The following is a 56,058-nucleotide window of genomic DNA, read 5'->3' on the forward strand; positions in this document are numbered from 1 at the left end:
GTCTGCTTGTGTTTTTTTGTGTTCCTGTCGTTGGGGGTGGTTGTCCGGGTGGGGGGGGGGGGGGGGGGGGGGGGGGCGGGGGGGCGCCCCCACCGCACGATCAAAGAGAGGCCGGATCAGCCCGCGGCCAGGGCCTTGACCAGGTCGTCGACGACGACCCCGGCGACCGGCGGGGCGCCGCGCGTGCTTCGGACCGAGGCGTCACCGCCGCACGCTGCGCGGGCGCAGGTCCGTCCAGGCGGCGGCGACGTAGGCCAGGCAGGCGGGCCGGGTGTCGGGCCCGAAGCGCACCGACCAGCCCTCGGGCACGGCGGCGAAGGTGGGCCAGATGGAGTGCTGGTCCTCGTCGTTGGCCAGGACGAGGAACTCGCCGTCGGGGTCGTCGAAGGGATTCATGGGTTCAGCTCCTGGAGTCGGGCCGCGACGATCCGGGCGATCGGTCGCGGCTGGGTCATGTCCTTGTTGCCGCAGGCCACGTCGTACGTCTCGATCCGGCCGAGCGGCGCACGGCACCCCGATCCCCCGAGCGGCACCGGTCACCAGGGCGATGCTGCCGTCGATCCCGTCCATTGCGGCACGTCCTCCCGCTTGCTTTAGTTAGGCAAGCCTTGCCTAATTTGATCGGAAAGTCGGCATCTGTCAAGGGAGCGGCTCCGGTGCCACCACCGCCGGCCGCCGCACCTCGCGAGCGCCGGCCCCGGAGACTCGGGCCGGCGTACGGCGCCGCCGCCCTAACATGCCCTTCCATGATCGAAGCTTCGCTCACCGCGGCCTATGACGCCGTCGCCGCCCGCTACGCCGAGTCGATCCCCGGCCGCTACCACGGCAACCCGCTGCACCACGCGATGACCTCAGCCTTCGCGGCGCTGGTCGCGGGCGGCGGGCCGGTGGCGGACGTGGGGTGCGGCCCCGGCCATGTCACCGCCCACCTGCACTCCCTCGGCGTGAGCGCCTTCGGGGTGGACCTGTCGCCGGAGATGGTCGCGCTGGCCCGCGCCGCCCATCCGGACCTGCGCTTCGAGGTGGGCCGGATGGAGTCGCTCGATGTGGCGACGCCGCGCTGGCCGGGGTACTGGCCAACCACTCGATCATCCACACCCCGCCCGAGCTGCTTCCCGAGACTTTCGCGGAGTTCCGCCGCGTGCTCGCGCCCGGCGGGCATCTGCTGCTCGGCTTTCCGGCCTGCGACGGCCAGGACGGACCGGCCGAGGCGTACGACCACATGACCTACCGCGCCTACCGGCATTCGACCCGCCGCGTGGCCGGGCTGCTGCTCGACCTGGGGCTCGACGAGGTCGCCCGGCTGGTCGTCGCCCCGGGCGAGGACCCCAGGCGGGGCTTCCCGCAGGTCTGTCTCATCACCCGCCGCACCTTAATGGAATAGATGTGCCGTTAGCGTGTTATCTTACTAACGGGAAATCTGACCCGTTAATAGGATGGATGAGATCATGGAATATCGGCAGTTGGGCGCGTCCGGCCTCCAGGTCCCCGCGCTGAGCTTCGGCGCGGGCACCTTCGGCGGGAAGGGCGAGCTGTTCGGCGCCTGGGGCAACACCGACGTGGCGGAGGCCAGGCGGCTGGTGGACGTGGCGCTCGACGCGGGGGTGACGATGTTCGACACCGCGGACGTCTACTCCGACGGCGCCTCGGAAGAGGTGCTCGGCCAGGCGGTCAAGGGGCGGCGCGACAGGGTGCTCATCTCGACCAAGGCCGGGCTGCCTGTGGCCGACGGCCCGAACGGGGCCGGCACCTCCCGGCCGCGGCTGATCAAGGCGGTGGACGACGCGCTGCGCCGGCTCGGCACCGACTACATCGACCTGTTCCAGTTGCACGCCTTCGACGCGGCCACGCCGATCGAGGAGGTGCTGTCCACCCTCGGCGACCTGGTCGGCGCGGGCAAGCTCCGCTACGTCGGGGTGTCCAACTTCTCCGGCTGGCAGCTCATGAAGTCGCTCGCGACGGCCGGGCGGTACGGCTACCCGCGCTACGTGGCCCACCAGGTCTACTACTCGCTGGTCGGCCGCGACTACGAGTGGGAGCTGATGCCCCTCGGCCGCGACCAGGGCGTCGGCGCGCTCGTGTGGAGCCCGCTCGGCTGGGGCCGCCTCACCGGCCGGATCCGGCGCGGCGTGCCGCTCCCCGAGGGCAGCCGGCTGCACCGCACCGCCGCCTTCGGCCCGCCCGTGGCCGACGAGCGCCTCTACACGGTGGTGGACGCCCTCGACGAGATCGCCGCCGAGACCGGCAGGACGGTCCCGCAGATCGCGCTCAACTGGCTGCTCCAGCGGCCGACCGTCGCCTCGGTCATCGTCGGGGCGCGCAACGAGGAGCAGCTGCGCGACAACCTGGGCGCCGTCGGCTGGAACCTCACCGCCGGCCAGGTCGCCCGGCTCGACGCCGCCAGCACCGTCACGGCGGCCTACCCCTACTACCCGTACCGGAGCCAGGAGGGCTTCGCCCGCGTGAACCCGCCGATCGAGATGCTCATCGCGGCCCGGTAGCGGAGGCTGCGCTTCGCGGACGGCAGGCCCGGCTCAGCTGCCCGCGAGCCGGGCCCGGTCCACCTTGCCGGTCTGGTTGCGCGGCACCGACGGCACGAACGCGACGTCGCGCGGCACCTTGAAGCCCGCCAGTTCCTCCTTCACCGCCCGCCGGAGCTCGTCGGCCGACAGCGTGACGCCGTCCTCGGCCACCACGTACGCCGCCAGCCGCTGTCCGTACTCCTCGTCGGGCACCCCCAGCACCGCCACGTCGGCCACGCCCGGCAGGCCGGACAGCAGGTTCTCCACCTCCTGCGGGAAGACGTTCTCGCCCCCGGAGACGATCATCTCGTCGTCGCGCCCGTCGATGAACAGCAGCCCGCGCCCGTCGCGGTGCCCGAGGTCGCCGGTGCTCATGAGGCCGTCCGCCCGGAACGTCAGCCCGCCGCCCACGAGCACCCGCCCCACCTGACCGGCCGGCTGCTCGTGGCCGCCGGGGCCCTCGATCCGCACGGTGGTCCCGCGCGGCGGACGGCCGACGGTGCCGGGGGCGGCGCGCAGGTCGGCGGGCGTGGCCAGGGCGGCCCAGCCGGCCTCCGTGGAGCCGTAGAGGTCGTGGAGCACGTCGCCGTAGGCGTCCATGAAGGCGGTGGCCAGGTCCGGCGGCAGCGCCGACCCGCCGGAGACCACGACCCGCAGGTGCGGCAGCCACCGGGGCTCGCGCGCCAGCAGGCGTTTCAGCATCACCGGCACGGCCACCAGCGCGCCGGCGCGGTTCCGGTCGAGCGCGTCGAGGACGGCCTCCGGGTCGAAGCGGCGCATCAGCACGACCGGGCACCCGAGCACGAGCGCGACGGCGTACCAGAGCAGCCCGAGCCCGTGGAACAGCGGCGGCGCGATGAGCATCGGCTCTCCGCCGCGCACGGGCACGGTGGCCAGCATCGAGACGAACGGCTCGGCCGTCGCGGCCATGGACAGCCTCCGGGGCGCGCCCTTGGGCACGCCGGTCGTCCCGGACGTCAGCAGCACCAGCCGTCCGGGCCGCCGCGGCACCGGCGCGGCCCCGGACCCGCCTTCCCGTATCAACGAGTCCAGGTCGCCCGCCCGGGGGCCGTCGAAGTCGACCGCCGGAAGGGCGGGGGCGGCGATGAGCGCGTGCACGCCCTCGCGCCGCAGCACGTCACGCAGCCGCGGCCCCGCCAGCCCGGTGTTGAGCAGCAGCAGGTCGGCGCCCAGCCGGGACACGGCCGCGACCGCCTCGGCGAACCCGCGGTCGTTGGGCCACATGACCGCCACCGTCCGGCCGGGGCGCACGCCGAGCCGGCGGTGCAGGCCCGCCGCCAGCGCCGCCGCCCGGGCGTCGAGTTCGGCGAACGTCAGCGTCCCGTCCTCGTCCACCACGGCGGTCCGGTCCGGCCAGCGGGCCGCCGCCACGGCCAGCCCGGCGGCGGGGGTCACGTGGAAATGCCGGTACGCCTCCACCACCCGGGCCAGGGCGGCGGGGTGCACCGGTCCCAGCAGCCCGTTGCGGGTGAGCGCGACGGCGGCCTCGATCCCGAAGCCGCCCAGCTCGATCAGCCTTCCGATCATGGGCGTGTCCGGCCTTTCTCGCGGGAGAACGTACGCGTACCCGTTCGGGCGCGTCTCCTATCTCCCCGGACGCCGGTAGGGGACCCCTACCCGCCACCCCAGAAAATCGCTTAATTCAGCGTTCATTCTGGATTCACCTGATGTTTGTGTGCGAGACATGGAGCGAGCGCGGCGGCGCTGACCCGCCGACTGGCAACACCTCTCGCTACTGGAGGCGATCTCCCATGTCAACATCGGTGTCCCGTCGTTCGTTCCTCCGTCACAGCACCGCAGGGGGTCTGGGAATCGCTCTCGCGGGGAGCATCGAGGCCATCGCGGAGACCGGCACCGCCCGGGCCGCCACCCGCGCCCTTCACGGGTACGGCCCGCTGGTCCCCGATCCGGCCGGGCTGCTCAGCCTGCCCTCCGGGTTCTCGTACAAGGTCGTCGCCGAGGCGGGCGTGACGCTGCTGGACAGCGGCCAGCCCACTCCGAGCGACCCCGACGGCATGGCCTGGTTCGCCGGGCGCGGCGGGGGCGGGGCGCTGGTGTGCAACCACGAGATCATCCTCGAGGAGCCGTACGCCGTGCCCACCCTGCCCCGCCTCACCTACGACCCCGGCGCGCGCGGCGGCACCACCACCATCGAGCTCACCGCCGGCGGCGACCGCGTCAGGGAGTACGTCAGCCTCGCCGGCACGCTCAACAACTGCGCGGGCGGGCGCACCCCCTGGAACTCCTGGCTGACCTGCGAGGAGGCTGAATACCTGGCGACCGGACCGTTCCAGAAGGACCACGGCTACGTCTTCGAGGTGTACGCCTTCGACCACGAGGCCAACCTGGACCCCGTCCCGCTGAAGTTCTTCGGCCGCTACGCGCACGAGGCCGTCGCGGTGGACCCGCTCACCTACGCCGTCTACCTCACCGAGGACGCCGTGAGCCCCCACGGCCTCTACTACCGCTGGCTCCCTCCGCAGGGCTTCCGCGGCGGCACGGGCGCCTTACGCGCGCTGGCCCTGTCCCCCGGAGGCGACACCGCGGGACGGCTGCAGGCGATGAGCTGCTACGAGGGCCGCCGGCACGTCGCCGACCTGTCGGAGGCCACCCGGCCGGGCACCACCTACCAGGTGCGCTGGGTGGACGTCCCCGACCGCGACGCCCGCACCACCTCGATCCGCCGCCAGCTCACCGACGACCAGGTGACCCGCGCCCACAAGCTGGAGGGCGCGTACTGGGGCGAGGGCGGGGCGTACTTCGTCTCCAGCTTCGCCCGCACCTCCGACGGCAGCACCCGCGAGCACGACGGCCAGGTGTGGTTCTACGACCCGCGCGCCCGCACCGCCACCCTCAAGACCATCTTCGGCGTCAACCCCGACCCCGCCAGCGGCTACGGCGGGCCCGACAACATCATGGTCTCGCCGCACGGCGGGCTGATCCTGGCCGAGGACGGCGAGGGCTACAACCACCTGGTGGGGGTGACGCGGGACGGCGTCCCGTACCTGCTGGCCCGCCACGAGGCCAGCGAGAGCGAGTTCGCCGGCCCCACTTTCAGCGGCGACGGCTCGATCCTGTTCGCCAACATCTACTCCCCCGGCCACGTCCTGGCCATCACCGGCCCCTGGCAGCGCACCTGAGCGCCCGCCCGCCCGCACGCGACCGGCCGGCGCGCCGAGCGTGCCGGCCTCGGCAGGGCCGGGCCGGGCGATCAGCCTGACGGCGGGCAGCTCGGGCGGGCGGAGTGCGACGGGCCGGTGTGTCGTCATCGGTGCGGGCGGGTCCGCGGTGAGCGGACTGTCACTGCTGGCCGGGGCGGCGGGCCGGGGTGGGGGTGGGGCCGGCGGTGCCGTCGGTGAAGCGGGACGGACGGAACGGGGCCAGCAGCTCCGACTCCTCCCCGAACACCTCCCCCGCCACCTCCTCCATCAGCAGCGGCGCCAGCGTGATCCCGCTGTGCGTGGCCACCGTGTACACGCGCCGCTCCCCGTCCGCGAACCCCGCCACCGTGAGCCCGTCGCCGGGCATCGCCCGCCGGCCCACGACGGCCCGCTCCACCCCGGCGCCCTCCGTGGCACGCAGGACGCCGGGCAGCAGGGCCATGATCTCGGTGAGCACCTCCGGCGGCACGGGGACGGCCGGGTCGGCCAGGCCGTCCAGGGGCAGGGACTGCAGCAGCAGCCGCCCGCCGCCGTCCGGCCGCAGGTTGAGCGCGGCGGTGGTGAGGACCCGCGACAGCCGGGCGGGCACCGGGGTCGTGGTGACCAGGAAACCGTTGGTGACGGCGCCCGACACGGCCGGGTCCAGCATCGGCACCGTCAGCCCGGCCATGGCCGCCACCCGCTGGGTCCAGCGGCCGGTGCAGGTGACGACCACGTCGCCGGCGAACGTGCGCCCGTCGGCCACCGTCACCTTCGCACCCGACGCCGACGCCTCGATCGCGGTGACCTCGGCGCCGCATTCGAGCGTGGCGCCGCCGTCGCGGGCCTCGCCGAGCAGGCGGCCGAGCAGGCGCAGCGGCTGGACGTACGCCTCCCCGGGGAAGAACACGTACTCGGTGCCGGGGGGCGGGGGCACCAGGTCGGGCTCCAGGACCAGGGCCCGCCGGGCGGTGACGCGCTCGACCGGGTAACCCATGCCGAGCAGCCGGCTCACCCGGGCCTCCAGCAGCTCCTTGTGCTCGTCGGTGGCCGCACACTCGAGGTTGCCGGTGGGGAAGAACCAGTCGCCCGGGAGCTGGTGGTGCGCCCAGACGGCGGCGTGGTTGAGGTCGAAGTACTCCTTCGGGGTCTTGTTGTTGGCGTTGATCCACGCGACGGAGGTGGACGTCGTCCCGGCTCCCGGGGTACGCGCCTCCAGCACCGTGACCTGTGCGCCACGCCGGGTGAGCCCGGCCGCGACCGCGGATCCGACCACCCCAGCACCGATGACGACGACTCGCACGCCGGCTCCTTTCACTTGTCGTGCTCCTGGTCGGCGCCGAACAGCTTGGCCACGCCGACGAAACGTTCGATGACGACCACGGCGACCACGGCGAACAGCACCATCAGGGTGCCGATGGCGGTGACCGTGGGGTCGTAGTCGTACTGCATGTAGTTGAAGATCCGTACGGGCAGCGTCTGCAGGTCGGTGGTGACCACGAACAGCGCCACCGTCAGGTCGTCGAAGGAGGTGATGAAGGCGAAGAACGCGCCCCCGATCAGCGCCCCGCGCACGGCCGGCAGCGTGACGTGCCAGAACACCAGGAACGGCGGCGCGCCCAGCCCGGCCGCGGCCTTCTCCGCCGCGCGGTCCAGGCCCGCCAGCCCGGCCAGCACGAGCCGCACCGCGTACGGGACCGTCAGCACCAGGTGGGCCAGCAGCAGCGTGAACGGGCTGGAGGCCAGCCCCATCTGCGCGAACCACTGCAGCAGCCCGATGCCGAGCACGATCGTGGGCACCGCGAACGCGCTGGACAGCACCGCCTCCAGCGCGGCCCGGCCCGGGAAGCGGTGACGGTGGATGGCCAGCCCGCCCGCCAGCCCCACCACCGCCGAGATCGCCGCCGCGGCCACCGCCACGCCCGCGCTCAGCGCGAACGACGACAGGAACTCCGGCTTCTGGAACACCTCGGCGTACCAGCGCAGCGTGATGCCCCGCGGCGGGAACGTCACGTACGAGGTCGCGGTCAGCGAGGAGGCCACGGTGACCGCGACGGGCGCGACCAGGAACAGCCCGACGAGCGCCGCGAACGCCCCGCCGAGCACCCGGGTCAGCCGCGTCATCCGAACACCACCTTCCCGTTGCCCCGGCGCAGCAGCCGCGAGTACCCCAGCAGCAGCCCGGTCGTGACGACCACCAGCACGAACCCGATCGCCGCCGCGTACGGCCAGTCCAGGGTGGTCGTGGCCTGCGTGTAGACGAAATACGGCATGAGCTTCACCTTCGGGCCGCCGAGGATGGCCGGGGTGACGAAGCTGGAGGCGGTCAGGCTGAACACGATCATGGCCCCGGCCAGCATGCCGGGCGCCGACAGCGGCAGCGTGATCCGCCAGAAGCAGGTCCACCCCGGCGCGCCGAGCCCCTTGGCGGCCGGCACGAGCGTCGGGTCGATGCGGTCCAGGCTGCCCCTGAGCGGCAGCACCATGTACGCCAGCATCACGTGCACCATGCCGATGAGCACGGCCGTGTCGTTGTACAGCAGCTGCGGCGGGGTGAGCCCGAACCACGAGATCGCGGCGGCGACCGGGCCGTTGGGCCCGAGCACCACCAGCCACCCGTACGCGCGGATGACCATGCTGATCAGCAGCGGCGACAGCAGGAGCAGCGACAGCCAGTTGCGCACCCGCGGCGAGCGGGCCCGCATGTACAGCGCGAAGGGGTAGCCGACGATCAGGCAGCCGACCGTCGTCAGGGCGGCGACCTTGAGCGTGTTCCACAGACGTCCCGGTAGAAGGGGTCGCCGAGGAAGCGCTCGTAGTTGCCGAGCGTCAACGCCCCGGTCTGCGTCCTGAAGCTGTTGGCCACCAGCGTGAACAACGGCGCCACGAACAGCACCGCGAAGATCGCGATGGCGGGCAGCGCCAGCAGCAGTCCCGTACGCCGGCGGGGACGGCTCAGCGTGTCGCCAGTGACGCGTCCGACGGCCGCCATGCGCAGGTCACCTTGCGGGAACAGCGCGTAGGACTGGAAGACCATGCCCATGGAACGGCGGTGCGGCGGGACGGCGGTGATGTCGCGGCCGTCCACCTCGATCACGCCGCCGTCGGCGGACAGGTGGCCGGCGACCATGTTGAGGGTGGTCGTCTTGCCGCAGCCGGAGGGGCCGAGCAGGGTGAGGAACTCGCCGGGCTCGGTCTCCAGGTCCACGGCGGAGACGACCTCCTTGCCGCCCAGCACTTGCGCACGCCGTCCAGGCGCAGCCGCCCGCGCCGCACGGCGGTCTCGGCGGGAGCCTCGGTGGTGCTCGTCACTGCTCGACCTCCTTCGTCCACCGGTCGGTCCACGCGGCGCGCTTGCCGTTGACGTCCTTCCAGTCCAGCGGTGTCATGTCGGCCGCCTGCTCCGCCCCGACCACCCGCTCGGCCAGCGCGGCGTCGAGTGCGGCGTCGGAGACGGCGGGCCCGTCGTAGCCCTCGGCGGCCAGCTTCCGCTGGATGACCGGCTCCAGCAGGGCGTTGACGAACTTCTGCGCCGGCTCCGGGTGCGGCGCCCCTCGACGACGTTCGCGGTGGCCAGAGAGGGCTGTGACGTGGCTCAGCGGAGCGCGGTGGTGTCCCTGACCCAGGGCAGCAGCAGGCGCTCGGCCAGCACCAGGGCGTAGAACAGCGCGATGCTCATGACGCCGAGCAGCGCGATGGCGGCGAACGCGAGCGCGGTGTCGGCGCTGCCCCCGGCCTGGACGATCACGAAGCCGAGCCCCGCGTCGCCCGCGCTGAACTCGCCGATCACCGCGCCGATCGAGGCCAGCGGCATGGCCACCTTCAGCCCGACGAAGATCTGCGGCAACGCCCCCGGGAAGCGGATCTTCATGAACGTCTGCCACCGCGGCGTGTCCAGCGACCTGGCCAGCTCCACCAGCTCCGGCGGCGTCGAGGACAGCCCGCTGGCCACCGACAGCACGATCGGGAAGAAGCACACCAGCAGCGCCATCACCACCTTGGGCTGCTGCCCGAAGCCCATCCACACCACCAGCAACGGCGCCAGCGCCACCTTGGGGACGGCGTTGAAGGCCACCAGCAGCGGGTAGAACATCAGCTCCGCCACCCGCCAGGCCGCGATCGCGATGCCGATCACAAGCCCGCAGCACACCGACAGCGCGAAACCGAGCGCCGTCTCGGCGAGCGTGATGGCGGCCTGTTCCAGCAGGTAGCCGGGGATCCGCCCGAAGGCGGCGAGCACGTCGGCGGGCGAGGGCAGGATGATCTCGGGGATCGCGAACGCCGAGACGACCAGGGCCCACGCGCCGGCCGCGACGACCACGCCCAGGGTGGACCAGCCGGCCGCGGTGACCGCTTCCCGGCGGCTCCTGTCCTCCTCCACCCCGGGTCAGCCCTTGGGGGCGAGGTCGAACGACACCACCGTCTCGGGTGCCACCTGGCCCTCGAAGGCCCCGGCCTCGCGCAGGACCGCGATCGCTCGGGTGACGCGGTCCCGGTCCATCGCGCCGACCTGCTCGGCGCCGGCCGGGCGCACGTACGGGGCCATCAGCGACAGCTCGGCGGCGGCCGGTACGGCGTTCTGGGCCGGATGGTGCTTGACCAGGATCTGGGCCGCCTCCTGCGGGTGCTCCACCGCGTACGCCAGCCCCTTGAGCAGCGCGCCGGTGAACCGCTTGACCAGGTCGGGCTTGTCCTTCGCCAGGGTGGTGGAGGTGGTCAGGCCCAGGCCGTACATGTCGGTGATGACGTCGCCGAACGGCAGGACCTTCACCTCCTTGCCCTTGGCCGCGTTGCGCACGGTGGGCTGGCCGACCACGTACTGGCCGATGGCGTCCACCTGCCCCGAGGCGAGGTTCGCGGGCAACTGCGCCGGCTCCAGGCTGACCCACTTGACCTTCGCCGGATCCACCCCGGTGAGCTTGGCGTACGTGGGGAACATCATGGTGATCACCGACCCCGGCGCGTCCCCGACGGTCTTGCCCTCGAGGTCCTTCGGCCGGCCGATGCCGCCGTCGCCGAGCGCCATGAGGCCGGCGAGGGTCCGCTGGTGGATGGCCGCCACCGTGACGACGCCGGCCGTCTTGCCCCCGGCGGCGTTGATCAGCATGGCGGTGAAGTCGACGGGCGCGAAGTGGGCCCGGCCGCCGGCGACCGCGGCCAGGTTCTCGCCGCTGCCCTGGCCCGGCTGCACGGTGACGTCCAGCCCGGCCTCCCGGAAATAACCCTTGTCCAGGGCGACGTACGCGTACGCCTCGCGGCCGAAGGTGCCGAACGCGGTCAGGTAGGTGACCCGGTCGGCCGCCGGGCGGGCGGGCGACGCCTCCTGCGCCCCCGAGCCGCAGCCGGCGGGCAGGGAGAACGTCGCGACGAGGGCGGTGATCGTGATGACGCGCGGCAGTCGCCTCATGGCATCGATCATGACTGACCATCGAAGAGGGTCAATATAAATGCGTGCCAACCTCTGAGAATCCGCGCGAACGTCGCCTACGATCGAGGACGATCCGAGTTCCCCGGGGCTTGCGGGAGGTCACCACGTGATCCGGCTGCGCGAGGTGTCCCAGGTGTTCCGTGGCCGCCGGGGGGCGGTGGAGGCGCTGCGCGAGGTCGATCTCGACGTGGTCGACGGGGAGTTCGTGGCCGTCGTGGGCCGTTCCGGCTGCGGCAAGTCCACGCTGCTGCGGCTGGTCGCGGGCCTGCTCACGGCCACGTCCGGGGAGGTGCGGGTCGGCGGGGAGCCGGTGGTCAGGCCGCGCCGCGACGTCGCCATCATGTTCCAGCGCCCGGCGCTGCTGCCGTGGCGCAGCGTGCTGGACAACGTGCTGCTGCCGGTCGAGGTGTTCGGCTGGCCGAGGGAGGAGCACCGGCGGCGGGCGTACGGGCTGCTGGAGATGGTGGGGCTGGAGGCGTTCGACCGGCGGCTGCCGCACGAGCTGTCGGGCGGGATGCAGCAGCGGGTGGCGCTGTGCCGGGCGCTGATCCAGCGGCCGCGCGTGATGCTGATGGACGAGCCGTTCTCCGCCCTCGACGCGCTGACGCGCGAGGAGCTGTCGATCGAGCTGCAGCAGATCCACATGGAGCACGCGGCCACGGTCGTCCTCGTGACGCACTCGATCGAGGAGGCGGTGCTGCTCGCCGACCGGGTCGTGGTGCTGACGCCGCATCCGGGGCGCGTCCTGACGGTGGTGGACGTGGCCGTGCCCCGGCCGCGCACGCTCGGGCAGAACGCGTACGCGGCCGACCTGGCGCGCTGCTCGGCGGAGCTGCACGAGGTGCTGGGGGCCCGGCGAGCCGCCGTAGATCCGTAATACCGGTTGCCGGGCGCGGCCGGTTGCCCGAATCATGTGCTTGTGGTGCGGCTGGCTTTCGGGGTGGTGACGGGACGCGACCAGGACGTCTGGGACGCACGGGGACATCTGGTGACGGGCGAGTCCCCGGAGGGCGGCGCGGAGGGGGACCCGGCGGCCGGCGCGCCCGTCGCGGTCGGTCCGGCCGGCGCCGACCCGGCACCCGCCTTGGCCGCGCTCACCCGGCTCCTCGCGACCGGCCCCGAAACGATCGGCCCTGGCGCGGCGGAGGGCGGGGACACGGTGACAGCGGCGGGGGCCGGGGTCGAGTTGTGCCCCGGTTTCGTGTCGGCCCGCCTGGACGGGGTGCGGGGCGACCGACGCGACGCCGTGCTGGCCGCCGTACAGGTGCTGGGGCTGGACGGCCTGCACCGGCTGGGCGAGCGCGCGGGGGTGCTGGTGGCGCTGTTCGGCGCGGAGGCGACCAAGCCTGTCGCCGCCGCCGCGAACCGGGCCATCGCCGAGGGCCGCTGGGCGGCGCTCCAGCTCGCCTCGGCGGCCAGCGGCGTGCTGGGCGCCGAGCAACTCGAACGCCTCCTCCACCTGGGCGCCACCGCCGTGGCATCGACCCCGCGGGCCGCCGCCTCCACCATGGCCGGCCACCTCCAGCGCGTCCTCGGGCCGCTCCCCCCGCGCCGCCGTCTCGACCTCCTCCTCGACCTGTGGGACCAGGTGGCGGCGCAGCAGGAGCGGGCCAGGCGCAAGGAGCGGCTGCGGGCCACCCAGGGCAAGCACAGCAGGCTGGAGGAGCTGACCACCCGCTACCGGGCCCACGACGACGAGCTGCTGATCCACCAGATCCGCACGGAGCTGGGCCACGAGCCGTCGCTGGTCGAGGCGGCCCGCTGGCGCCCGGGCTCCTGGCAGTGGACGGTGTTCATGGGCCGCACCATGGCCGACGCGATGGCCGCCACGGTGCTGCTGCGTACCGCCGTGGCCGTGGCCGACCACGGCGTCGAGGAGGGCGTCGCCCGGTGCGCCGCCCAGCTCACCGCCGCCGCCCGTCTCATGGGGTCCTGGGAGGCGGGCCGGGCCGCCCGCCGCGTCCCCGGCCTCGCGGGACTGCCCGCCCGTCCCGGCTGCTACGTCAGGGACCTGGCCGCGAGGCTGAAGGCCCCGTCCGAGCCGTACGTCATGCAGCGCCTGGCCAGGGCGGCCGAGTACGCGCGGATCGTCATGTTGGCGGTCACCGAGCGGCTCGACGAGGCCGGCGAGCAACTGCACGGCTGGTCGACGTCGGCCCTGCGGGAGTGGCGGGCGGCCGTCGGGTACGACTCCCGCCGCGACCCGGCCGGGTGGGACCAGACACCGCTCGGCGGCGGGCGGGGGAGCCTGGCCACGCGATCGGCGGCGCGGCCCGGCGTGCCGGTGGAAGAGGAGGAGCGGGTCGGGGACCTCCTCTGGTACGCCGAGCTCGCCGACGCGCTCGCCCAGCTCAACGGCCACGACCGGGCCGACATCCGGTACGGTCCCACCTACCCCTACGCCGACCCGGATCCGGACCCGGACGACGGGGAGCAGCTCGTGCCCCCGCTCGACTCGATCCCCTCGGCCCTGGCCGGAGCAGCGCAGCTCGTGGCGTTCGGCGGGCGGCCGGCCCGCAAGAGCCGCACCTGGCGGGAGCTGACCGCGGGCCTGGTCGCCGACCGGGAGATCGCTCAGGCCCTCACCGCGGCGTTCCGGCTGCCCGAGCCGCTGGCCGAGCTGGACGGCACGATCCTGCCCGGCACGCGGGTACGCCTGGAGTGCGCCCGCGACGCGCGCATGCTCGCCCGCTGGTCGTCGTACATGGGCAACTGCATCGCCTCGCCCTGGTACGTCGAGGCCGCCGAGCAGGGCAGGTGCGCGCTGCTGGCGCTGCGCGACGACAGCGGCAGGATCGTGGCCAACGTCGAGCTCCAGCACCGCGCCCGTGGCTGGCGGCTCGCCGAGATCCGGGCCAGGTTCAACGCCGATCCGGACCGCGAGCTGGGCACGCGGGTGGCGAGCTGGGTGGCCGCCCTCCCGGCGCCCGCCGCCACCGAACCTCCCGCACGCGAACGGCCCGAGGAGCCCCGCCCGGCGCCCCGGCGGCCGGCGAACCGGACGCTCCAGGAGGTCAGCGGCGCCCTGGCCGAGCTCGCACAGCTTGCCATGGAGGCCCCGGACACGCTGGCGGCCCTGCACACGCTGCGGTCCCTGTACGACGCCCGCGGCGGCAGGGCCGCCAGCGCCCGGAACGAGGGGACGATCACCGCCACCGGCCCCGCCGGACCGGCGTCCCCGGCTGCCACCGCCCCGCGGACCCGTCCCCGCACGGAACCCCCCGCCGGCACCCCTCGGGAGCGTCCAGGGCTCTTGACGGCGGACAACGTCCGAGGCCACCCGCTCCCGGGCTCGCGGACGCACGCGGACGCCGGTCACCCGGGGACCGAGGTGCTCACGGCGTTACGCAGGCTTTCCGCCGACCGGATGGAGAGCGTGTGCCGGGCCGGCCTGCCGGCGGCCGGCCTGGTGGCGCTGTGGCAGGCGACCGGAGTGCGCCCGCTGGAACGCGCTCTCGCCGCGCTGGACCCCGGCCTTCGCGCCCGCCACGACCAGCTCGGCCTGCTGGCGGCCGGCGAACCGCTGCCGGGCTCACTGCGCGGCCTCGCCCGCCACGGGGCGATCGCGCCCGCCCGCTCGATGGAGCTGGTGGCCCGCAGGATCCGCGCCGCGCTCGGCCGCCTGGCGCGCGCCTCGGACCCGATGCTCGCGCACCAGGTCGCGCGGCACGCGGACACGGCGGTGCTCTGCTCCCTGGTGGTCGCGATCACGTCCTGGCCCCCGGTGCCCGGACTTGCGTCCGTCGCCGTGAGCGAGCCGGGCGAGACGGCCGTCCCCGGCTTCCCCCGTACGAGCCTGGAGGACCCGGACGGCCCCTGGCAACGCGCCCTGACGGGAGCCGCGGAGCTGGGGGCCGGCGTGGACGCGTTCCGGGAGCGGGTGGCCGCCGACGGGCTGCGGGTCCCGGCCGCCTGGCTGGGCAACGGCGGCTGGCCCGCCCTCTGGCAGCGCGCCGCCCGCTGAGACCACCGGCCGGCACCTCCTCTCCTCCGCCTCCGCTCCGGTTCCTAGGCTGATCCCATGGACATCGCCTCGGCCCGCAAGCTCTGGGACGCCGACCCCGGCTGGCTCAACACCGCCTCCTACGGCCTGCCTCCGCGCCGCGCCTTCGAAGAACTCCAGGCGGTGCTGACCGAATGGCGGCACGGCAGCGGCGACTGGAAGCCGTGGGACGCCTCCGTGGGACGCTCCCGGGTGGCCTTCGCCCGTCTCGTCGGCGCGCCGGTCTCCGACGTGAGCGTCGGGTCGACCGTCTCGCAGATCATGTCGGTCGTGGCCACCGCGCTCCCGCCGGGGGCCAGGGTCGTCGTGCCCGAGATCGAGTTCACCAGCAACCTGTTCCCGTGGGCCGTGGCCGCCGACGTCGAGACGGTGCCCGCCGACCGGCTGGCCGACGCCATCACCCGTGACACCGCGGCGGTGGCGTTCAGCCTGGTCCAGTCGGCCACCGGGTACGTGGCGCCGCCGGCCGACATCGTGGCCGCCGCCAGGGCGCATGACGTGCTGGTCATCGCCGACGGCTCCCAGGCGTGCGGGTGGCTGCCCGTCGATGTCGAAGGTCTCGACGTGCTGGCCTGCGCGGCGTACAAGTGGCTGATGGCGCCGCGCGGGGCCGCGTTCGGGTACCTGTCGCCGCGCCTGCGCGAGCGCATGCGGCCGCTGGCCGCCAACTGGTACGGCGGCGCCGACGAGGGCGGCTCCTACTACGGCCCGCCGCTGCGCCTGGCGGACGACGCCCGGGCGTTCGACCTGTCGCCCGCGTGGTTCTCGTACGTCGGCGCCGCCCCCGCCATCGAGCTGCTCAACGAGCTCGGCGTCGCGCGCATCCGCGACCACGACGTCGCCCTGGCCAACCGCTTCCGTACGGGGCTCGGTCTGGAGCCGTCCGACACGGCCATCGTCTCGGTGGACGCGCCCGGGGAGCGGCTGGCGGCGGCCGGGATCCGGGCGGCGGTCCGGGCCGGCAAGGTACGCGCCAGCTTCCACGTCTACACCACCGAGGACGACGTCGACCGCGCCCTCGACGCCCTGACCTGACCCTCGATCGCCATCACAGGATCGCAACAGTGACGTCAGGGTGCCCTTGCGAACTTGACAGCGCAGAGTAACTGACAGTCACGTTCCGTGGTCGAGGTCAGCGGCAAAACACCTCAGGGAGAACACTGGCCCCCTCCGCAACCAGAAAGGCTGTCCCGATGCGCCATCCGATCCGCATCACCACCGTCGCCCTCGCCGGGGCGTTCGCGCTGTCCGCGCTCGCCGCACCGGCGGCGGCGCACGTCCCGCACGACGTCAAGGGCACGGTGGACGTGCTCAACAACGCCAAGGTCTGCGTGCCGGGCCTGGACGCCGCAGGCATCGGGGTGCAGGTCCCCGTCGCCTCGCCGGAGTCCGCGAACTGCACGCAACAACGCTGACGGCCTGACCGCGGCCCGTCCCTGAGGACCGCGGCCACGCCCCGCGGCGCGGCGCCCTGGTGCCCGGCCGGCATCCAGCACCAGGGCGCCGCGCCGCAACCCCACCCCCTCCGCCCCACCCCTACCGCACAACGCCCGCCGACCTCCGGCTTCCGGCCGACCAACTCCCTCAGGCCGCCTCCGCCCGGCACGGTCCGCGTCACACGACGTCCACCACGTTGAGCCCTTCACACAGCGCCGGGCCACAGCACGCCCATCACCGGCGCAGCGCCTCACCACTCGACGCGCCACCGTCGGCACGATGCTGAGCGGCGCCCACGGGACCTGAGCCGCACGCGGCGGCCCCGTGTCGTGGCCCTACCCTGGTCCGGGTGAACATCCGCCGCAGAACCCCCGAGGACGCGGCCGCCTGCGTGGCGGCGCTCGCCGAGGTCCAGCGCGCCGACCGCTATCCCGTGGACTGGCCGGACGACCCTTGGGGCTGGCTGGCTCCGGCCGGCCTGACGTCGGCCTGGATCGCGGTCGAGGCGGGAAGCGTGCTCGGCCACGTGGGTCTCACCCGGGACGGGGAGATCGTCCGCCTGTTCGTCGCCCCGTCGGCACGCGGGCGCGGTCTGGCGGCCCGGCTCCTCGACGCGGTTCGCGCCGCCGCGCGCGGGCCGCTGAAACTGGAGGTGTCCTCCGAGGGCGAGGCGGCCATCGCGTTCTACGAGCGGTCCGGCTGGCGCAGGGTCGGCAGCAGCCGCGCCGACTGGGTCAACGCGGCCGGCGAACCCGCCCTCGTACACCACTACGTGACCCCGTAGCCGCCGGGCCCCGGCAGGCGTCCATCGACCGGGCCCGGCGGCATTCTGCCCGGTCAGAGGCCGTAGCGGCTCTTCAGGTGACGCCACCAGTCGCGGAACATCCACGCGTCGAACTCGGTGATCGACGACGCGCTGCCCGCCTTCATCAGGAAGCAGCACACCCCCGTGGGAGTCCAGTCGTAGAAGTCGTCCAGCCCGAACGAGTGGCCCATCTCGTGCAGCAGGATGTGCACGTTGTCGGTGTTGAGGTTGGACATGTAGTACTCGCTGCCGATCCGCTGCCCCCAGTCACCGCCGGCGCCGCCGCCGAAGCCGGAGGTCAGCCAGAGCGACATGTCGTAGTGGTGCGACGCGCCGCCCGGGCAGTTGGGGTAGTTGCCGCTCTGGTTGAAGAAGCGGCCGCAGGGCTCGGCGCACTGGGGCGCGTTCTCGCGGATGTCGTTGACGTAGATGTCGACGGAGTTGTCGCTCCACTGGAGCTGGGCGCGGTCGCGTACGGCCCAGCCCACGACCTTCACCGGCACGCTGCTGTACGGCCAGCCGTTGTGGCCGACCATGAGGTCCATCCACTTCTTGAACTGGCGGGCCAGCGTGGCGTGGATCTGGTCGCGCTGGGCGGCGGTCACCGAGGCGCCGGAGTCCCAGCGCACGCAGTAGTTGATCGAGCCGCCGTTGGCCATGACCTGGTCCCAGCCGTAGTTGCGGAAACCGTACAGGTTGGGGTACGTGCTCTCCTGGTGCTGCCAGACCTCGTTGAGCGGGGTGACGAGGTTGGCCGGCGGGTTCCAGCCCGTGCCGCCGCCCGGCGGGTCGGCGGCCCACGCCTTGACCTCCAGCAGCCCGACCGACGCCTGGCCGCTCTGCAGGACGGCGCGCAGCCGCGTGGTGCTCACGGCCGCCGAGAAGGTGATCTTGTTGTAGGCGTTGACGGAGATCGGGTAGGTGCCGGGGATGTCGGCGTACGCGCTGCCGGTCCAGCGCTGCAGCTTCCACGACGCCGGTACGCGGACGCCGCCGCCGTCGTCGAAGAAGTACACCTCGGCCGACTTGATCGTCTGGTTGGAGGTCCAGGTCAGCTCGGCCCACTGGGTGCCGGTGTTGGGCCAGGTGCCCCAGCGGCGGTTCACGGTGTCGTTGGAGCTCGGGGGGTCGATGCCGTCGTTGATCGCGGCGGTGGTCTCCCAGGGGGAGGTGTACGAGGCCGACGGGGTCGCGTTCCTGGCCACGTTCGTGTCGGCCAGGGCCGGGCGAAGGGGTAACAGGAACCCGCAGATGAGCAGGACGGGCAGGATGGCCAGGCGTCGGATGAGTGTCTTCACGCCGGTCCTCCGTTTCTGGTAGCGCTAACATCCGTGGGCCTTGAGAAAGGGCGCGCTTCCTCAAGGCCCGGCTTGTCAGTTCCGGCCGTCCGTTCGCGCTGCCGCTTTTGTCGTCGCGCCGAGCCGCCGTACGCGCGGCTTCGGCCGGGGCGGCCGAACTCGGGTAGGCCGTCGTTCCTGTCCGAGCTTTGATCGCACGCTCCCGGGCGGCCGTCAAACACACCGCCGTCGCGCTCTCACCGACCTGCGGGTTCCTGCTGAAACTTTCATCCCGGAGATTGTCGGCCCGGCCGCGTAGGGTTCCCGCATGGCCATGCTCATCGGACGGGAACGACCTGCCGCGATCCTGCGCGGCGAGGTGGAGCGTGCGCTGATCAGCCATGGGGCGCTGGTGCTCGTGACCGGCGAGGCCGGGATCGGCAAGAGCGCGCTGGTGGCGGGCGCGGCCGAGGAGGCCGTGCGCGGGGGCGCCCGGCTGCTCAGCGGGGCCTGCTGGGAGGGCGAGGGGGCGCCGGGCTACTGGCCGTGGGTGCAGGTGGTCAGGCAGCTCGCGCCGGGCGCCACGCCGCAGAGCCTGGCGGGGGCCGACGGGGAGGCGTTCCAGCTCTACGACGCGGTGACGGGCCTGCTGGTGGACGCCTCGCGGGAGCGGCCGGTGGTGGTCGTGCTCGAAGACCTCCACTGGGCGGACGCGGCGTCGCTGAGGTTGCTGGAGTTCGTGGTGCGGCACGCCTGGTTCGAGCGGCTGCTGGTCATCGGCACCTACCGCGACGCCGAGGTGGACGGGCCGCTCAGCCTGCCGCTGGAGGCCAAGGCCACCACGCTGGCGCTGACGGGGCTCGACCGCGAGGGCGTGGGGCGGCTGGTGGCGCGTACGACGGGGGTTTCTCCCGGGGACGACCTGATCGCGGAGATCCACCAGCGGACGGGCGGCAATCCGTTCTTCGTGGAGCAGACCGCGCGGCTGTGGCAGGGCGGCAGCCCGCTCGCCACGATCCCGCCCGGGGTGGGGGCGGCGGTGCGGCGGCGGCTGTCCCGGCTGGCGGGCGGGGTGCTCGACGTGTTGCGGATGGCGGCGGTGCTGGGGCGGGAGTTCACTTCCTCGACGCTGTCCACGGCCCTGACGGCCGACGTCCCGTCCGGGCGGCAGCCGGCGCTGGTCTCGTCCGGGCCGGTGGGTCAGGCGCTGGACCAGGCGGTGTCCGCCAAGCTCGTCACCTCACACGGCTCCGGGCGGTTCGCCTTCGTCCACGACCTGGTGCGCGAGACCCTCTACGCCGAGCTCGACGAGCCCACCAGAGGCGCCCTGCACGCGGCCGCCCTGCGCGCCCTGGACACGGCACTGCCGGCCACCCGCGCCCACCACGCCTACCTGGCCGCCGTCCCCGAGGCTCCCGGCCTGCTCCTCGCCGCAGCCAGGGACGCCGAGGGCCGGATGGCCGACGAGGAGGCCGTCGGCCATTACCGCCGCGCCCTGGAGCTCACACCTGCCACCGACCCCCGCCGCCGGGCCACGATCGGGCTCGACCTGGGGGTGGCCCAGCACCGCGCCGGAGATTCCGCCGCCGGGGTGCGCACCGTGGAGGCGGCCATCGCGATCACCCGCCGGCTCGACGCACCCGACCTGCTGGCCATCGCGGCGCTGAAGCTGCACGAGCTCTGCTACTCGAGCCAGGGCCGCTGGACCGACTTCGTCCACGAGGCCCACCGCCGACTCGTCCACCTTGCACCACCGGGGCCCGCTCCGGCCCTTCGGCCGCCCTCCCCGCAGCCTGAAACCGCGAGCACAGGCCAACCGCCCCTGAAACCGCCGCCAGCCTCGACGCCGAGACCGAGCCGGGGTGACGACGGGGACGGAGACGGCAGGGGCCGAGACGGCGGGGGCCGAGACGGCGGGGGCCGAGACGGCGGGGGCCGGGACGATGGGGGCCGGCTGGATGCGGCGGCGCGGGAGTTGAGTGAGGTCGCCGCCGACCTGGCCAGGCAGGGCGACGACGACGAGGCGCTCGGCTACAGCCTGCTGGCCAGGCTGGGCGCCATCTGGGCGCCGGGCACCACGGCCGAGCGGCTGGCCATCACCGAGGAGCTGTCGTCGGTGGCGCGGCGCAGACAGGACCGGCAGCTCGACCTGACGGCCCGCTCGTGGCGCATCGGCGCACTGCTGGAGCTGGGCGACCCTCGCTGCCTGACCGAGCAGCGCGCCTTCGTCTCCCGGGCGGCCGATACGGACCTGGCGCTGTTCCAGCACGAGTCCGCCGTGCTCAAGGCCATGTTCGCCACCCTCACCGGCCGCTTCGACGAGGCCGACGCGCACATCGACGCCGCCTACGAGCTGGGCGAGCAGCCGGGCCTCGGCAGGCGGGACCTGCGCTGGATCCAACGCTGGTCGGCCGCCCTGCTCAGGAGCCGCTTCGACGTGGCCGAGGGCGTACTCACCGAGATGGAGCGCGCGGGCAGCCGGCACTTCCCGCTGTACGACGCCGTGACGGCCGTGCAGCGGGACGACGGGAGCGAGGCCGCCGTACACCGGCTGGCGGAGATCATGGCGGCGGGCGAGCAGTACCTGCGGTGGATGGCGCCGCTGTGGCTGAGGTTCCAGGCGCAGGCGGCCGCCCGGTCGAAGGATCCCGTGCTCTGCGCGCACGCCAGGGCCGCGATCTCCCCCTACGTCGGCCAATGGGGTGTCACGGCCACCGTCGCCGTCGAGGGCCCGTACGCGCATTGGGCGGCCGTGCTCGACGCGGCCCAGGAGCGCTGGGACGACGCGATCGCCGGCTTCACCTCTGCCTACCGCGCCGCCGACCTCCTGGGCGCCCGTCCCTGGTCGATCGAGTCCCGGGCCAGCCTGGCGGAGGCTCTCCAGGCTCGCGGCGACGACGCCTCCGCGCTGATCGAGCAGGTGGAGCGGGAGGCCGCGGACCTCGGCATGCTCGTACGCCTGCCGCGCCCGGGCGGCGGCAACGCCTTCCGCTTCGACGGGGAGGTCTGGACCCTGACCTTCGCCGGCCGGACGGTGCACCTGCCCGACTCCAAGGGCCTGGCCGACCTGCGCGTCCTGATCGGCCGGCCGGGGAGCGACGTGTCCGCGGTCGACCTGCTCAACCCGCCGGGCGGGCAGGTCGTGGTCGCGGCCCGGAGCATGGGCGGTGACGACGTCCTCGACGAGGAGGCCAGGACGCGTTACCGCAGTCGGCTGGAGGTGCTCGACGAGGAGATCGACCGGGCCGTGGAGCTGGGCGACGACCGCCGCGCGGCCGAGTTCGACGCGGAGCGGCAGGCCCTGCTGGACGAGCTGCGCACCGCCACCGGCCTGGGCGGCCGTCCGCGCCGTCTCGGCGACGACGCCGAACGCGCCCGCAAGGCCGTCACCAACCGCATCCGCAACACCCTCCGCCAACTCGACCACCGCCACCCCGAGCTGGCCGCCCACCTGCGCGCCTCGATCTCCACCGGCTCCACCTGCCGCTACCAACCCCCCTCGGAGGTCCACTGGCCCAACTGACCCACCGGACCGGCCGACGTCCCAGCACCGGCTCACCGCATCAGGTCCCACTGACCCAACTGACCGCCGCTCCCCACCAGACCGGCTTTCCTCCAGCAGAGCGGCCCACCCTGACCGGACCAGGGTCACCGCGTCGGGCCCCACTGACCGACGCGGACCGGCCAACGTCACCGGACCGGCCGCCCGGCCCGGTTCCGTACGCCGCCGACCGTCTCCACTGCGGCGATCGCCCGTACCTGCTCGGCCAGGCCCAGCTCGGCGAGGGCGCGCATGGCGTTCGGCCAGAGCGCCAGCCCGGCCCCGATCTCAGTGAACCCGGCCGCCCGCTCCAGGACGGTGACCCGCCACCCGATCCGGTGCAACGCGATCGCCGCCGCCAGCCCACCGATCCCGCCACCGACCACGACCGCATCAGGCATGATCCGTCCCCGCAGACTGTTTTGAGCGTTCGCTTAAATCCAAACTAAGACGATTTAAGCGGGCGCTCAAGACAGGCCCCTGACCACCCACCTACACACCCCAAGGCAGCGGACCCACCCAGTAGCGGCGGCGGTGTCCGGAACGGTCTCGGCAGGGAGTCCGGACGCCGGGGTGAACGCCGATACCGCGCGCCCTGGGCGAGCAGCCCGGCCCAGGGCTGGGGCTGGCCCGGGCCAAGGTCCTGCTGCGGAATGTCGATGCGGTGGGCGAATTGTCGTGATATTTCCCCTCGTCAGTTCCGGAAGGCGGCGGCGTTCTCGGCGGCCCAGCGGGCGAACGTGCGCCCGGGACGTCCCGTGACCTGTTCCACGGTCGGCAGCACGACCGATCCCACCTCCGGCGGATCGACGCCGAGCCCGACCCCGAACTCGATCAGCTCCTCGCTCACCCCCGCCGCCCGCATCGAGGCGCGGTACCCCTCCTCGCTCAGCTCCTCGAACCGGATCTCCCGCCCGACGGCCTCGCCGATCAGCCGGACCCGCTCGGCCGGGGTCAGCGCCTCCGGCCCGGTCAGCGCGTACGCCTGCCCCGCGTGCCCGTCCTCGACCAGCGCCGCCACGGCCACGGCGGCGATGTCCGCCTCGTGCACCACGGCCCCGGGGTGGTTGCCGAGGACGCGCACCACGCCCTCCTCCCGCACGGAGGCCACCCAGTCGAGCGCGTTGGCCATGAACTCGACGCAGCGCAACTGCGTCCACCCCAGCTCACCCGCCCGCAGCGCCTCCTCCACCGACGTCTCGTCCCAGCTGCTCAGCACGCTGACGCGCGTCACGCCCGCCTTCGCCGCCAGCTCGACGAGCTCGGGGCCGGTCCGGAGCGGCGCGTAGTCGTCGCCGCCGAACGTGATCAGGTGCAGCCCCGTCACGCCCTCCAGCGCCGGGGCCAGCGTCTCCGGCACCGCCAGGTCGCCGCAGGCCACCTCGACCCCGGCGGGCAGCCCGGCCGCCGCCGGGTTCCTGGTCAAGGCACGTACGCGCGCGCCCCGCTCGACGAGCTGCGCCACCATCTGGCGGCCGACCGTCCCCGTGGCGCCGGTCACGAGAATCGTCATCCGTCTCTCCCTGTCCGTAGGTGTTTCCAGGTCTCGGACAGGAGGCGCTACACGGGGAATAGCACCCGCTAGGCGCCCGCCAGATAGCGCTGCAGCACCGGCCCGATGTCGCGTACGAGCGTCTCGACCTCGGCGTCCACCATCGGCGGGAACCGCAGGACGTACCGGGTCAGGGCCAGCCCCAGGAGCTGGGTGCTGGCCAGGCCGGCCCGGTACGCGGCGTCGTCGGCCCCGGTCGCGCGGGCCACGAACGCGGCGATCTGCTGCTCGAACACCTCACGCATGCGCTCGGCGGCCATGGGGTTCGTGCTGGCCGAGCGCAGCAGCAGGATCAGCACGTCGTCCGACAGATCGCCTTCCCAGCGCGCCAGGAAGTGGCGTACGAGCAGCTCGCCCAGCCGGTCCAGCGGCGGCCGCTCGACCTTGCCGAGCTGCAGGTCCACGTCCACGGCGGCGCTGAACAGCCCGGCCTTGCTGCCGTAGTAGCGCATGACCATCGACGGGTCCACGCCGACCAGCGACGCGACCGCCCGGATCGTCATGGCCTCGTAGCCCCGCTCGATGAGCAGCTTCCTGGCGGCGGCGAGAATGGAGGCCCGGGTCCCGGCGGATCTTTCGGTGAAAGGCATGACAACAAGTGTAGGCCAACACGCGTATGCATTCGGCCGGGCGACATTTCCCGGTAACAAGCCGATAACACCCTCTTTCCCTGCCCCATGTGACCGATCACACTCAAGCAGAATCTGTGACCGGTCACATCAGGAGGCCGTACTGTCATGTGGAGGAAGAATGCCTGGTCGGCGGCGGCTCTGGCGGCGGCGATCATCGTGACCAGCACCCTGCCCGCGACCCCCGCGCGGGCCGCGTCCCAGCTCGTCGTGGACCTCGCGACGCCGACCGGCCCGCTGCGCTACGGCGCCACCGGCTTCCTGTACGGGCTCGGCGACGAGGGCATCCCGAACGAGACCATGCTCGCCGCCCTCAAACCCCAGGTCACCGCCCAGAAGGCCCCCGACGGCCGGCAGCACCCGAACGGCGACGCGCTGAAGATCGCGCCCATGTTCAAGCGGGTCGGCGGCCGCGACATCCAGATCTACATGCAGGACATCTACAAGGAGTGGCCGTACGAGCGGCTCGGCCTGGCCGACTACCTGGCCAAGGTGGACACGATGACCAGGAAGGTCGTCGCCGACCCGTACCGGACCTCGTACGTCTACGTGCCCTTCAACGAGCCCGACCAGATCTGGTATGCCGGGAACCTGACCGCTTTCCTCAACGACTACAAGGCCGTCCACCAGCGCATCCGCTCCATCGACCCGGGCGCCCGCATCGCCGGCCCGAACTTCGCCTCCTACCGCTCGGCGGACCTGCGCGCGTTCCTGACGTTCGCCCGCGACAACGGCGTGCTGCCCGACGTCACCACCTGGCACGAGCTCGGGAACGACTTCTTCACCGGCTGGCACACCCACTACGCCGACTACCGGGCGATGGAGACGAGCCTCGGGATCGCGCCGCGCCCGATCACGATCAACGAGTACGGCCGCTCGTCCGGCGACCTGGGCGTGCCGGGGAATCTGGTGCAGTTCGTGGCCAGGTTCGAGAACAGCAAGGTCGACGGCTGCCTGGCGTACTGGACGACGGCCGGCGGGCTCAACGACCTGGTGACCAGGAACAACCAGGCGACCGGCGGGTGGTGGCTGTACAAGTGGTACGGCGAGCTGACCGGCACCACGGTCGCCGTGACCCCGCCCGCGCCCGGCGGTTCCCTGCAGGGTCTGGCCGCGTACGACCCGGCGCGGAAGCAGGCCCGGGTGATCTTCGGCGGCAACAACCCCGCCTCCGGCGTCTACGACACGAACCTCGTGGTCCGGGGCATCCCCGCCGCGCTGGGGAGCACGGTGCACGCCACGGTGTGGGGCGTGGACGACACCGGGCTGAACCCCTCCCCCGGCCCCTACCGGGTGACCGAGTCGGACTTCACGGCCGCCGGCGGGCAGATCACGATCCCGCTGACGGGGCTGAAGGGCTCCTCGGCGTACCACGTGATCGTGACGCCGGACAAGGACCTGTCGCCGGCGGGCTCCCGCTACGAGGCCGAGTACGCCGCCCTGTCCGGCTCGGCGCGCGTCACGTACGGGCCCAACACCGGCTACTCGGGCACGTCCTTCTCCGAGGGGTACGGCGCCAGCACCACCGCGAGCACGAACTTCGTGGTGACGGCGCCGAACGACGGCTACTACGACCTGGCCCTGAGGTACTCGGCGGGCCCGTACAACGGCGCCCCGGCCGCCCGATCGGTGCGGCTGCGGCTCAACGGCTCCGACCTCACCGACGTCGCCCTGCCCGGCACCGCCGACTGGAACACCTGGAACACGGTCACCACGAAGGTGTTCCTGACGGCCGGCATCAACCGCGTGGACGTCGGCGCGTACGCCACCGACGACCGCGACGCGGTCAACCTCGACTACCTCGAGGTCACCCCCGCGACCGGCACCATCACCTCCTACCAGGCCGAATCCACCGCCAACACGCTGGGCGGCACCGCCCGCGCGGCCGCCAACGCCGCCGCGTCGGGCGGCGGCTACGTGGGTTACATCGGCGCGGGCGCGGCCAACACCCTGCGCTTCAACAACGTCACCGTCCCGGCCGCCGGCCGCTACCGCATGGTCGTCACGTACGCCAACGGGGAGCTCGGCGAGGGCGCGACCAACTACAACACCAACATCGTCGACCGCTACGCCGACATCTCGGTCAACGGCGGCGCCGCCCGCCGGCACTACTTCCGCAACACGCTCGGCTGGTCGAACTACCGCACCACGGTCGTGGACGTGGTCCTGGCGGCGGGCGCGAACACGATCACGTTCGGCAACGCCTCCGCCGGCTACGCGCCGGACATCGACCGCATCCAGATCGCCGCACCCGTCGGTTGAGCACGGGGGGCCGGGCTACCACCCCTGCTTGGACATCCACTCCCGCACGTCCGCCGCGATGACGTGCGGGTGGTCCTCCGGGGTGTGGTGCCCGGCGACCTCCTCGTGCGCCACGATCTCGAGGGAGGCGATGGTGGCCGCGCACCAGGCGATGGTCTCCGGCGTCCACATCGTGCCGGGGCCGGGCCGGAAGTCGATCAGCAGCTTCGGCACCTCCACGCTGGCGGCCAGCCATCGGTCGTACGCCTCGATCCGGGCCACGACGTCGGCCGGCTCGCCGTCCAGCGGCATCGAGCGGGCCCAGCGCAGCAGCGGCAGCCGGCTCTCCCTGGTCGGGTACGGCCGCAGGTAGGCCGCCATGTCCGCTTCGGTCAGCGTCGGGACGGTGGCGGGCAGGCCCTCGCGGAGGAAGGCGTTGTCGTCCAGCATCATGGCCTCCCCGACGCCCTCGGTCTTGATGGCCCGGAACAGCTCGCGACCGCCTTCGGGGAACTCCTCCCAGGTCATCGGCTTGATGACGGCCTCGGTGAAGGCGATGCCGCGCACCCGGCCGGGATGGCGGGAGGCCCAGTCGAAGGCCAGCGCGCCGCCCCAGTCGTGGCCGACGAGCAGCACGTCGTCCAGGTCGAGGGCGTCGAACCAGGCGTCCAGGTAGCGGGCGTGGTCGGCGAAGGTGTACGCGACGGCGGGCTTGCCGGACTCCCCCATGCCGATCAGGTCGGGGGCCAGGCGGCGGCCCCGGCCGATGGCGGGCATGACGTCGCGCCACAGGTGGGAGGAGGTCGGGTTGCCGTGCAGGAGGACGATCGGCGCGCCTTCGCCGAGCTCCCGGTAGGACATCGTGGAGTCGAGCACGTTCTGGATGGGCATGTTCATGGTCCTTTTCCGATGTTGAGGTGCAGGGTCCGGTCCACCGCGATCTCGATCACGACCCGGCCGGGCGGATCGGGCGGCGGTGACAGGTAGCGCCGGGTGTAGCGGCGGGCGGCCTCGGCGATCCGGCGCGGATCGCGGGACACGGTGGCGGCGCCTTCGAGGGTGACCCAGCGGAAGCCCTCGACCTGGCAGAGCGCGGCCCGCCCGGGGGCGGCCAGGTTGCGGGCCTTGCGGGAGGCGGCGACGGTCAGCACGCGGGCCAGCCCCGCGTCGCGGTCCCAGGTGAAGCGGACGGCGACCACGTGCGGGGAGCCGTCGGGGCGCAGCGTGGTCAGGGTGGCCACGCGCGGCTCGGCGAGGAAGGACTCCGCCGGGCCCGGCAGTGCAGTGGTCGTCGTCATCGGAAGGCCGCGACGTTGCGGGCGGCCCAGTCGGCGAACGTGCGCGGGGCGCGGCCGAGGAGGCGCTCCACGTCCGGGCTGACCCGCCGCTCGGCGGCGGTGGGCGTGCCGAGGATGGCCAGGGTGCCCTCGACGACCGGCGCCGGCATGAACCGCGACATCTGCGCGCGGGCCTCCTCCTCGGTCTGCTCGACGAAGCGCACCTCCGTCCCGAGGGCGCCGCCGATGGCCGCGGCCCGCCGGCGCGGGGTGACCGGCTCGGGGCCGGTGAGCTCGTACGTACGCCCGCCGTGCCCGTCCTGACGCAGCACCGCGGCCGCGACCTCGGCGATGTCGGCCGGGTCGATGACCGGCAGGGCGACGTCCCCGAACGGGGCGGCGGCCGTGCGGTGGGCGCGGATGGGCTCGGCCCAGGCCAGGGCGTTGGAGTCGAAGCCGCCCGGGCGCAGGATCGTCCACTCCAGCCCCGATTCGCGCACGGCCTGCTCGAAGGCGACCGGGTGCCCGTACGCGTGCGGCCTGGTGCCGGCGCCCTGGGAGGAGAGCAGGACGACGCGGCGGATCCCGCCCGCCACGGCTTCGCCCAGGACGGCGCGCGGGTCCTCACCGGCGACGAGCAGGAACAACGCATCGGCGCCGTCGAGGGCGGGCTTCAGGCTCGCGGGCTCGGCCAGGTCGCCGGCGCTGTGCCGGACGCCCTCGGGGAAGGAGACGGTCCGGCGGGAAAGCGCGGTCACCCGCTCGCCCGCGGCGGCGAGCAGCCTCACCAGCTCGCCGCCGACCTGACCGGTGGCACCCGTGACTACGATCATGGATTCGCTCCCATGGAGTTAGTTAGTTGACTGACTTAGTTCGGGACCATAGCGGGCCGAGGGCGGGCCTGTCTATAGTGAGTCAGGTGACTAACTCAACACGGGCGGGGAAGCGGGAACGGCTGGCCGGCGCCGCCGTACGAGTGCTGCACGAGCAGGGGGTGGAGAAGACGACGCTCGCCGACATCGCGCGTGCGGCCGACGTCCCGGTGGGCAACGTCTACTACTACTTCAAGACCAAGGACCAGCTCATCGAGGCGGCCATCGAGGCGCACGGCCGCCACCTCGAGACCATGATCGACACATTGGAGCGGCTCCCCACCCCGCCGGAGCGGCTCAAGGCGCTGCTGCACGGCTGGATCGAGGAGCGCGACCTCACCGCCCAGTTCGGCTGCCCGACCGGCACCCTCGCCTCCGAGCTGGACAAGCGCGACGACGGCCTGGACCGCGCGATCGCCAAGGTCATGGGAGGGCTCCTGGGCTGGATCGAGAGCCAGTTCCGGGCCATGGGGCGGGACGACGCCCGGGAGCTGGCGGTCGCGCTGATGGCCGCGTACCAGGGCGTCGCGCTGCTGACCAACACCTTCCGCGACCCCGGCCTCATGGCCATGGAGGGCCGCCGCCTGGAGCGCTGGATCGACTCCCTGGCGTGAGCCCCGCGGGCCTCCCGCGCAGCGCAGGCACGGGAGACCCCGTCAGAGGCGCCCGGGACGCTTCGGCGGCGGTCGCGGGCGCCGCGGGGGTGCCGCGCCCCGCCGCGAACGCCCACCTGCGCACGAACGCCAGGCCGTGGCCACGGTGACGCCGGCGGGCCGGTTGCTGACGCGCATGTGATTCCCCCTTCGTGCCTGTCGTGCGGAGCCCAGCCAAGCCATGCGATCGGGGTGTCCAACAGGGGTCGCGGACGGACTCGGCCGGGCTCGGACGGCGGCCGTCGCGGCTCGGAAATTCTCGGACACGAAGAGTCATCGTTCGTACACTGTGAATCACGATCAGGTGCGGCGAGAGGGCAGGGTCCGGGACGATGGGCGTGGACGCGGAAGGGTGCGAGGGCCTCCAGGTCGCCGGGGAACCGCCCGCGCCCGGCCTGGAGTCGGTGACCCGGCACGAGGACCTGGTGAGGCTGCTGGCCGAGGAGTTCGCGCGGGCCGACGTGTCGCTGCGGGAGCTGGAGGGGCGGGCGGACAAGGCGGGCGGCACCCGGCTGCCGCGGGCCACCTGCGCGGACATGCTGGCCGGTCGCCGTTTCCCGAAGAAGGCGGTGATGGTGGCGTTCCTGCGCGCGTGCCGCGTGCCCGAGCAGCGGCTCCCGGCGTGGGAGCAGGCCTGGGAGCGGGTACGCATCGCGCGCCTGCCCGCCCTGACCGGGCAGGCCACCGCGCCCGGGCGACCCACCACGACCGGGGCCTCGACCGTGGCGGCGCAGCTCGCCGCACTTCCCCACCAGACGGCCCCCGCCCCCAACCCCGGGCCGGGCCGGCGTCGGATGCTCGTGGTCGCGATGCTCGCCTCGCTCGCGGCCGCGTCGCTGGGCGTGCTGGCCGGCTTCTGGTTGCCGGGTCGCGGCACGTCCGAACCCCCTCGGGGCCGTACCGTCGCCGACGACGGCCGGGCGTTCGGCCAGGGCGGGTCGAGCCGGTTCACCGTGACCGTCGATCCGGCCAACACCGGCGTACGCCTCATCCGCCGCCTCGACGCCGGCATCGGCATGCAGCGCGCCACCATCACCGTGAACGGGGTCCCCGCCGGCGGTTGGCAGCCGCTGCACGTGGAGCGCGTCTACCGGTGGAAGGACCAGAGCGCCGACATCCCGCCGTCCCTGACCGCGGGCCGTCGCTCGCTGACCGTCGTCAACACGTTCGTCTCCTCCTACCAGGACTTCAACGAGTTCCTGTACGTCGTCAGGCAGAAGGTCAACGGCGTCTGGTCGACCGCCGACACCGTCGACGTCGGTCCCGAGCACGCGGCGAGCGAGAGCGCCCACGGCTACCGCATCACCGGACCGCAGACCTTCGCCGGTGTCCAGGAGTTCGCCTACCCGCCCGCCCTGTCGGGTTTGACGGCTGCGGCGAGGGCCGGTAACGTCCCCCTCCCCTAGCGACGCCTTCGGAGCTGCGGGTGGGGGCACACCCACCAGCTCTCTGGAGGCTTTCGTGCCCAGTGATCCCCCGTTCCGGCGCCGCGACTTCCGGCTCCTGCTTCTCGGCCAGACCACCAGCCAGTTGGGCGCCCAGGTCAGCGCGGTCGCGATCCCGCTGCTCGCGGTGGTGACCCTGCAGGCGTCCCCGATGCAGCTCGGGCTCGTCACGGCTTCGGGAACGGTCGCGTTCGCGCTGATCGGGCTGCCCGCCGGCGCCTGGATCGACCGGTGCCGCCGCCGGCCCGTCCTCGTCGCCGCCGACCTGGCCCGCGCCGTCCTCCTGGCAACGATCCCGCTCTCGGCGCTCCTCGGGACGCCGACCCTCGCCCAGCTCGTGCTGGTCTCGCTGCTGACCGGCGTGGCCAGGGTCTTCTTCGACGTCGGCTACCAGAGCTACCTGCCGTCCGTGGTCGGCAGAGCGGAACTGCTCGCCGGGAACTCGGCCATGGAGACCGTACGCGCCGGGGGCCAGCTCGTCGGGCCGGGCCTGGGCGGCTGGGCCACCACGCTGCTCGGCGCCGCGAACGTCGTGCTGATCCAGGCCGTGACGTTCGCGGTGTCGGCCGTGTCGCTGCTGGCGATCAGGACGCGCGAGCCGGCCGCGCCGAGCCGTACGGACGGGGTCCGGCTCGGGACGCAGATCCGGGACGGCCTGGCGTTCGTCGGGCGGACCCGGCTCCTTCGCGCCCTCCTGCTCACCAGCGCGGCCTGCAACTTCTCGTTCGCGATGGCCTCGGCGGTCTCCTTCATCTTCATGGTCCGCACGATCGGCCTGCCGCCCACGGTGATCGGGATCGTGCTCGCGCTCGGCTCGGTCACCGTCATGATCGGCGCGGCCCTCACGCCCCGCCTGGCCCGGCGCTTCGGCTCCGCCCGGATCATCTGGCTGTCCCTGGCCGTGACCGGCCCGGTCACGCTGCTCGGCCCCCTGGCGGGACCCGGGTGGGGGGCCGGCCTGCTCGTGGTGGGCACGGCGGCCGGCGAGCTGGGCCAGATCGTGTACGCGGTCACCAGCGTCAGCCTGCGCCAGCACCTGTGCCCCGGGCACCTGCTCGGCCGGGTCAACGCCACGATGCGCTGCTTCATGATGGGCCTGTTCCCGCTCGGCGCGCTGCTCGGGGGGATGCTCGGCGAGGTGGCGGGGCCGCGGGCGACCCTGTGGGCGGCCGGGGCGATCATCGTCCTGTCGCCGCTGCCGGTCCATGTGGCGCTGCGCGGCGTCCGCGACGTCGAGGACGTACCACCATGGAGAGCCGACCGAGGGTAATTGTACGATAACTAAGTGTGAGCACTAAAGAGACAGAGATGACCATTACATCCGCTCTGTTCGTTCTCGGGGAGCGGCTGGGTGAGCGGCCCACCACCACTCCGGAGATCCCGCACCAGCAGCTCGACCAGATCGCCCCGGTGGAGCTGCAGGAGGAGCTGTGGCGGCGCATGTCCGGGCTGGACCACGTACGCACCGGTCCCAGCGTCGTCTCGCTGCCCGAGACGCGCGCGCTGCACATGGAGCCGGCGCACGCGTTCGGGCCGGGCTCGGCGTTCGTCCGCGACAGCACCGAGTTCGCGCACCTGCACGGCCGCTTCGACGGGAGCCTGCACGCGCTCCTGCCCGAGGCCGACGCGGCCGAGGCCGTCGAGAAGGGGTGGGCCGAGCTGCACCCGATCGTGCACGAGGGCCGCTGCCCGCCGACCCTCGTCCTGCTGTACGGGCCGCGCGACGAGGACGAGCTGGAGACGGTGTGGGAGCTGGTGCGCCGCAGCCACGCCTTCGCCTCCGGCCAGATCCTCTGACCGGAGGCTTCGGGCGGGCGCGCCCCCGCCCCGCCGGGTCTACGCGAGGACGGGGAAGTTGGCGCGCAGCACGCCGTGCGGGTCGCGGGCCCGCTTGATGTCCCGCAGCCGGGTGAGGTCCGGCTCGGGGAAGGCGGCCGCGGCCCGGTCCCCGCCGCCCAGCATCGTGTACGGCTTGCGCCCGCTCACCAGCGACCCGAGCTGCTCGGCCAACGCCCCCTGCCGCTCGCTCACGGCCGCGGCCATCTCCGGGTTGAACGCGCCGCCGAGCAGGTAGGCCAGGTACGGCTCGCTCATGGGACCGCTCGGCCCCGCGTCCGGCCGGGCGGCGGCCAGCGCCCCGCCCAGGTGCCTGACCTGCACGGCGACCAGCGGCTCCATCGGCGTGTCCAGCAGGGCCTCCGCCGCCGCGTCGTCCAGGCCGGTGAGCAGCTCGGTGCGGGAGCGTACGGGCGCCGGGTCGGTGGGCTCGGCGGTGATGTCGCCGAGGTCGGCCACGGCCATCGGCCCGCGCTTGTCGGCGATCACATCGTCGATCTTGTCCAGCCGGGCGAGCAGCGCGCGCCCCTCGCCCTCCTCGCCGAGGAAGGCGGCGTCCACGGTGACCATGGCCGGCGCCTGGGGGAACTGCACCCGGTTGAACCATACGGACAGCTCGCCCGGTGCCTCGGCGGTGATCTCGCGGAAGGCCTCGAACACCTCGCGGGCGCGGTGGCCCGGCCACATCATGCGCCCCCCGTACAGGGCGGGCGCGGGATACAGCTCGAACTCGATCGCCGTGACCAGCGCGAAGTCGCCACCGCCGCCGCGCAGCGCCCAGAACAGGTCCGGGTCCGACCCGGCGGTCACCGTGGCCGGCTCGCCGTCGGCGCCCACCACGTCGAACAAGCGCACGCTGTCGGCCGCGAAGCCGTGCCTGCGGCCGAACCAGCTCAGGCCGCCGCCGAGGGTGTAGCCGGCCACGCCGACGGCGGGGTTGCTCCCGGCCAGGCCGGTCAGGCCGAGGGGCCCGGCCTGCGTCAGCACCTCGCCCCACTTCACCCCGGCGCCCACCCGGGCCACCCGCTCCTCGCGGCGGACCTCGACGCCGCCCAGCAGCCCGGTACGCAGCAGGACGACCCCGTCGGTGTCGCCCGAGGCGCCGTGGCCGGTCGGCTGGGCGCTCACCGTCAGCCCGGCCTTGTTCGCGTACCGCACCAGGGCCGCCACGTCATCGGCGTCCGTGGCCGCCACGACGGCGGCCACGGGCTGGCGTACCGACAGGTTCCACGCCGTGGCCGCCTGCTCGAACCCGTCGTCGCCGGGCACCAGGACCCTGCCCTCGACCGCGCCGCGCAGATCGGTGTTCGTCATGTCTCTCTCAGCTCCCATGTCGTCTTCAAACCCCGGGGGTCCGGGTTCGCCGATATGACGGACGCGGGAGACGAAACGTGACGGGAACCCGGGGAAGTTTCCGCGCCGCGTTTTGGCATCCGGCCGCTGATCAGGCATATTCCCTCGGATGGAACGTGATCAGATCAGCGGCGTCGCCCACGGGGACCATCCCGTCTCCGCGCCCATCAGCGAGAGCAGCCTCGAACGCCTGCTCGGCCGGGCGAAGCTGCCGCCGCGGGCCCGCATCCTCGACCTCGGCTGCGGCGAGGCGGCGTGGCTGACGCGGGCACTGGCGCTCTGTCCGGACGCGACGGCCGACGGGGTGGACGTCTCCGAGCGGGCCCTGGCCCGCGCCGCGGAGGAGGCGGAGCGCCGCGGCGTCTCGGACCGGCTCCGGCTGCACCGGATGCCGGCCGCCGACTTCACCTCCGGCGCGGCCTCAGAGCCGTCCTCCGAGCCGGCCTCCGAGACGGCCTCCGCCGGGACGTACGACCTGGTGCTGTCCGTCGGCGCCACGCACGCCTTCGGCGGGCTCGCGCCGACCCTGCGTGCCGTACGCGGCCACCTGCGCCCGCCCTCGGGGCTCGCCCTGGTCGGCGAGGGCTTCTGGGAGCGGCCGCCCGCGCCCGAGCTCCTCGCCCGGCTGGACGCCGAGCCCGGCGAGCTCGCCGACCTGGCCGGCACGGTGGAGCGCATGGAGAGCGCCGGCTTCGCCACCGTCTACGGCCACACCAGCACCCTCGACGAGTGGGACGAGTACGAGTGGTCCTGGACCGGCACCCTGACCCGCTGGGCGCTCGCCCACCCCGGTCCGGACGGCGACGCGGCCCTGGCCGCCGCTCGTGACCATCGCGACCTGTGGCTCAACGGCTACCGCGGCGTGCTGGGCTTCGTCACGCTCCTCCTCCGCCGATCCGACACCGCCGCCGGGAGCTGAGCGGGACTCGGAAGGCGGCCCTGTGAACGGTCACCAGGTGACGTGGAGGGCGGCGGGGCCGAGGTCGACCCCGTCGCGTACCCATTCGACGTCCTCGACCGAACCCGCGAGGCGCAGGCCGGGCAGCCGCCGGGCCAGCGCACCGAGCGCGGCGGCCAGTTCGAGGCGGGCCAGCGGCGCGCCGAGGCAGTAGTGCATGCCGTGGCCGAACACCAGGGACGGGCTCGACCGCCGCTCCGGCTGGAAGGTGTCGGGGGCGGCGAAGTGGCGGGGGTCGCGGTGGGCGGCTTCGAGCCGTACCAGCACCAGGTCACCGGCGGCGATCGCGGCCCCGGCCAGGTCGAGGCCGGTCTGCGCGTACCGGGGGAAGGGCTCGCCGGTCAGCCCGGCCTGCATGCGCAGGACCTCCTCGACGGTCGCGCCGAGCTGCTCCGGGGTGGCGCCGGCCAGGCCGGCCAGCCGTCCTTCGGTGAGGAGCCGGAGGGCGGCGGTGGACATGGCGTTGCGGGCCGACAGGTAGCCGGCGGAGACGATGGTGGCGGTCATGGCGACGAGCTCGCCGTCGCTGAGCCGCCCGTCCTCGGCGTCCCGTACGGCGATGAGCGAGCTGAGCAGGTCGTCCCCGGGAGCCTCGCGCCTGGCCTCGACCAGCGTGGCCGCGTACGCCGCCAGCTCCTCCCATCCCCGCGCGGCCCGGGCCACTTCCTCCTCGGTCCCGAACACGAAGTCGGCCCCGCTCGCCGCGTCCGCCACGGCCCGGAACCGGTCGCGGTCGCCGAGCTCCACGCCGAGCAGCTCACCGATCACCGTGATCGACAGCGGCGCGGCCAGCCCCGCCACCAGCTCGGCGGTCGGCCCGGCCGCGGCCAGCGCCGCGACGTGCTCGTCCGCCAGCCGCTCAGCACGACCGCGCAGCGCCTCGACGCCGCGCGGGCTGAACGCCTTCGACACCAGCCGCCGGAGCCGCGCGTGCGCCGCACCGTCCTGGAACAGCGTGTCGTTGCCGGGGTACGCGGTGCCGGGCGGGGCGAGCCCGAACCGGCGGTCGGACAGGACGGTCGTGACGGCGTCGTAGGAGGTGACGAGCCAGGCGGGGCGGCCGTCCGGGGTTCGTACCCGGGCGACGGGTGCGGTCTCGCGGAGCCGGGCGTACTCGGGAGGGGGTGAGAGGGGGCCGGGACGGTCGAACGGCAGGGTCATCGAGGTACACGCCTTTCCGGTGGTCAGGTGCTGCCTGCCACCAGTCAAGACGTTGACGTCGCGTCAAGGTCAAGCCGAGGCCGGCCCGGTCTCGCGGGCGCCGATATTCGGTTGTGGGGCGTCAGGCGCATCGCCGATGATGGCGACCATGGCCACGACACGACGAGCCGACATGTTCACCGCGGACGGCAAGCCATCCGACGACGATCCGCGTGAGCACGGGCCCACGCTGGGCGACGAGCGCGCCACGCTGGCCGAATCCCTGCGCTGTGCACGACTGACCTTGGAGATGAAGTGCGCGGGTCTCGATGCGGAGGCCATGGCGCGGCGGTCGGTCGAGCCGTCGACGATGTCGCTCCTGGGGCTGGTGCGGCACCTGGCCGAGGTGGAGCGGGCGACGTTCCGGGTGCTGATGGCGGGCCAGGACGTGCCCAAGCTCTACTGCTCCGACACCAACCGTGACGGTGATTTCGACGGCGCCGTTCCCGACCCTCAGGTGGTGGCGGAGGCGTGGGAGGCCTGGCGGGCTGAGGTGGACTTCTCCACGCGGTTCGTGGCCGAGGCGCCCAGTCTCGACATCACCGCCGACGATCCCCTGAATCTGCACGGCAGCGGTGGCGGGTCGATGTCGCTGCGCGAGGCGCTGGTCGGAATGGTCTGGGAGTACGGCCGGCACATGGGCCACGTCGACCTGTTGCGCGAGCGGATCGACGGACGCGTAGGTCAGTGACGACCGGAGGGTGAAGCGCGCCGGATGCGCAGAAATACTCACTGCATTTTCCCGTGAAAAAGGGGCCCGCCGATCAATTATCGGCGGGCCCCTTTTTTCAGCGGATCAGCGCTTCTTGTGGCAGTGCCACTTGTAGGAGTAGTGGTAGTGGCCCTTCTTGTGGTAGTGGCCCTTCCACCAGTGGCCGGCCTTGTACCACTTCTTGTACCAGTGCTTGTGCCAGTAGTAGCCCTGGGGGCAGCCGGTGGTCTCACTCATGGTGGTGGTGCCGGCGGTGGCGCTCGCCTGGGCAGGAGCGGCAGTGGCAAGACCCGTAAGGGCCAAGGAAGCGGCGAGGACACCGCTTGCCAGGAGCTTACGCATGATCTCTTCCTTCCGTGAGAGTGATTCCCACGATAGGAAGACGACTAATTCGGCTCCAGGTAATAGTACGCGCTCGGCGAAGCGCATTCGTGTCGATCAAAAGGTCGCCTTACCGAATCGGCGCGGCCGGAAATTCGGCGGCCACGATCGTCGCCGCGAGTGCCATTCGATGGTCCTTCGTCCACGGCGGCCCCAGTGCCGCCCGCGGGCCGTGGAGCGTCTCGGCCGCCCGCTCGGCCAGGATTCCGGCCGCCCGCGCCTCGACGTCCTTGGCGTCATAGAAGTGGACGGCCCAACCCCGCGCGTGTGCGAGCACGGCCAGGATCTGGCGGTACATGACAGAGTCCGCCCGGGCTTCGTACGGTGTGCGGCGCTGGACGGCGATGTCGTCCGGGAAGTCGAGCGGCCAGGCCCGGAGCGAGAGCGAGACGATCGGTCCGGGCAGCGCGGAGGCCAGGTCGTCCAGCGAGGCGGCGGTCGCCCGGAACGCCGAGGCCCGCACCCGGGCCACCAGTTCCGCGGCCGCGGCGTCGTCGAGGGGTTTGCCTTCGTGGTGGATGGGGGCCGCCGGCATGCCGGGCTCGATCAGGTCGATCCGCCGGCGGTCCACCACCCGGTGGCCGGACGACGCCGTGACGGCCACGGCCCAGCCGAAATGATGGGCGATCCCCACGCGCATGGCTCCGATTATGCTCCCGCCCGCACGGGCAGGGCGCCGGCGATGTACGCCGGCGAAAATCCCTTTGCGGGCCGGCGCGGCCACCTGCGAGGATCCCGTCCCTGTGAGGATTCCAGCCGACTCCGAGATCCCCGACGGCGCCGTCGCCGTCCCGGCGGTCGTCACCGCGCTGGCGCGGGGCGACGCCATCACTCCCGTGTGGCGCAACGAGCTGGGCGGGCTGACGTTCCGCCTCGACGACACGCGCGGCGGCGGGAGAGGGGCGCGCTACGTCAAGTGGGTCGCCGCGGGCACTCCGGAGATCGACCTGGCCGCCGAGGCGGAGCGGCTGGCCTGGGCGGCACGGTGGGTACGCGTGCCGTCGGTGCTGGAACACGGCGCGGACGGCGCGGGCGCGTGGCTGGTGACCGAGGCGGTGCCCGGGGTGCCGGCGGTGGACCGGCGCTGGGCCGCCGACCCGGTCGTCGCGGCGACCGCGATCGGCCGGGGGCTGCGCCTGCTGCACGACTCCCTGCCCGTCGCGGAGTGCCCGTTCGACTGGGGCGTGCCGCGGCGGCTGCCGCGCGCCGACGAGCGCATCGCCGACGGTGAGGGGCCGGCCGACTGGGCCCCTGAGCACCAGCGGCTCACTCTCGCCGAAGCCCGGGCGCGGCTGGACGCGCCGCCGCCGATCGACCGGCTGGTGGTCTGCCACGGCGACCCGTGCGTGCCGAACACGCTGCTGCACGACGACGGCACGGTCGCGGCGCATGTGGATCTCGGCTCGCTCGGCGTCGCCGACCGGTGGGCGGACCTCGCCGTGGGGGCGTGGAGCGCGGAGCAGGACTACGGGCCGGGGTGCGACAGCTGGGTGTACGAGGGCTACGGCATCGAGCCCGACCAGGAGCGCATCGCCTACTACCGGCTGCTGTGGGATCTCGCCTAGCTCCCGGCCCGCTCCGCGGCCACGAGTTCCCGCACGGCCGGGGCGACCTCCTGGCCGAACGTGCGGATGGTGGCCGGGTCGTCGCCCATGACGACGTAGCCGGAGAAGCCGTACTCCAGGGTGAGCGCCGCGAGCTGCTCGGCCCACTGCTCGGGCGGGCCGGACAGGAGCCGGTCGCTGCGCGGCCCGAAGCGGCCGCCGATGTTGAGCAGGCGGCGGACTGCGGCGGGGTCGCGCCCGGCCTCGGTCGCGGCCGCGTCGATGACCGCGTTGGCCTCGGCGAGCTGGTCGAGGCTCTGCATGTACGGCAGTGAGGGCAGCCAGCCGTCCGCCTTGGCGCCGACGAGGCGGAGCATCTTCGGCTTGTACGCCCCCAGCCAGATCCCGATGTCGTGCGCCGGGGCGGGACCGCGCTTGGCGCCCTCGACCCGGTAGTACGCACCGTCCACCCGGAAGATCGATTTGTTGCCCGCGTCCCAGACGCCGCGGATGATGTCGATGGCCTCGCTCAGCGCGTCCACCGCCTGCCCCGGGGTCAGCCGGCGCCCACCCATGGCCTCGATCGCGTCCCAGAAGCCGCCCGCGCCGAGGCCCAGCTCGAACCGGCCCCCGCTCAGCAGGTCGAGGCTGGCCGCGGCCCTGGCCAGCACGGCCGGCGGGCGGAGGGGGAGGTTGACGACGTTCCCCGACAGGTGGATGCGCTCGGTCCGCGCGGCGACGTAGGACAGCAGCGTCCAGGTGTCGAGGAAGGCCGACTGGTACGGATGGTCCTGGAAGGTCACCAGGTCCAGCCCCGCGGCCTCGGACTCCTGTGCCAGCGAGACCACCTCCTTCGGCGCGGCGTTCGCCGGCGTGATGAAGGACCCGAACAGCAGGTCGTGTCCGTAGTCAGGCATGTGCCCTCCTCCTCCGCCCTAGGGGCAGATGTGTTGTCGCTCAGACAATCTCGACATCAGACGAGTGGCACAACAGCATGTTGCACGTGGGCATTCCACGCGCCTGCAACTGGTGAGGGGCCGGCCGACGCCGTCCTGTACCCGGGGATGACAGATTGTTTCCTCCTGGAGTCGGATGTTCTCGCGGGCGATCCGGTCCATGATCGAATGACCGAGGATTGGACGAGACATGCGAAGAACTGTCCTGACCATCAGCCTCTTAGGCACGCTCACCGCGCCCCTGGTGCCGCTGACCCCGGCCGCCGCCACCGCGGCAGTGGAGACGATCTCGTGGGCGCCCTGCGCGGAGGACCCCACGGCCGAGTGCGGCACGCTGACCGTTCCCATCGACTACGCCAAGCCCGGCGGCGAGACGTTCGAGCTCGCGCTGGCCCGCCGCAAGGCCACCGGCCCGGCCGCCCGCATCGGCTCCCTCGTGATCAACCCGGGCGGCCCCGGCGGCTCCGGCGTCCAGGCCGTGCTGGACGACTGGCTCAGCCTCACGCCCGAGCTCACGAGCCGGTTCGACGTGGTCGGCTTCGACCCGCGCGGCGTGGGGCTCAGCCACCCGATCCAGTGCTCGCTGGACCTCGCCGTCCAGGCGCCCGACCTGCTGTCCATCAAGAGCCAGGCCGACTTCGAGGCGCTGCTGGCCTACAACGAGCGCTACCGGCAGGACTGCCGGCAGCGCACCGGTCCGCTGTTCGACCACGTGCACACCGGCAACGTCGTACGCGACCTCGACGCCCTGCGCGCCGCGCTCGGCGACGACAAGCTCACCTACTACGGCGTCTCGTACGGCACCCTGATCGGCCAGCTGTACGCCGAGCGCTACCCCCGCCGCGTGCGCGCCCTCGCGCTCGACAGCAACATGGACCACAGCCTCGGCACGACGGCCTTCCTCGACACCGAGTCGTGGGCCGCCCAGGACTCCTTCGCGGAGTTCGTCGCCTGGTGCGACCGGACCGCCTCGTGTGCGCTGCACGGCCGGGACGTCCGGGCGCTGTGGCGGGACCTGCTGGCCCGGGCCGACCGGGGCGAGCTGGAGTTCCCGGGTGCTCCCGGGGTCAAGCTGAGCAGGCTGAACCTCATCCAGCAGGCGTTCGGCGCCTTCTACGGCCCGGCGTTCAAGGAGCTGGCCGAGTTCCTCGACGCCCTGGACAGCGGCGCGCGGGCGGCGCGGGCGATCCTGACGCCCCCGGCCGCCACGGCGGACGAGGTGATCAACGACGCCACCCAGGTGTTCTGCGAGGACTACCTGCTGCCCATCCGCGACTACCGGGACTACGCGCGGCACCTGCGCAGGTCGGCGGCCATCGCGCCGGACATGCTCATCAGCGGCGCGGGCCACCCGATCACGGTCGCCTGCCTCGGCACGCCCGCCCCGGTCCCGAACCCGCAGCACCGCCTGCGCGTGTCCGGCACGCCCCCGCTGCTGCTCGGCAACGCCCTGCACGATCCCGCCACGGCCTACCCGTGGGCGGTCAACGCGGCGCGCCAGATCGGGCGCGAGGCGCGGCTGCTCACGTACGAGGGGTGGGGACACGGCATCTACGGGCGCGGCGAGTGCCCGACCGGCGCCATCGACGGCTACCTGACCTCGCTCACCGCGCCGGACAGGGGCGCGAGGTGCCCGGCGGTGCCGCCCGCCGAGCTGAGCCCGCTGCGGGCCCGCCCGTTCCCGGGGCCGGTGCCCGGGATGCCCGGCTGGACGTACGCGCTGTCGTAAGGGGATCGGGGGCCTCCGCGAGGCCCCCGATCAGCAGTGGTTAAGTGAAGCCGAACAGGCCCGCCGCGCCGGCCGCGCACAGTCCCGACCCGTTCAGGGACCACCATCACCAGACCGCTCTCCCCCGAGGTCAGCGCGGCCACGACCCGGTCGACGTCCGCCGCCCGCTCGATCCAGCCGTCCGCACCGGGAACCGCCCCCGTCTGTGTCACGTATGTCCCCCTCCGCCTCGTTTCCCGGATCAACGGTCCGGGGCCCGGGCAAGTTCATGGAGATGTTTCACAAAACGTTGAAGCGTGACGGTACGGCTGCCGACCGCGACTAACGTGGCCTCCCATGCACCAACCCCCGCAGAACGCCCCCTATCCGGCTCCCGTGGTGATCGACGTCGGCGCCGACGCCAAGGTCAAGGCGCTGGCCGGCGGCTCGGTCGCGGGCGTGATCGGGCTCCTCTCGATCTTCTCGGCGCTGACCGGGCAGGTCACCGGCGGGACGGGCACCGCGGTCGTGGTCGCGGTCCTGGGGCTGGTCTTCCTGTTCATCGGCCTGCTGCCGGTCATCGCCTGGAAGAAGATCGGCCGGCCGCGCAGGCTGGTCCTCGACGCCTTCGGGGTGCGCTGGGACGACCCGCAGGGCCGGCCGTGGGCCGTGGCGTGGGCGGAGCTGTCCGGGGTGGGCATCTCGCGTACGCGGCAGCGCCGGGTCAAGCCCGCCGACTACCTTCTCCGCAAGACGATGGTCCGGCTCGACCTGTTCCCCGCCGACCAGGGCTTCCGCGCCCGCCATCGGGACATGGAGCACCTGTGGGAGTTCCACACGGTCGAGAACGGCTACCGGCTGCCGCTCGGCTCGAACCCCAAGTACATCCCGGTCATCGAGCACGCGATGCGGCAGCACCGGCCCGGGGCGTACCTGGGGGTGAAGGACGAGGGGTTCATGGTGGGCCTGGTCTGAGGTCGGCCTGCCCGGCCATGGGCGCGACGAGGCCCGTCTCGTAGGCGAGCACGACCGCCTGGGCGCGGTCGCGCAGGGCGAGCTTGGCGAAGATGCGGGCGACGTGCGTCTTCACGGTGGCCTCGCTGAGGGTCAGCGCGTAGGCCAGTTCGGCGTTCGACAGGCCCTTGCCCATGAGCGTCAGCACCTCCAGCTCGCGCGGCGTCAGGGCGGCGAGGTCGCTGTGGAGGGCGGGGGACGGCGGGCCGGGGGAACGGTCGGCGGCGGCGAAGCGCTCGACGAGGCGGCGGGTGATCGAGGGGGCCAGGAGCGCGTCGCCGGTGTTGACCAGGCGTACGGCGGCGGCCAGGTGCTCGGGGGTGACGTCCTTGAGGAGGAAGCCGCTGGCGCCGAGGGTGAGGGCGGCGTAGACGTACCGGTCGAGGTCGAACGTGGTCAGCATGATCACCCGGCGGCGCGGGTCGTGGGCGAGGACGCGGCGGGCCGCCTCCAGGCCGTCCATGCCGGGCATGCGGATGTCCATCAGCACCACGTCCGGTGCGAGCCTGGCCGCCTCCGCCACCGCCTCCGCCCCGTCGGCGGCCTCGCCGACCACGTCGAGGCCGCGCGCGGTCAGGATGAGGCGGAAGCCCACCCGGACGAGCTCCTGGTCGTCGGCGATCAGCACCCGGGGTCCCGCCCCCTCCCGCCCCCCGGCCGTCTCCGGCCTGCCTTCGGTCCCCTCCATCCGGCCCTCAGCCCCCTCCGCCCGATGCCCACCGGCCTCCGACCGGCCCTCGGCCGCCTCCATCCAGTGCCCGCCCCTCTTTGGGCGGCCCTCCACCGCCTCCGTCCGGCTCCTGGGCGCGTCCGCGCCGGTCATGGGCGCTCCAGCGGGATCCGGGCGCGTACGCGGTACCCTCCGCCGAGTCGCCGGCGCGCGTCGAGGTCGCCGCCGTAGACGGCGACCCGCTCCCGCAGTCCCAGCAGCCCGCGCCCCGCCCCGCGCGCCGACCGCTCAGCGCCCGACCGCTCGGCGTCGCCTATCCGCTCGGCGTCGCCCGGGCGCTCACCGGAGGCGCCCGCTCGCCGGGCGGCGCCCGTGAGCACGCTGGGCCCGGTGTTGAGCACCTCCACCCGCAGGTACTGGTCGGTGTAACGCACGCTCACCTCCGCCCGCGCCCCGCCCACCCCGTGCCTGAGCGCGTTCGTCAGCGCCTCCTGGACGATCCGGTACGCGGTCACGTCGATCCCGGCCGGCACCGGGCGGGGCTCCCCCGAGACCCGCACCTCCACCGGCAGCCCGGCGAACGCGATCCGGTCCGCCAGCGCCCCGAGCTGGCCCAGCCCCGGCTGCGGCGCCAGGTCCGCCGGGTCGCCGTCGCCGGAGCCGTCCTGCGCCGGCGCCAGCAGGCCCAGCAGGTGCCGCAGCTCGGTCATGGCGTCGCGGCCGGCCGACTCGACGGCCTTGAGCGCGGTCTCGGCCTCGCCCGGCATCGTGGGCAGGACCTCACGGGCGGCCCCCGCCTGCACCACCATGAGGCTCACGTTGTGGCTGACGATGTCGTGCAGCTCCGCCGCGATCCGGGCGCGCTCGGCGTCCACGGCCGCGCGGGCCGCCCGTGCGCGCTCCCGGTCCAGCAGCCGGCCCTGCTCCCCCAGCGCCGCCCGGTAACGCCGCCGCGTCCGTACGAGCGCCACCGCCAGCCACCCCGCGGTGCCGCACGCGAGCGCCAGAGCGGCGATCAGCCATTCCCACACCGGACAATCCTCGCCTGCGCCGCCCACGATCCGCATCCTCCCGGGGCCCTACATCCACGGGATGACGGCCGCCCCCGGTTACATCCAGGGCGGGATGCCCGCGCGGCGGTCCGGAACCTAGGTTCTGACCATGAACTCTCACCACGACCCCGGCGGGCGGCTCGTCGTGCGGCTGGAGGACGTCCACAAGGAGTACGGGGCGGCCAGGGCCCTGGACGGCGTGTCGCTGGCGGTCCACGCCGGGGAGGCGGTCGCCGTGATGGGGCCGTCGGGGTGCGGCAAGTCCACGCTGCTCAACATGATCGCCGGCCTCGACCGTCCGACGCGGGGCACGGTCGAGGTGGACGGCCAGGACCTGAGCACGCTGAACGAGACCGGGCTCGCGCTGTTCCGCCGCCGCCGGATCGGGATGATCTTCCAGTTCTTCAACCTCATCGAGGACCTGCCGGCGCTGGACAACGCCGCCCTGGCCGCCCAGCTCGCCGGGACGCCCGCGCGGCAGGCGCGTGACCGGGCGCTGGAGCTGTTCGAGGAGCTGGGCATCGCCCAGCGGAAGGACTCCTACCCGGCGGCGCTGAGCGGCGGCGAACGGCAGCGCGTCGCCGTGGCCAGGGCGCTGATGAACCGGCCAGCGCTGTTACTCGCCGACGAGCCGACCGGGGCGCTGGACAGCCGCTCCGGCGAGCAGGTGATGGACCTGCTGATCGACCTCAACCAGATCGGCCAGACGCTGCTGATCGTCACGCACGACCCGGAGCTGGCCGGCCGCTGCGCCGGCCGCCTGGTCGAGCTCGCCGACGGGCGGGTGGCCGCCCGGCAGAGCCTGCGGCTGGAGGGAACCTCATGAGCGCGGCGCGCAAGCCTGGACTCGCGGGGCCGGTTCTCGCAGCGGTGGGGCCGGTGTGGCGGGCCGCGCGGGGGGCGGTGCGGCGGCGGAGGGTGCAGACGGTCGTGCTCGGGATCGTGGTGTTCTGCTCGACCGTGACCATCGTGGTCGCGCTGGGCCTGCTGGAGAGCGTGTCGGCGCCGTTCGAGCGGGTGTTCGCGGCCCAGCGTGGCGCCCACGTGGTGGCGGCGTACGACGCGGGGAAGGTCTCGGCGGCCCAGCTGGCGGGCGGTGCTCGGGCGGCGGGGGTCAAGGCCGTGGCGGGGCCGTTCGCGCAGGCCGCCGTCACGATCCCGGACTCGTTCGAGCACCTGCCGCCCGGCCCGCTCTCGGTCACCGGCCGCGCGGCCCCCGGCGGGCCGGTGGACCGGGTGGACCTCTGGACCGGCCGCTGGCCGGCCCGCCCCGGGGAGATCGTGCTGAGCCGGCCGCCCAACTCCCACTTCTCGTTCCTGCTCGGGGTGACGTTCACCGTGCGGGAGGGCTCGACGTTCACCGTCGTCGGGCTGGCCGGCAGCGTGAGCAGGAGCGGCGAGTCGTGGGTCACCCCGGAGCAGGCCGCCGCCCTGCGCCCGGGCATCCTCCAGATGCTCTACCGCCTGGACGGCGCGGCCACCGACGCCGAGGTCCGGCGCGGGACGGCCGCGATCACCGCGGGTCTGCCGGCCGGCGCGCTGTTGGGCACGCAGTCGTACCTGACGGTGAAGCGCGACGCCAATCGCATGGCCTCGACCTATCTGCCGTTCCTGACCGGGTTCGGCGTTCTCGGCCTCGTGGTGGCGGTGCTGATCGTGGCGAACGTGGTGAGCGGGGCGGTCGTGGCCGGGTTCCGGCACATCGGGGTGCTCAAGGCCCTCGGCTTCACGCCGAACCAGGTCGTCGCCGTCTACCTGACGATGGTGCTGGTCCCGGCGATGGCGGGCGGTGCGCTCGGGACCTTGGCGGGCGGGCTGGCCGCGCGGCCGCTGCTGGACGACGTCGGGGCCGGGACGTTCAGCGTCGCGGTCAGCCCCTGGGTGTACGCGGCCACGCTCGCCGGCATGCCGGCCGTCGTCATGCTCGCCGCGCTGGTGCCCGCGCTGCGCGCGCGCCGGGTGACGGCCGCCGTGGCGATCAGCGCGGCCGGCGCGAGCCGGTCCGGGAGGGGGCGGCGGGTGCAGCGGCTGCTGTCCGGCGCCCGGCTGCCGCGGGCGGTCAGCCTGGGGCTGGGGCTGCCGTTCGCGCGGCCGGGCCGTACCGCGCTCACGCTGGCGGCCGTCGTGCTCGGCGCGGCCACGGTGACGCTGGCGACCGGCCTGTCCACCACGATGACCGCGTACGGCCAGGCCGCCCAGCGCGTCGGGTACGTGCACACCATCGTCCAGACCGGCCAGGCCCGCCAGCGCGAGACGCCGCCCCGGCACGACGACGCCGTGATCGAGGCGCTGCTGCGCGCCCTGCCGGGGGCGGTGCACGTGACCGCCGACGCGTGGATCGACCTGCACCTCACCGGCTACCCGGAGCCCATCATGGGCCGGTTCCTGCGCGGGGACTCCGCGACGCTGGGCGAGACGCTCGTCGAGGGGCGCTGGCTGAGCGGCCCCGGGGAGGTGGTGGCGCCCTCGGCGTTCCTGGGCAAGCACGGCCTGGCGGTGGGCGACCGGGTCTCCCTGTCCCTGGGCCGCGGGCGCGCGGAGGCGACCGTCGTCGGCGTCACGATGGACGGCTCCGCCGACCTCATCCAGGCAGACTGGCAGACGCTGACCGCGCTCGCGCCCACCCAGAAGGCCACCCAGTACGAGGTCCGCCTGGCCCCGGGAACGTCGGTCGAGTCCTACAACGCCGCTGTCAGGGCGGCGGACCCCGGCCTCTACCCGGTGGCCAAGAGCCGGACCGACGAGACCACCGTGGCCGTCATCGGCTTCGCGTCCGTGCTCACCCTGCTGCTGGGCACGGTCTCCGCGCTGGGCGTGCTCAACACCGTCGTGCTCGACACCCGGGAGCGGCGGCGCGACATCGGCATGCTGAAGTCCATCGGGATGACGCCCCGCCAGGTCACCGTGATGATGGTGACGTCGATGGCGGCCCTGGGGGTGGCGGGCGGGCTGCTCGGCGTGCCGATCGGCGTCGCCGCGCACCGCCTGGTCGTCCCCGCCATGGCCGACGCGGCGGGCGTCACGCTGCCGGCGTTCATGGTCGATGTCTGGCACTTGCCGATGCTCACGCTGCTCGCCCTGGCGGGGGTGGTGATCGCGGTGCTGGGGGCGTACGTGCCCGCCCGGTCGGCGGCCCGGCTCACCATCGCCACCGTGCTGCACAACGAGTGACGGCGGCGTTCCCGGGGTGGACGGGGCAGATCGGGCGGTGGAGGCTGATCTCACGGACCGTCTGCGAGACTCCGGGAGGAAAGATGCCCACGACCTACCACGCCGAGCACGTCGGCAGTCTCCTGCGCCCGCCCGAGCTGCTGCTGGCCCGCCAGGCCAGGAAGCGGGGCGAGATGAGCGGCGAGGAGCTGACCCGGCTGGAGGACAGCGCCGCCCTGGCCGCGATCGAGCTCCAGCGCGCGGCGGGGATCGAGGTCTTCACCGACGGCGAGGCGCGGCGGGACACCTGGATGGCCGGGCTGCTGGAGTCGCTCGGCGGGGTGTCGCCCATCGAGCTGCCCTCCACCGCCTGGTTCCGCGGCGACGGCGAGGCGGTGCCGCCCGAGGAGACCTCGTGGGACATGGTGGCCGCGACCGGCAAGCTCACCCAGAAGGCGAACTCCACGGCGGTCGAGGCCGACTTCCTCGCCCGGCACGCCCCCGGCCAGTACAAGATCACCATGATGAGCGCCTCGATGGGCAACCTCCTGTGGCTGCCGGACGTCAGCGGCGAGGCCTACCCCACGCCCGGCGACCTGCTGAGCGACCTGCTCCCCCTGCGGGTCACGGAGATCGAGGGCCTGCTGGAGCGCGGGGTGACCTGGATCCAGCTCGACTCGCTGAGCTACAACCACCTCATCGACCCGGGCTTCCGCGCCCGCGTGCTCGGGGCCGCCGCGCCCGACCCCGCCGCCCTCCTCGACCTGACGGTCTCGATCGACGCCGCCCAGGTACGCGCGGCCAAGCAGGCCAACCCGGACGTCACGGTCGCCATGCACATCTGCCGCGGCAACAACCGCAGCGCGTGGGCCGCCAAGGGCGGCTACGAGCCGGTCGCCGAGCGGCTGTTCGGGGAGGTGCCGGTGGACCGGTTCCTGCTGGAGTACGACACCGAGCGGGCGGGCGGGTTCGAGCCGCTGCGCTTCGTCCCCCAGGGCACGATCGTCGTGCTCGGGCTGGTCTCCTCCAAGGTGCCCCGGCTGGAGTCGCAGGACGAGCTGCGCCGCCGGATCGACGAGGCGGCCAAGTACGTGCCGATGGAGAACCTCGCCCTCAGCCCGCAGTGCGGCTTCGCCTCCACCGCCAGGGGCAACCTGCTGACCGTGGACGAGCAGCGGCGCAAGCTGGAGCTCGTGGTGGACACGGCGCGCATGGTCTGGGGCTGACCCGACCCTTGTGCCACACGTCACTGGTGGCAGACGTCACTGGTGGCAGACGTCGCGGAACGGGAGGCCGGGGACGAAGGCCGTCCACTCCTCGGGGGTGAGGGAGCGGGCGGCCTGGGCGCAGGCGGTTGCCGAGGCGTCCGCCGCGAGCGCCGCCGTGTCCCACTCCCAGACGGCGTAGGCGTCGCCGGTCACCTGGACGAGGTCGGCCGCCGCGGCGACCAGGGTCCTGCCGTCGCCCGTGAACGCCAGGGCCCGCACCTCGCCTCCGTGGCCGGTCAGAGGGGGGCCGAGGGGAACGCCGGTGGCGGTGTCCCACAGCCGTACGGTGCGGTCCAGGCTCCCGGTGGCCAGGTACGTCCCGTCGGGGGCGAAGGCCACGGCCTGGACCTGGCCGGTGTGACCGGTCAGGGACCCGCCGTGCGGCCGGGCGGTGGACACCTTCCAGAGCCGGGCCGTCCGGTCCTCGCTGCCCGACAGCAGCAGCGCGCCGCCGGGGGCGAAGGCCAGTGACGTGACCGGCAGGGTGTGGCCGCGCAGCACTCCGCGCTGCCGTCCCGTCGCCACCTCCCACAGCAGCACCGACCCGTCCGCGGTGCCCACGGCGAGCAGGGTGCCGCCGTCCGGGCTGAAGGCCGCCGCCGTCACCCGCGCCGGATGCCCGGCCAGGGGCGCGCCGCTCGCCCGGCCGTCGGGCAGCGTCCAGACCCGGACCGAGGTGTCCGGGCCGGCCGTGGCCAGGAGCCGGCCGTCCGGATCGTAGGCGAGGGGGCGGCCGTGTACGGAGGCGGGGCCGTCGAGGATGGTGGTGTTCAGGCCGCGGTCGTCGTCGAAGGAGCCGGAGGCGGCCAGCGAGCGGCCGTCGGGGCCGAGGGCCACGCCGTCCACGAGATCGTCGGGCCGGATGCGCAGCCGCTCGCCACGCCATCGGGCCGACCGCACGTCCCACGACCAGATGCTCCCGTAGCCGGCGCGGCTGCCGTCGTACGGCTGGACCACGAGGCGGCCGGCGTCGGCGCTCAGCACGGCCTGGGTGGTGTCCGGGCGCTCGTACCAGCGGGGCGGCACCGGCCGGTCGGCCGGGACCTGGCCGCCTTCCGGACCGATCAGCGTGAGCCGGTGGCGGGTGCCGCGCGGGAGCCGCCACAGCCGTACGGTCGCGTCGGCGCCCGCGCTGGCCAGCACCCCGCCGTCGGGGCTGAACGCGACGGCGTTGACCGCGTGCGTGTGGCCGGTCAGCGGGTCGCCCAGGGGCCGGCGGCCGCGTACGTCCCAGAGCCTGATCGTGCCGTCCTGGCTCGCGGTGGCCAGGACGCGGCCGTCCGGGCTGAAGGCCGCCGAGGTGATCAGGCCGGTGTGGCCGGTGAGCGGGCGGCCCAGGACCCGCCTGGTGGCGACGTCCCAGAGCTGGATGCGCTCGCTGCCCGTGGTGCCGGCCAGGAGCCTGCCGTCCGGGCTGAACGCGAGCGCGGCGACCTCCTCCCGGGGCTCCGGCGTGACGCTCCCGGCGGCGGGTTCCAGCGGATCGCCCGTCAGCCTGCCCGAGGCGACCTCGAACGTCCTGATCGGGCCGCGCGGGTAGGCGGCGGCGATGAGGGTGCCGTCGGGGCTGAACGCGACCGGCCCCGGCGCACCCTCCAGGGAGTGCAGGGCGGCCACCGGCGTGCCCGAGGCCGCGTCCCACAGCCGGGACGCGCCGGTGGAGCCGCCGGCCGTGGCCAGGAGGCTGCCGTCCGGGCTGAACGCCGCCCACTGCCGGGTCCACGGTGTGCGCTCGCCGCCGGTCCAGCCGCGGCGCGTGGCGGTGTCCCAGACGCGTACCCGTCCGGTCGGGCCGGCCACGGCCAGTCGCGTGCCGTCCCCGCTGTACGCCACCGCCATCCCGTCCTCGTCCCCTTCGCCGCCCGCCACCGGCCACGCCACGGGGGCCAGCCGGGTCGTGTCCCACATCCGTAGCGGCGCGCCCCGGCCGGTCGCGGCGAGGGTGGCGCCGTCGGGGCCGAAGGCGACGGAGTGCACCTCGCCCGGGAACCCGCCCAGCACCGCGAGCTGCGGGCGGGTCATGGCCGCGCGGATCGCCGCCCTGGTCTGGGGCGACGGCGGGACGATCCGGCCGGCGGCCACGGCCAGCAGTCTGGCGGTCTGGGGCGAGTCGATCGCCAGTGCCTGGCTCTGGGCGACGAGCTGGCGGCTGAGCGCCAGGTCGCGCTGTGCCCGGGCGCGCTCGCGTTCGGCGTCCGCGGCCACGTTGAGCAGCACCAGGCCGGTGGCGGCGGTCAGGAGCACGGCGACCATCGCGGCCAGCACGGTGATCACCGTACGGCGGCGGCGCTCGCGGCGGGCGGCCGCGCGCAGCGCCGCCTCCAGGAAGGCCCGCTCCAGGTCGTCGAGCTCGATCCGGGTACGGCCGGCCGCGGCCCACGTCGTCACCTGCTCGAACAGGGCGCCCCGCGGCAGGTCGCCGTCGCGCCGGCCGTGGTCGTGCCAGCAGCGGGCCGCCGAACGCAGCCGCGCGTAGACGCCGAGCCCTTCGCCCTCTTCGCGCACCCAGGCCCGCAGCCGGGGCCAGGCCGGGATCACGGCCGCGCTCGCCAGCGCCAGCCCGCCGTCGTCGTCCTCCGTCAGCAGGCCCGCGTCCAGGAACCCGCCGAGGGGCGGGACGGGCTCGGGCGGCTCGCCGGGCTCGGCGCGGCGCGGGGTGCGGCCGTCCTCGCCGATCAGCCTGAGGAACGTGGCCGGCACCCGCTCCCGCTCCGCGCCGGAGAGCTTGCGGTACGCCGCCTCGGCGGCGTCCTCCAGCGCGGGCGGCTCCGCCAGGCCCGCCGGTGGGCGCAGCCCCCGGGCCCGCTCCTCGCCCCGGACCAGCAGCTCCTCCAGGGTGAGCGCGCCGCCCTCTCCCAGGGAATCGCCACCGGCGTGCTCGCCGCCGAGGCCGGGCCCGCCGCCGCCCGTCGAGCCGGAACCGCCTGCCGGGGCGGCGTCCCCAGCCGAGACGGTGCCGGCAGGTGGGGTGAGCAGGCGCAGGAGGAGGGCTTCGGCGGTGGGGCGGTTCGCCGGGTTCTTCGACAGGGCGGCGGCCACCGGCGGGCGCAGGGCTTCCGGCAGTGCGGTCAGGTCGGGGACGGCGTGCGGAGCTCGGTGGCTCGCCGCCGCCGCGTCGCCGCCCGGGTGGGGCGGGAGGCCGGTGGCGGCGAACAGGATGACGGCGGCCCAGGCGTACACGTCGGCCTCCGGGCCCGCGCGCACGCCGCCGAACAGCTCCGGCGCCAGGTAGTGCGGGGTGCCCGCCAGGTCGTGGGAGGGGGTGCCGGTGGAGGTCGGGATCCGGGCCACGCCCAACCCGATGACCCGGGGGCCGTCCGGGGCGAGCAGGACGTTGTCCGGCCTGAGGTCCCGGTGCACGACGCCGGCGGCGTGGACGGCGGTCACCGCGGTGGCCGTGCCGGTGGCCAGCCGGTGCAGGTCGTCGCCCGCCAGCGGGCCGTGCTCCGCCACCACCGCCCGCAGCGTCGGCCCGGCCACGAACTCGCTGACGATGTACGGCCGCTCGGCGTCCAGGTCGCAGTCCAGCACCCGGGCCGTGCAGAAGGAGGCCGCCCTGCGTACGGCCGCCATCTCCCGCCGGCCGGCGGAGCCGCCCTCGCGCAGCACGGTGACCGCCACCCGGTGGCCGGCCTCGTCGTAGCCCTCGTACACGTCGGCCTGCCCGCCGGGGCCCAGCCGTCCGGCCAGCCAGTAGGCCCCGACGCGGGCCGGGTCCTGCGCGGAGAGCGGGACGCGGGCCATCGCGGACCTCCGGGGAGCGGCAGGGCGGCCGGGCACGCGTCACGGTAGACCGGAGGCGGGCCGCGTGCCTCTCACCGCGGGCGTCTCGGTTTCGTTCCCGTCAGGAGTGCCCCTCCCTGGCCGCGCGGCGGGCGGCGTCGATGGCCTCGGCCGGGGTCGAGCGGGCGGGCCTGGTCAGGATGCGGCGGACGGTCTCCACCGGCAGCTTGGGCTCGCGGCCGGCGGTGAGCAGCCCGTTGGTCTCCTGCTCGGTGTCGGTGAGCTGGGTCCAGCAGAAACCGGCCAGCTCGGGGCTGTCCAGGACGGCGTCCACGATCTGCCGGAACTCCTCGGCCAGCTCGCCGGTGGAGGCGACAGTGGCGTACCCGTGCCACTCCTCCTCCGCCTCGGGCCGCAGGCTGAGCCCGCCGATCTCCGACAGCACCACCGGCCGGCCCGGCCTGGTGGGCTCGCCGAGCAGGGCGACGCGGCGCGCGGGCGGCCGGTCGGTGAGGACGCGGGCGATCGCCTCCCGGTCGGCGTAGCGCTCGCGGATCGAGGCTCCGGTCGGCGCGTAGTCGTGCAGGCCCCAGATGTCGCTCTCGGTGTGCTCCCAGCCGTCGTTGGAGATCACCGGCCGGGTGCCGTCGAGCGCCTTGGTGAGGTGGTAGAGCGCGGCGGTGGCGTGCCGCTGCTCGGGTACGTCGAGGGCGTGCCACACCCCCCAGCTCTCGTTGAACGGCACCCAGGTCACCACGCTCGGATGGCTGCGGTCGCGGGCCACGACCTCCAGCCACTCGCGGGTGAGCCGCTCAACGGTCCTGGGCGCGTACTCGTACGCGCTGGGCAGCTCGCTCCACACCATCAGGCCGAGCCGGTCGCACCAGGCCAGGAAGCGCGGGTCCTCGACCTTCTGGTGGATCCGCACCCCGTTGAACCCCAGCTCCCTGGCCAGCTCCACCTCGCGGCGCAGCGCGTCCGGGCCGGGGGCGGCCAGGTGCGAGCCGGGCCAGTAGTTCTGGGCCAGGACCAGGCGCAGGAAGCGGGGCCGGCCGTTGAGCAGGAACCGGCCGTCCTTGACGCCGGTGCTGCGCAGCCCCGCGTACGAGGTGACCGCGTCGATCACCTGCCCGTCGCGCAGCAGCTCGACGCGGGCGTCCAGCAGGGTCGGCCGTTCGGGCGTCCACAGCAGCCGCGCCTGCTCCATCTGGTGCCGCGCGGCCGGGATGGCGATCACCCACCGGCCGTCCCTGCGTTCGGTGCGGCACGTCTGGTCGGCCAGGACCTCCTCCCCCAGCGTCAGGACGACGTGGACGTCCACGGCCGGCTCGGGTTTGCGGGAGAGCTCGACCTCGAGGGTCACCGCCGCGCCGGGGACGTCGGGCGTCCAGTGCAGCCGGCGCACGTGCAGGGCGGGCACGACCTCGGCCCACACCGGCTGCCAGATGCCGGTGGTGCGGTGGTACCAGATGTCGTGCGGCTCCGCCCGCCAGTCCTGCTTGCCGCGCGGCTGGGTGGCGTCGTCGCACTCGTCCTCGGCCCGGACGACGACGACCTGCTCGCCGCCGGGCACCAGGGCGTCGGTGACGTCGAAGGAGAAGGGCGTGTGCCCGCCCTCGTGCCCGCCGGCGTACACGCCGTTGACCCAGACCTGCGCCCGGTAGTCCACGGCCCCGAAGTGCAGCAGGAGCCGCTCCCCCGGGCCCGGCTCGCGGTCGGGGACGAGCGTGCGGCGGTACCACACGACGGGGTGCGGCGCGGTGTCGCGCAGGCCGGACAGCTCGCTCTCGGGCGGGTACGGCACGGTGATCGTGCGGGCGAACGGATCAGAGGAGCGGTGCTGGCCCCGGTGCCAGCCGAGGGCCAGGCCCCGTTCCTCGTCGTCGGCCGCGAAGCCCCAGGGGCCGCTCAGGTCCTGCCAGTGCGGGCGGACCAGCTGGGGGCGGGGGTGGTCGGTCACGGTTCTCCCGATCTCAGAGGGCCAGCACGGTCACCGAGTGCGGCGCGACGGTCCAGGCCCCGCCGCTCGCCTCGACGTCTCCCAGGTCGCGCACCGCGATCGTGTCCGGCGCGCCGAGCGTGTTGACCGCGCCGAGGCCGGGCACGTCGGCGCCCAGGCGGCGGACGCGGGCGGTCGCGGGCGTGTTCGCCGCGGCGCCGTCGAGCACGATCCGCAGCCGCAGGGCCGCCTCGCGGTGCCGGTTCACCACGGCGACCCGGACCGAGCCGTCGTCGGCGCGGGTGGCCGACACGTCCAGGTAGGGGACGGTCATGGGCGCGGTGAGCAGCCGGCCGTCCGGGCCGCGGTTGTCCCCGAGCCGGACCGCGGCGGTCCGCGCGGGCCCCTCCACCTCGCAGGGCAGCACGGTGCGGCCGGTGTGGTGCCGGTAGAGGTGCCACACGTGGTAGATGGCCGACCGCAGCGCGCCGCCGGGGCGGGCGACGACCAGGCCGTTGGCGTTCACCAGGTTCACCGGGTTGGCCATGGCGACCGGCGCGGGCAGGCCGGCGGTGCGGTGGACGGCGTGGAACACCCCGGCGCAGAAGAGCGCGTCGGCGACCGTCCTGGGGCTCCACCGGTTCACCCGGACCTTGCCGGGCCCGTCCACCTCGGGGGTCTCGCGCGGGGCGACGCCGCCGTCGTCGCCGGGCAGCGGTTGCGGCCACGCCGCCGGCTCCAGGTGGCGCATCGTCCACTCGTCCAGCGCGAGCGCGGGCGGGCGGTCGAGGCCGGCGTCGGCGGCCAGCGCGGTGACGAGCTGGGAGTAGGTGTGGATCTCGCGCTCGAAGTAGAGCGACTGGGCCACGACGGCGTCGTAGTCGTCGCCGGTCCACAGCTGGGTGCCGGCCCCGTACAGGTGCAGGGACAGGTAGTCGAGCAGCGAGCCCGCGCGTTTGAGCAGCGGGCGCGTCCACTCCTCCTGCCGCCACGGGATGCCGACCCCGATCAGCCGGATCCCGGGGTCGACCAGGCGCATGAACAGGGCGTGCTCGCGGGCCGCGGCGGCGTACTCCTCGGCCGTGCGGTGGCCCATCTGCCAGGGGCCGTAGACCTCGTTGCCGACGCCCCAGTAGCGCACGTTCCACGGCTCGGCCCGGCCGTTCGTCGCGCGGCGGGCGGTGAGCGTGGTGTGCCTGGCGGAGTTGGTGTACTCGATCCAGCGCACCGCCTCGTCGACGTCCCGGGCGGAGTGCACCAGGTACGGCTCCGCGCCCACGGCCTCGCACCAGGCCAGGAACTCGTCGGTGCCGAACCGGTTGGACTCCTGCCCGCCCCAGGCCAGCTCCAGCCTGCTGGGCCGGGACTCGCGCGGCCCGACGCCGTCCTCCCAGTGGTAGGCCGAGGTGAAGTTGCCGCCCGGCCAGCGGATCGGGCCGGGCCCGAGGTCGCGGCAGAGCTCCAGCACGTCGGCGCGCACGCCGCGCAGCGGCCCCGGGTCGGTGACGGACAGGGGCGAGCCCTCGTCGAACACCCCGCCCTCGATGTTGCCGAAGAACGCCGACTCCAGGAAGTGGCCGTAGATGTCGTCGTCGACGCGACCGGCGGGACGGCGGGTGTCGATGGTGACGAGCGCCTCGGGGCTGGGGACAGGCATGTCAGGAAGACTCCGTTCTGGTCATTGCTTCACCGCTCCCGCGATGCTGTCGACGAACTTGCGCTGCAGCGCGACGAACACGGCGACCACCGGG

General features: G+C 73.9%; 49 protein-coding genes (1 of these 49 only partly in view). 23 read left to right on the top strand and 26 right to left on the bottom strand.

The features are described 5' to 3' along the window. Positions 1–201: 201 nt before the first annotated feature. Positions 202–396, bottom strand: a complete 195-nt coding sequence (locus AB0J69_RS47030) for an MbtH family protein (protein ID WP_364132197.1) — start codon at positions 394–396, stop codon at positions 202–204. Positions 397–746: 350 nt separating this feature from the next. Between AB0J69_RS47030 and AB0J69_RS47035 the strand changes: the two genes are divergently transcribed. The 3 genes from AB0J69_RS47035 (at position 747) to AB0J69_RS47045 (ending at position 2,501) form a co-directional block, all read left to right on the top strand. Further along, positions 747–1,226, top strand: a complete 480-nt coding sequence (locus AB0J69_RS47035) for a class I SAM-dependent methyltransferase (protein ID WP_364132199.1) — start codon at positions 747–749, stop codon at positions 1,224–1,226. Further along, positions 1,223–1,384: a hypothetical protein gene (locus tag AB0J69_RS47040; RefSeq protein WP_364132201.1), complete on the top strand. Its 162-nt coding sequence runs from the start codon at positions 1,223–1,225 to the stop codon at positions 1,382–1,384. Before AB0J69_RS47035 ends, AB0J69_RS47040 begins: the two co-directional genes overlap by 4 nt. A gap of 64 nt (positions 1,385–1,448) precedes the next feature. Beyond that, positions 1,449–2,501, top strand: a complete 1,053-nt coding sequence (locus tag AB0J69_RS47045; protein WP_364132203.1) for an aldo/keto reductase — start codon at positions 1,449–1,451, stop codon at positions 2,499–2,501. Between the two features lie 33 nt (positions 2,502–2,534). Here AB0J69_RS47045 and AB0J69_RS47050 read toward each other — a convergent pair whose 3' ends face one another. After that, entirely contained in the window at positions 2,535–4,070 is a 1,536-nt protein-coding gene (locus AB0J69_RS47050) for an AMP-binding protein (protein WP_364132205.1), read from the bottom strand. Between the two features lie 224 nt (positions 4,071–4,294). Here AB0J69_RS47050 and AB0J69_RS47055 point away from each other — a divergent pair, with 224 nt between their 5' ends. Continuing rightward, entirely contained in the window at positions 4,295–5,683 is a 1,389-nt protein-coding gene (locus tag AB0J69_RS47055; protein ID WP_364132207.1) for an alkaline phosphatase PhoX, read from the top strand. A gap of 160 nt (positions 5,684–5,843) precedes the next feature. On the opposite strand, the gene AB0J69_RS47060 is transcribed toward AB0J69_RS47055, so the two are convergent. From AB0J69_RS47060 to AB0J69_RS47085, 6 genes are all read right to left on the bottom strand, one after another. Further along, positions 5,844–6,986 carry an FAD-binding oxidoreductase gene (locus tag AB0J69_RS47060; RefSeq protein ID WP_364132209.1) on the bottom strand — a complete coding sequence of 381 codons (1,143 nt, stop codon included), beginning with the start codon at positions 6,984–6,986 and terminating at the stop codon, positions 5,844–5,846. 11 nt (positions 6,987–6,997) lie between these two features. Continuing rightward, positions 6,998–7,807, bottom strand: coding sequence for an ABC transporter permease (locus tag AB0J69_RS47065; protein WP_364132211.1), 810 nt, complete (start codon positions 7,805–7,807; stop codon positions 6,998–7,000). After that, a complete protein-coding gene (locus AB0J69_RS47070; protein WP_364132286.1) occupies positions 7,804–8,463 on the bottom strand; it encodes an ABC transporter permease in 660 nt (219 codons plus the stop codon). The genes AB0J69_RS47065 and AB0J69_RS47070 overlap by 4 nt, the downstream gene beginning before the upstream one ends. After that, the gene (locus tag AB0J69_RS47075; protein ID WP_364132213.1) at positions 8,433–8,921 is read right to left on the bottom strand and encodes an ATP-binding cassette domain-containing protein; all 489 of its coding nucleotides are present in this window, start codon (positions 8,919–8,921) and stop codon (positions 8,433–8,435) included. The genes AB0J69_RS47070 and AB0J69_RS47075 overlap by 31 nt, the downstream gene beginning before the upstream one ends. A gap of 357 nt (positions 8,922–9,278) precedes the next feature. After that, complete coding sequence (locus AB0J69_RS47080; protein WP_364132215.1) at positions 9,279–10,064, bottom strand: ABC transporter permease; 786 nt, start codon at positions 10,062–10,064, stop codon at positions 9,279–9,281. Between the two features lie 6 nt (positions 10,065–10,070). Beyond that, positions 10,071–11,090 carry an ABC transporter substrate-binding protein gene (locus tag AB0J69_RS47085; protein ID WP_364132217.1) on the bottom strand — a complete coding sequence of 340 codons (1,020 nt, stop codon included), beginning with the start codon at positions 11,088–11,090 and terminating at the stop codon, positions 10,071–10,073. Positions 11,091–11,217: 127 nt separating this feature from the next. Here AB0J69_RS47085 and AB0J69_RS47090 point away from each other — a divergent pair, with 127 nt between their 5' ends. The 5 genes from AB0J69_RS47090 to AB0J69_RS47110 all read left to right on the top strand — a co-directional run bounded on the left by AB0J69_RS47090 (position 11,218) and on the right by AB0J69_RS47110 (position 17,335). Continuing rightward, a complete protein-coding gene (locus AB0J69_RS47090; protein WP_364132219.1) occupies positions 11,218–11,988 on the top strand; it encodes an ABC transporter ATP-binding protein in 771 nt (256 codons plus the stop codon). Between the two features lie 42 nt (positions 11,989–12,030). Then, on the top strand, positions 12,031–15,075 hold the full coding sequence (locus tag AB0J69_RS47095) for a hypothetical protein (RefSeq protein WP_364132221.1): 3,045 nt from the start codon (positions 12,031–12,033) through the stop codon (positions 15,073–15,075). A gap of 57 nt (positions 15,076–15,132) precedes the next feature. Beyond that, positions 15,133–16,149 (top strand): aminotransferase class V-fold PLP-dependent enzyme, encoded by a 1,017-nt coding sequence (locus tag AB0J69_RS47100; protein WP_364132223.1) that lies wholly within the window; start codon positions 15,133–15,135, stop codon positions 16,147–16,149. A gap of 158 nt (positions 16,150–16,307) precedes the next feature. Further along, the gene (locus AB0J69_RS47105; RefSeq protein WP_364132225.1) at positions 16,308–16,529 is read left to right on the top strand and encodes a hypothetical protein; all 222 of its coding nucleotides are present in this window, start codon (positions 16,308–16,310) and stop codon (positions 16,527–16,529) included. Between the two features lie 371 nt (positions 16,530–16,900). Then, positions 16,901–17,335 (top strand): GNAT family N-acetyltransferase, encoded by a 435-nt coding sequence (locus tag AB0J69_RS47110; RefSeq protein ID WP_364132227.1) that lies wholly within the window; start codon positions 16,901–16,903, stop codon positions 17,333–17,335. A gap of 53 nt (positions 17,336–17,388) precedes the next feature. On the opposite strand, the gene AB0J69_RS47115 is transcribed toward AB0J69_RS47110, so the two are convergent. Then, the gene (locus AB0J69_RS47115; protein WP_364132229.1) at positions 17,389–18,654 is read right to left on the bottom strand and encodes a hypothetical protein; all 1,266 of its coding nucleotides are present in this window, start codon (positions 18,652–18,654) and stop codon (positions 17,389–17,391) included. A gap of 307 nt (positions 18,655–18,961) precedes the next feature. Between AB0J69_RS47115 and AB0J69_RS47120 the strand changes: the two genes are divergently transcribed. Next, positions 18,962–22,156, top strand: coding sequence for an AAA family ATPase (locus AB0J69_RS47120; protein ID WP_364132230.1), 3,195 nt, complete (start codon positions 18,962–18,964; stop codon positions 22,154–22,156). A gap of 167 nt (positions 22,157–22,323) precedes the next feature. On the opposite strand, the gene AB0J69_RS47125 is transcribed toward AB0J69_RS47120, so the two are convergent. From AB0J69_RS47125 to AB0J69_RS47135, 3 genes are all read right to left on the bottom strand, one after another. Continuing rightward, a complete protein-coding gene (locus AB0J69_RS47125; protein WP_364132232.1) occupies positions 22,324–22,575 on the bottom strand; it encodes an FAD-dependent oxidoreductase in 252 nt (83 codons plus the stop codon). A 293-nt stretch (positions 22,576–22,868) separates the two neighbouring features. After that, the gene (locus tag AB0J69_RS47130; protein ID WP_364132234.1) at positions 22,869–23,687 is read right to left on the bottom strand and encodes an NmrA family NAD(P)-binding protein; all 819 of its coding nucleotides are present in this window, start codon (positions 23,685–23,687) and stop codon (positions 22,869–22,871) included. A 68-nt stretch (positions 23,688–23,755) separates the two neighbouring features. Then, positions 23,756–24,316 (bottom strand): TetR family transcriptional regulator, encoded by a 561-nt coding sequence (locus tag AB0J69_RS47135; protein WP_364132235.1) that lies wholly within the window; start codon positions 24,314–24,316, stop codon positions 23,756–23,758. A 147-nt stretch (positions 24,317–24,463) separates the two neighbouring features. On the opposite strand from AB0J69_RS47135, the gene AB0J69_RS47140 reads away from it, so the two are divergent. Then, the gene (locus AB0J69_RS47140) at positions 24,464–26,617 is read left to right on the top strand and encodes a CBM35 domain-containing protein (protein WP_364132237.1); all 2,154 of its coding nucleotides are present in this window, start codon (positions 24,464–24,466) and stop codon (positions 26,615–26,617) included. Between the two features lie 15 nt (positions 26,618–26,632). On the opposite strand, the gene AB0J69_RS47145 is transcribed toward AB0J69_RS47140, so the two are convergent. Genes AB0J69_RS47145 through AB0J69_RS47155 form a run of 3 tightly spaced genes read right to left on the bottom strand, consistent with a single transcriptional unit; the run spans position 26,633 to position 28,706 of the window. Next, positions 26,633–27,487, bottom strand: a complete 855-nt coding sequence (locus AB0J69_RS47145; RefSeq protein ID WP_364132238.1) for a haloalkane dehalogenase — start codon at positions 27,485–27,487, stop codon at positions 26,633–26,635. Positions 27,488–27,489: 2 nt separating this feature from the next. After that, a complete protein-coding gene (locus tag AB0J69_RS47150; RefSeq protein ID WP_364132240.1) occupies positions 27,490–27,894 on the bottom strand; it encodes a TIGR03618 family F420-dependent PPOX class oxidoreductase in 405 nt (134 codons plus the stop codon). Next, positions 27,891–28,706, bottom strand: coding sequence for an NAD(P)H-binding protein (locus AB0J69_RS47155; protein ID WP_364132241.1), 816 nt, complete (start codon positions 28,704–28,706; stop codon positions 27,891–27,893). Before AB0J69_RS47155 ends, AB0J69_RS47150 begins: the two co-directional genes overlap by 4 nt. A gap of 86 nt (positions 28,707–28,792) precedes the next feature. Between AB0J69_RS47155 and AB0J69_RS47160 the strand changes: the two genes are divergently transcribed. The 4 genes from AB0J69_RS47160 to AB0J69_RS47175 all read left to right on the top strand — a co-directional run bounded on the left by AB0J69_RS47160 (position 28,793) and on the right by AB0J69_RS47175 (position 32,640). Beyond that, positions 28,793–29,359 carry a TetR/AcrR family transcriptional regulator gene (locus AB0J69_RS47160; protein ID WP_364132243.1) on the top strand — a complete coding sequence of 189 codons (567 nt, stop codon included), beginning with the start codon at positions 28,793–28,795 and terminating at the stop codon, positions 29,357–29,359. Between the two features lie 371 nt (positions 29,360–29,730). Continuing rightward, positions 29,731–30,804, top strand: a complete 1,074-nt coding sequence (locus tag AB0J69_RS47165) for a hypothetical protein (protein ID WP_364132244.1) — start codon at positions 29,731–29,733, stop codon at positions 30,802–30,804. Positions 30,805–30,859: 55 nt separating this feature from the next. Beyond that, entirely contained in the window at positions 30,860–32,113 is a 1,254-nt protein-coding gene (locus AB0J69_RS47170; RefSeq protein WP_364132246.1) for an MFS transporter, read from the top strand. Between the two features lie 38 nt (positions 32,114–32,151). Continuing rightward, on the top strand, positions 32,152–32,640 hold the full coding sequence (locus AB0J69_RS47175) for a luciferase family protein (protein WP_364132247.1): 489 nt from the start codon (positions 32,152–32,154) through the stop codon (positions 32,638–32,640). 39 nt (positions 32,641–32,679) lie between these two features. Here the strand turns inward: AB0J69_RS47175 and AB0J69_RS47180 are convergent, their stop codons facing one another. Then, complete coding sequence (locus AB0J69_RS47180; RefSeq protein WP_364132249.1) at positions 32,680–33,993, bottom strand: FAD-binding oxidoreductase; 1,314 nt, start codon at positions 33,991–33,993, stop codon at positions 32,680–32,682. A gap of 148 nt (positions 33,994–34,141) precedes the next feature. On the opposite strand from AB0J69_RS47180, the gene AB0J69_RS47185 reads away from it, so the two are divergent. Then, entirely contained in the window at positions 34,142–34,951 is an 810-nt protein-coding gene (locus AB0J69_RS47185; RefSeq protein ID WP_364132250.1) for a class I SAM-dependent methyltransferase, read from the top strand. Between the two features lie 30 nt (positions 34,952–34,981). Here the strand turns inward: AB0J69_RS47185 and AB0J69_RS47190 are convergent, their stop codons facing one another. Then, the gene (locus tag AB0J69_RS47190) at positions 34,982–36,151 is read right to left on the bottom strand and encodes a cytochrome P450 (protein WP_364132252.1); all 1,170 of its coding nucleotides are present in this window, start codon (positions 36,149–36,151) and stop codon (positions 34,982–34,984) included. Between the two features lie 148 nt (positions 36,152–36,299). On the opposite strand from AB0J69_RS47190, the gene AB0J69_RS47195 reads away from it, so the two are divergent. Beyond that, on the top strand, positions 36,300–36,881 hold the full coding sequence (locus AB0J69_RS47195; RefSeq protein ID WP_364132254.1) for a DinB family protein: 582 nt from the start codon (positions 36,300–36,302) through the stop codon (positions 36,879–36,881). 105 nt (positions 36,882–36,986) lie between these two features. Here the strand turns inward: AB0J69_RS47195 and AB0J69_RS47200 are convergent, their stop codons facing one another. Together AB0J69_RS47200 and AB0J69_RS47205 are read right to left on the bottom strand one after the other, a co-directional pair. Then, positions 36,987–37,244, bottom strand: coding sequence for a hypothetical protein (locus AB0J69_RS47200; RefSeq protein WP_364132255.1), 258 nt, complete (start codon positions 37,242–37,244; stop codon positions 36,987–36,989). 109 nt (positions 37,245–37,353) lie between these two features. After that, positions 37,354–37,923 carry a hypothetical protein gene (locus AB0J69_RS47205; RefSeq protein WP_364132256.1) on the bottom strand — a complete coding sequence of 190 codons (570 nt, stop codon included), beginning with the start codon at positions 37,921–37,923 and terminating at the stop codon, positions 37,354–37,356. Positions 37,924–38,026: 103 nt separating this feature from the next. On the opposite strand from AB0J69_RS47205, the gene AB0J69_RS47210 reads away from it, so the two are divergent. Continuing rightward, positions 38,027–38,848, top strand: a complete 822-nt coding sequence (locus tag AB0J69_RS47210) for an aminoglycoside 3'-phosphotransferase (protein ID WP_364132257.1) — start codon at positions 38,027–38,029, stop codon at positions 38,846–38,848. Here AB0J69_RS47210 and AB0J69_RS47215 read toward each other — a convergent pair. Beyond that, positions 38,845–39,744 carry an LLM class flavin-dependent oxidoreductase gene (locus tag AB0J69_RS47215; protein WP_364132258.1) on the bottom strand — a complete coding sequence of 300 codons (900 nt, stop codon included), beginning with the start codon at positions 39,742–39,744 and terminating at the stop codon, positions 38,845–38,847. The two genes, AB0J69_RS47210 and AB0J69_RS47215, sit on opposite strands and share 4 nt — an antisense overlap. Positions 39,745–39,973: 229 nt before the next feature. Here AB0J69_RS47215 and AB0J69_RS47220 point away from each other — a divergent pair, with 229 nt between their 5' ends. Both AB0J69_RS47220 and AB0J69_RS47225 read left to right on the top strand, forming a co-directional pair. Beyond that, positions 39,974–41,512 (top strand): alpha/beta hydrolase, encoded by a 1,539-nt coding sequence (locus tag AB0J69_RS47220; protein ID WP_364132260.1) that lies wholly within the window; start codon positions 39,974–39,976, stop codon positions 41,510–41,512. A 336-nt stretch (positions 41,513–41,848) separates the two neighbouring features. Beyond that, positions 41,849–42,466: a hypothetical protein gene (locus tag AB0J69_RS47225; RefSeq protein WP_364132261.1), complete on the top strand. Its 618-nt coding sequence runs from the start codon at positions 41,849–41,851 to the stop codon at positions 42,464–42,466. On the opposite strand, the gene AB0J69_RS47230 is transcribed toward AB0J69_RS47225, so the two are convergent. After that, positions 42,447–43,328 (bottom strand): response regulator transcription factor, encoded by an 882-nt coding sequence (locus AB0J69_RS47230; protein ID WP_364132263.1) that lies wholly within the window; start codon positions 43,326–43,328, stop codon positions 42,447–42,449. The genes AB0J69_RS47225 and AB0J69_RS47230 overlap by 20 nt on opposite strands. After that, complete coding sequence (locus AB0J69_RS47235) at positions 43,325–44,206, bottom strand: histidine kinase (protein WP_364132265.1); 882 nt, start codon at positions 44,204–44,206, stop codon at positions 43,325–43,327. Before AB0J69_RS47235 ends, AB0J69_RS47230 begins: the two co-directional genes overlap by 4 nt. Positions 44,207–44,336: 130 nt before the next feature. On the opposite strand from AB0J69_RS47235, the gene AB0J69_RS47240 reads away from it, so the two are divergent. From AB0J69_RS47240 to AB0J69_RS47250, 3 genes are all read left to right on the top strand, one after another. Beyond that, complete coding sequence (locus AB0J69_RS47240; protein ID WP_364132267.1) at positions 44,337–45,053, top strand: ABC transporter ATP-binding protein; 717 nt, start codon at positions 44,337–44,339, stop codon at positions 45,051–45,053. Next, positions 45,050–47,398: an ABC transporter permease gene (locus AB0J69_RS47245; RefSeq protein WP_364132269.1), complete on the top strand. Its 2,349-nt coding sequence runs from the start codon at positions 45,050–45,052 to the stop codon at positions 47,396–47,398. Before AB0J69_RS47240 ends, AB0J69_RS47245 begins: the two co-directional genes overlap by 4 nt. An 83-nt stretch (positions 47,399–47,481) precedes the next feature. Then, positions 47,482–48,603 carry a cobalamin-independent methionine synthase II family protein gene (locus AB0J69_RS47250; protein ID WP_364132270.1) on the top strand — a complete coding sequence of 374 codons (1,122 nt, stop codon included), beginning with the start codon at positions 47,482–47,484 and terminating at the stop codon, positions 48,601–48,603. 36 nt (positions 48,604–48,639) lie between these two features. Here AB0J69_RS47250 and AB0J69_RS47255 read toward each other — a convergent pair whose 3' ends face one another. From AB0J69_RS47255 to AB0J69_RS47270, 4 genes are all read right to left on the bottom strand, one after another. Further along, positions 48,640–52,389, bottom strand: coding sequence for a serine/threonine-protein kinase (locus tag AB0J69_RS47255; protein ID WP_364132272.1), 3,750 nt, complete (start codon positions 52,387–52,389; stop codon positions 48,640–48,642). A 100-nt stretch (positions 52,390–52,489) separates the two neighbouring features. After that, complete coding sequence (locus AB0J69_RS47260) at positions 52,490–54,328, bottom strand: glycoside hydrolase family 2 TIM barrel-domain containing protein (RefSeq protein WP_364132274.1); 1,839 nt, start codon at positions 54,326–54,328, stop codon at positions 52,490–52,492. A 13-nt stretch (positions 54,329–54,341) separates the two neighbouring features. Next, positions 54,342–55,964, bottom strand: coding sequence for an alpha-L-arabinofuranosidase C-terminal domain-containing protein (locus tag AB0J69_RS47265; protein WP_364132276.1), 1,623 nt, complete (start codon positions 55,962–55,964; stop codon positions 54,342–54,344). Positions 55,965–55,985: 21 nt separating this feature from the next. Further along, positions 55,986–56,058: the end of a carbohydrate ABC transporter permease gene (locus AB0J69_RS47270; protein WP_364132278.1), read on the bottom strand. Its footprint extends 773 nt past the window's final position; the window shows 73 of its 846 coding nt (coding positions 774–846); the start codon falls outside the window, past its right edge — the gene reads right to left on this strand; the stop codon is at positions 55,986–55,988.

This window comes from Nonomuraea sp. NPDC049709, from assembly GCF_040674815.1.
Classification (GTDB): Bacteria; Actinomycetota; Actinomycetes; order Streptosporangiales; family Streptosporangiaceae; genus Nonomuraea.

What these genes read in the sequence shown, in the direction of transcription:
- AB0J69_RS47030 (WP_364132197.1), bottom strand. Translation starts at nt 396, where the DNA reads ATGAATCCCTTCGACGACCCCGACGGCGAGTTCCTCGTCCTGGCCAAC.
- AB0J69_RS47035 (WP_364132199.1), top strand. Translation starts at nt 747, where the DNA reads ATGATCGAAGCTTCGCTCACCGCGGCCTATGACGCCGTCGCCGCCCGC.
- AB0J69_RS47040 (WP_364132201.1), top strand. Translation starts at nt 1,223, where the DNA reads ATGACCTACCGCGCCTACCGGCATTCGACCCGCCGCGTGGCCGGGCTG.
- AB0J69_RS47045 (WP_364132203.1), top strand. Translation starts at nt 1,449, where the DNA reads ATGGAATATCGGCAGTTGGGCGCGTCCGGCCTCCAGGTCCCCGCGCTG.
- AB0J69_RS47050 (WP_364132205.1), bottom strand. Translation starts at nt 4,070, where the DNA reads ATGATCGGAAGGCTGATCGAGCTGGGCGGCTTCGGGATCGAGGCCGCC.
- AB0J69_RS47055 (WP_364132207.1), top strand. Translation starts at nt 4,295, where the DNA reads ATGTCAACATCGGTGTCCCGTCGTTCGTTCCTCCGTCACAGCACCGCA.
- AB0J69_RS47065 (WP_364132211.1), bottom strand. Translation starts at nt 7,807, where the DNA reads ATGACGCGGCTGACCCGGGTGCTCGGCGGGGCGTTCGCGGCGCTCGTC.
- AB0J69_RS47085 (WP_364132217.1), bottom strand. Translation starts at nt 11,090, where the DNA reads ATGAGGCGACTGCCGCGCGTCATCACGATCACCGCCCTCGTCGCGACG.
- AB0J69_RS47100 (WP_364132223.1), top strand. Translation starts at nt 15,133, where the DNA reads ATGGACATCGCCTCGGCCCGCAAGCTCTGGGACGCCGACCCCGGCTGG.
- AB0J69_RS47105 (WP_364132225.1), top strand. Translation starts at nt 16,308, where the DNA reads ATGCGCCATCCGATCCGCATCACCACCGTCGCCCTCGCCGGGGCGTTC.
- AB0J69_RS47120 (WP_364132230.1), top strand. Translation starts at nt 18,962, where the DNA reads ATGGCCATGCTCATCGGACGGGAACGACCTGCCGCGATCCTGCGCGGC.
- AB0J69_RS47125 (WP_364132232.1), bottom strand. Translation starts at nt 22,575, where the DNA reads ATGCCTGATGCGGTCGTGGTCGGTGGCGGGATCGGTGGGCTGGCGGCG.
- AB0J69_RS47130 (WP_364132234.1), bottom strand. Translation starts at nt 23,687, where the DNA reads ATGACGATTCTCGTGACCGGCGCCACGGGGACGGTCGGCCGCCAGATG.
- AB0J69_RS47135 (WP_364132235.1), bottom strand. Translation starts at nt 24,316, where the DNA reads ATGCCTTTCACCGAAAGATCCGCCGGGACCCGGGCCTCCATTCTCGCC.
- AB0J69_RS47140 (WP_364132237.1), top strand. Translation starts at nt 24,464, where the DNA reads ATGTGGAGGAAGAATGCCTGGTCGGCGGCGGCTCTGGCGGCGGCGATC.
- AB0J69_RS47145 (WP_364132238.1), bottom strand. Translation starts at nt 27,487, where the DNA reads ATGCCCATCCAGAACGTGCTCGACTCCACGATGTCCTACCGGGAGCTC.
- AB0J69_RS47150 (WP_364132240.1), bottom strand. Translation starts at nt 27,894, where the DNA reads ATGACGACGACCACTGCACTGCCGGGCCCGGCGGAGTCCTTCCTCGCC.
- AB0J69_RS47155 (WP_364132241.1), bottom strand. Translation starts at nt 28,706, where the DNA reads ATGATCGTAGTCACGGGTGCCACCGGTCAGGTCGGCGGCGAGCTGGTG.
- AB0J69_RS47165 (WP_364132244.1), top strand. Translation starts at nt 29,731, where the DNA reads ATGGGCGTGGACGCGGAAGGGTGCGAGGGCCTCCAGGTCGCCGGGGAA.
- AB0J69_RS47175 (WP_364132247.1), top strand. Translation starts at nt 32,152, where the DNA reads ATGACCATTACATCCGCTCTGTTCGTTCTCGGGGAGCGGCTGGGTGAG.
- AB0J69_RS47180 (WP_364132249.1), bottom strand. Translation starts at nt 33,993, where the DNA reads ATGACGAACACCGATCTGCGCGGCGCGGTCGAGGGCAGGGTCCTGGTG.
- AB0J69_RS47185 (WP_364132250.1), top strand. Translation starts at nt 34,142, where the DNA reads ATGGAACGTGATCAGATCAGCGGCGTCGCCCACGGGGACCATCCCGTC.
- AB0J69_RS47190 (WP_364132252.1), bottom strand. Translation starts at nt 36,151, where the DNA reads ATGACCCTGCCGTTCGACCGTCCCGGCCCCCTCTCACCCCCTCCCGAG.
- AB0J69_RS47195 (WP_364132254.1), top strand. Translation starts at nt 36,300, where the DNA reads ATGGCCACGACACGACGAGCCGACATGTTCACCGCGGACGGCAAGCCA.
- AB0J69_RS47200 (WP_364132255.1), bottom strand. Translation starts at nt 37,244, where the DNA reads ATGCGTAAGCTCCTGGCAAGCGGTGTCCTCGCCGCTTCCTTGGCCCTT.
- AB0J69_RS47205 (WP_364132256.1), bottom strand. Translation starts at nt 37,923, where the DNA reads ATGCGCGTGGGGATCGCCCATCATTTCGGCTGGGCCGTGGCCGTCACG.
- AB0J69_RS47215 (WP_364132258.1), bottom strand. Translation starts at nt 39,744, where the DNA reads ATGCCTGACTACGGACACGACCTGCTGTTCGGGTCCTTCATCACGCCG.
- AB0J69_RS47220 (WP_364132260.1), top strand. Translation starts at nt 39,974, where the DNA reads ATGCGAAGAACTGTCCTGACCATCAGCCTCTTAGGCACGCTCACCGCG.
- AB0J69_RS47225 (WP_364132261.1), top strand. Translation starts at nt 41,849, where the DNA reads ATGCACCAACCCCCGCAGAACGCCCCCTATCCGGCTCCCGTGGTGATC.
- AB0J69_RS47230 (WP_364132263.1), bottom strand. Translation starts at nt 43,328, where the DNA reads ATGACCGGCGCGGACGCGCCCAGGAGCCGGACGGAGGCGGTGGAGGGC.
- AB0J69_RS47240 (WP_364132267.1), top strand. Translation starts at nt 44,337, where the DNA reads ATGAACTCTCACCACGACCCCGGCGGGCGGCTCGTCGTGCGGCTGGAG.
- AB0J69_RS47245 (WP_364132269.1), top strand. Translation starts at nt 45,050, where the DNA reads ATGAGCGCGGCGCGCAAGCCTGGACTCGCGGGGCCGGTTCTCGCAGCG.
- AB0J69_RS47250 (WP_364132270.1), top strand. Translation starts at nt 47,482, where the DNA reads ATGCCCACGACCTACCACGCCGAGCACGTCGGCAGTCTCCTGCGCCCG.
- AB0J69_RS47255 (WP_364132272.1), bottom strand. Translation starts at nt 52,389, where the DNA reads ATGGCCCGCGTCCCGCTCTCCGCGCAGGACCCGGCCCGCGTCGGGGCC.
- AB0J69_RS47265 (WP_364132276.1), bottom strand. Translation starts at nt 55,964, where the DNA reads ATGCCTGTCCCCAGCCCCGAGGCGCTCGTCACCATCGACACCCGCCGT.